We start from the raw sequence: 49,933 nt of genomic DNA, 5'->3' as shown, positions 1-49,933 counted from the left end.
TTAGGCGTTTTCACCTCAAGCCTTGTGATGTAACTTCTGAAATCCTTTGATGGTTGCTCAGAGTAGTACCCTTTTTCTCCTAACTTGAGGCTTGGGAACACGCGCTCTTCTCCCGTTTTTCTCTGGTGTTGCACGTATCGAAGAAAACCAAGCCGGATTAGCTCAGGGTGCAGAGGGACAACCCGTTTCTCGTGTCCTTTGGTGCGCTGGGTTTCGTCGCCCTCATGTTAGAGTAGGAATGGTATGCCGTCTTCTGTTTGGACGTCATCAAGCCTGAGCTGACACAGTTCGTTTAATCGTGCACCCGTCCATAGACCGAGAAGCGGTAGCCAGTACGAACTCGTCAAACTCATGTTGGTGCTACCGGGTTCAGAACGCCGACGCTCTGATTTACAACCGTCGAATAACGGACTGTTGAACAGTGTTTGTAGCTGGGCGGTACTGAAGGGGTCTGCGTCATCTCGCGCGTTTGTCGTGGTCTTCAACTTCATTGGACCAAAGATATCGGGGACATGTTCATCAAGTTGACGATCTGCCCACTTCCATGTCGCCTGTAATCTGCCTAGCGCCTTGTTGATTGTACTGTTCGAAAGCGTAGGCAGGCCGTGCTTAGCAGCCACAGCCACAGCTTCGGCCAAAGGAAGCCCTTTCGTCAGCGCGTACTTGTTCCTGTTACTTGGCAATCCGATTAACAACTCTTTGAAAGCTCTTGCGTCCGCTTTTTGCTAATCAAGTACAGGACGGTAACCACGCAGTTCGATGAACAGATCGGTCCATGTTTGATAGTCGTCGATCAACTTGGGCGACCATTCCTGTGTACGTTTGGCTTCTTCCCTGCGGCTCTCAAACAACTCCGACAACAAAGGCCCGCCAGAGGACTCATGAGGGGTGCTAGAGGCTGTTTGCGGCGTCTCGACCACCTCACCCGAGAAACGCTTCTGAATGGCCTCTGAGGCCCGTATATGGGCTTCCTGAAGCTTACGAGCCAATGCTCTCCACGAGGACGACGTCGGAGACAACCAGATGTCGGCATTGTCCCAAGTCAGGACATCTTCTGCCTCGTCAACAAAGAAAGTATCGAGTTCACCTCGTGCGTATTGTGAGCGCACGGCACCAGCCAAGTCAGAAGTCATCTGCTTAGCGTCTTCAAAGGTCTTCGCTGCAGTGTAACCAGAAAAACCGCTCGTGCGTATCTCGTCGTCTTCGTCAAGCAGGTGCTAATAATAAACGTCATGGGCAAGCTGTAGCTGTTCAGCTGCAAGCTCGTCCTGCGCTGGACGTGTTAGTTGTCGTCTGTGAACGTCGAACTTCCGGTCAACTTCAGCCGCAGCGATCCTAACCAGGCGAATAGCCTCAGCGTGGTCCTTTGTCTTGAGTGAGAACGTTTCTTCACTCTTAGGATACGTCTCAGCAATGTCTCTAGGGATAGCCGCACGGTGATAATAGACAACGTTTCGGCGATATAATCTGGGGTGTCCGGGCATTCTTTCTAAAGTCGCCACTGTAACACCTCGCTGTAACAACCACGGATGTAAGCCCTTGATACACAAGGACGTCCATCAATATCAACAAGATATGAGAGAATGGTGGAGCCTAGCGGGAGCGCGAAACAGTAGAGACTGTCCTTATATTTCAGTCACTTACAAAGCCCCTCTTGGAGCAAATGGTACATTCCACTGTAACACTTTGACTAAATCCTGGACAACGCTAAATCAGCACGACTTAGATCGAACGCAATTTTAGACGGCATCTCTTCGAGCCTTTTTTGCCTTGTGTCTAGCAAGTCTCGCTGCAGCCTCTCTAACAGCTTCAACGTTGGGTACACAGTCTGGAAAATTGTAGTAGGCAGTCCCATCAAATATCAGATAAGCGGCAGCGTCGTAGACTTTGGCGGCCCATTCTTCATCGTCGTAGTTCCCTAAACTAACTCGACCCTTTCCGTCATAGATTTCAGCTCGCCAGTAGACCGCACCGTTTGTTCGGTATGCCTTTCTAACGCCTTTAAACTCAGATGATGTATTGCGCTTGCCTCGTCGGTTTCTCGTCACAGACTGGCGGTCGTACGTCGTGGTCAGGTTCTCAAGGCGGCAATCTAAGCTGAACCTGTTGTGAAAGGTAACATGCTTGATATCCTCAATCGCTTTGTTGGGAGAAGCCAAAGACAGAACATATTGATGTAGGGATATCCGTTTCCCCTCAAAGTCAGCTACTGCGTAAACGTAGGCCGGTGGGCGGATCAGTGCAAACCAACGAATAGCTCTCAATTGGTCGTAGTACTTTGCATCGACGATTGCTTCCAAGTCACGCGTAGTTGGAATGAGTGCGTAAATATCTTCGGGAAGCTTGCTGGTGATTTCAGCAAGCCTATCTTTTGTGTTCTGAACAAGTTGGATCATTCTTAAACAGGCAGTTAATATGGAGAAAATGCGCTAACTCGCGGTGGCTCTAAAATCTTGACTGGCAATTAGCCTTTATCATTAAATCTGAACTCTGTTAGCTTTCTACCGATCATCCCTCGTACGGCTAACCCCGGTTCCTCAAAGACAATTACGAACTTTTTATTTTTTGAAAGCTGATCCAATAGTGAAGTCGGGCGCAATCCGTCCACCGTTTTCCTCTCAGTCCTTTCACCGATAATCACACCCCCAACAAATCGCCCATTATATGCTACTTCAATCCGCTCCTTCTGGCTTGTGCCTTTAACGCCCGTGAGGGCATTTGCAACACCGGAGTTAGCGTCGTTCTCGTAGCTGCCTTTTGCTGAGAAAGTACCACTGTCGAACGAAATACTAAGCTCGCAAGACGGGTCCATCATTGTTGAGGGTAGACTAGTAGGGGTCGCTTTCCAAACGTGGTTCCCAACATGGCTCAAGAACTCGCTAACTAGATTTACATCTTCGAGTTTCTCGTCGTGTAGTTCGATTTCTTCGTTGGGTATCTCTTTCAATCTAACTAAAGATGTTGCGATGTTGTCGTGAAAGTCGGGCAATACTTGAGCCGCCCGCAAATACTCGCTTGCTTCCGCAACGAAACCTGCGTTCAAAAGCAAACGTGCCAGATTGCCCATTGCGATTGTTTCGTTTTCATCAGCTGCCTTTTTGTATGCTTCTACTGACTTGGCGCTCATGTTTAATTGCTGATAGATGACACCTAGGTTGTTCCACGTGGTTCCGTTGCGCTTGTTCTCTGGTATCTTCTCATAGTGGTACATTGAGAGTACATCGCCATCGTTTTCCGAATGAGCGTAGGCCAAATCGAACCTTTTCTGCAAATTGGTTGGATCAATTGAGATCTCCCTTTCCAGTAAAGCTGTCCTTAGTAGATCATCCTTGTACCAGCTACGGAGGTTACGAAGTTTCGATAAGACTAGTTCTTCTGTTTTGGGATCTCCCACTAATGCCCGCATTTCGTCGATGATGCTTATCACTTCGCCTACATCGCAGTCTTCAGGATACGTGTTCGCCAACTCTCCGAGCAGCTCGATCTTCTCGTTATCATCCTCAACCTTTTCGATGGCTCGACGGAAGAACTTTTGAGCATTCTGTTTATCGTCAAAATGTAAGAAAGCTCGAGCGGCATGAGCTTGAATGGGCGCAATATCTTCGTGAGCAAGCGCTTGTTTCTCAAGCGACCGCGGATCACCTTCGCCCGACACTTTAAGCTTCAAGTACTCAACAGCTGCATTCCATTCTGCACGCGACCGAGTATCTTGTGGACCTAGTGAAGCGGTATATGCCTTTTCCACGCGCTGACAGTACTCCTCATCACCCCGTAATAGGCCCTTAATGATCCCAAATCGATAATCGCTCAATTCCCAACTATCATTAGGTTCTGTCAACGAGTGCGTTGCGTCTTCTTCTATTATCTCCTGCGACACCGGAGAGGTTGGTTCCGACTTTGCGGCATAGCTATCATCCTCGTCGCCAAGACTGTGTAGGTTATTAACCATCTCCATAATGCTGGGAAAGGCTTTCTCCGGCATTGCTCTGTTAAATGAAATGTACTCTAGGTTTCCTTGTAAACCACCCGGCGTCCGCACTCCGTCTTCAACAAGCAATATAAGTTTCATCCCCCGACCGATTGCTAGGCCAGTTTCTTGGATGATCCAGTCAGAAGTTTTCCATTCAATATCTTCTTCTCGCACCGCAATCCGCGCACTGAGCTTAGAGCGCCTGAAATTATGTTCTTTGACCGTTCCCTCGTTCTGAGTGCAAATTCCAATAAAGAGATTTTTCCCATTTATTAGCTCAAGTACCTTTTCCGAAACATCCTCTGATCGGGACTCAGTTGCGTGCACCCAGTCGAAGTTTTTTGATCCATTTTTCAATGTATCGAAGAAATCCGTGAACTTACGAACCACCTCTTCGTCTTTATCCGAAAAACTGTGACCAACGAATGCCCGCACACCAGTCATAGTACCCCCTTGAAATACCACTGCATTAGATTTCTCTCGCCAACAATCAACCTAGAATTGCCTTAAGACTAAGGTATTGTCTACACACGTCTGTTTGCACCACTCCCCGTAGTTAAACAGCCGTGTTCTCCTACAGCTTTCTGCCCCAATGAAAACCTGTATTGCACAGATAAACAAAGGTTTTGCGCACCGCTTCTCGAAGGGGAACTGCCTGTGAGTAGCAGAACTTGCAAAACAGAGTACCAAGCGAGCAGCTGAAAAATAAATCAACGGTAACTCGACTAAAGAATGCAGAGGTGTCAAATCTGTTCAGGAACGTTTCAGCTTTCCCAACGAGACAATGTCACATCAGCCGCTGCAGGATCTGACCTAATGCGCAGCACAGTCTGACGTGTAAGCCCGGTTGCCTTGGAAATCTCAGAAGCACCCTTGTCTTGCCCCAGCATGTCCACGACAACGCCCAGCGCTTCACGGTCATAGCTGGGCTTCTTCCCACGATACTTCGATCCATCGCGTCGTGCTGCCTCTATGCCAGCCCTCTGAGCCTCTTTGGTGGCTTCTGCCTGTGCCTGAGCACTTGCGGCCATAAAGGCTATCAGAGCGTCCCTGACGGCCTCTTGCATAGGGTCTTTAGTTGACCCGTCGAATGTCAGTCCGTTGATGACTGTCTTGATTACAACACCCTGTCTCATGAAGTGTCGGATCGTATCGGTAACGTCTTGGTAGTTGCGTCCCAAGCGGTCCACCCAACGGACAACCAGAGTGTCACCGTGGCGTAACTTGTCGTAAAGCCGCTTGCCCTCTTCCCGCTCTTTAAGCTCGGTACTGATACCGGAGACCCCGTGGTCAGCGACAACCTCGTCGATCACAAAGCCCGCAGCTTCAGCCTGATCCTTCTGGTGGTCGATGGTTTGGTCTGTAGTTGAAACTCGTGCGTACAAGATGGTCTTGCTCATGTGATCCTCACGTGTCCGTTTAGGTTGTGTACGTTTAATTAAGTGTACGTTGTTAAAAGTCAACCCTTACGGACGCACAAAACTATATATCGCAAAATGTACGTTTAAGTATACCCTATCGGACAAAAACATAAGTACACACCAATTCGATGCGTACAGACCACTTGCCATCTCAGTCCGAAAGCGGTAGGAGATAAAGCAAGGCGATCAACTCCATTTGGCATTGATATCAATACCTTGCGTCGTTCAAACCTGATAGGACACGCAACATGAAAGAACTTCTCCACATCAACATCCCTTATCTCGGTCGCTTGTATGCGCAATGGGACACCATCACACCTAGCCGTATTGAAATCGAAGCTTTGGTAGATGAAACAGGCTGTGAATATCTCATTTGCCTAGGACGCCTTCGTGCCTACATCACTTCGGCAAAAACACTAGCTAATGAAAGAGCCGCAAGTGCATCAGCATATGAACGTCTGTTTGCGAGCTAGGCCCTGCTTGAAGGCCGCTGAAACTCCTTAAACAGCTTTCGACCCTCGGCGCTCAGTACATAACAAAGGCGTCGGGGGTCTTCCCTGTCTGGGTATCCGACCACCAACCCTAGACCTTGCGCCTTAGACCGCGCCTGACCAGCCCCTAGAGACTGCGTGACACGACTGACGGTAGATTGTGTAAGCCCCGTGGCAGCTTCAATTACTGGGCGATTACAGTGTGGGTTGCGAGCGATACAAAGAAAGACCTGCAGCTTGGTTATATCCATGTGCTGACCCTGCTGCTTAAAGCGAGCGATAATGTCTAGGCTAAGGTTCAGATCATCCGACATTGGGAAAGTGTCTCCAACAAAATGTTAGCAATGTGCTTTGATTTAATGAGACAAGAAGACAGTCATTACCCTTTAATGTCAACGCATTAGCTGAAAATCCCAGCCAACTACAGTAAACGCTCAGATGCAATCCAACTGCATCGACAATCACGGATACGTACAGACCGACCACCCCCATAGGGGGGAACGCCAAGATAACGCCTTATAGGTTGGCCGCTCAGATTTTTGACCCCAGAACAGGCCCTATTACTGACAAGACGCAGTTACTCAGCTTACCAGTCCATGAAGCCCATCCACTCTGGCTCACTACGTCCTAGTCGATACACCCAACAATCTGATCGAGCCTTACAAGCATTAGCTAGTAGAGCTGTAGCTTAAGCTTTGTGTTCATTGTTTTAGACCACGAGGACGGAGACCCATCGGGATTAGCTTAAGCTTCCCCAATGGTGGCACCTAACTTGGTACCCTTCAGCTCACATGCTCATATGGTCTTACAACTACGATGCTTACTAGCTTCAGCTACCATCGTCCTAGTCATCAACACCCAACAGTGAACTACAATCTAAGCTTAAGCTACAGGCTGTGCCTATCTCTATAGTATATAGCAACAGCCCATAGCATTATTCTAATGGTGGAACCTAATTATTGCCGTTTTTTATCAATATCTTACAAGGCTCAGCTTTGGGCCGTAGAGCGTTCAGCGAACTAAACCCAAGTGTACCCTGAGCCTTCCCCACGGTTCATAGCCTCAATGGCTTGTTCTGGGGCATTCAGAAATCAAAACTTGCTTGTGGCGGGTCGTACGGCTCGATTAGCTCAGGTCCGTCGCTGTTTGGTTTGATCGGCGCGATTGCGTGATACTCAAAACGCCCGTTCCAGTTTGTCCCCAACTCTGTCTGAGCCTGTTCTCGCCCCATCGTGTAAGTCAGCCAGTCCTGAACTTGCTCAGGGGCCATTATCACGGGCATACGGCTGTGAATGTGCGCAATCTGCTCTGAAGGTTTGCGCGTAATGATGGTGCAGGAAATTCCCCCATCGACTTCGCGCTGATAGAACCCAGCAAAGAACAGGAGCGGATTGTTTCGTTTGACCGTTACGAAATGAGGTGTTGTGCGCCCGTCAACCTCTGGCCACTCATAGTACCCAATCGCGGGAATGATGCATCTGCCTGAAGTCCAATAGCGCTCCCAGAACGCAGCATTTTCGATTTTCGAGTTTATCAGCTTGCGCTTGGACCCCTTCGGCGTCATTTGCCAAGTAGCACTTGTCAGCAGAAACCCGCCTTCGTCCGAGAAAGCGATGTCTATCATATCCGTTGGGTTGAGGTTATAGCTTGGGTTAGCGCTTGGGATCGACCCATCAGGCAAATGGGTGCCATAGAGAAAATAGTCCATAAGATCGGCCATCTGGCGCTGGGTTAAATGACCTGCTGCAAACTTTCCACACATACCACAGATTGCGCCTAGCAAGCTGAAAACGTCAAGTGACAGGCCCACCCCTCGCTAAAGGGGTAGGCTCCTTGTTTGGTTGTTAGATTAGTTTACTGACCTGCTAGATCAGCCACGCCAGAGTAGACAGAACGCGCATGGCCGAACGCTTCGCGCTTCACGCCTTCAACTTGACTACGCAGATCCGCATCTTCTTCCAGAAGCTTGGCACGAGCTGCCTTTCGGAAGTTCATGATAACACGTTGTACCATCATAACACGTGGGTTCATCTGAGGGTCAGCTGCGTCTTGGAAACGTTCACGGCCTAGGTCGTACTGAGCACTGTCAAAGACCTTCTCTAGCGCCTGATACATGTTGTACCTACCGATACGGACAGTACCGTGTAGCTCAAGCAAGCGAGAGTATTGAGCCGTGGTCATTTCCACACCTTCAAGCTTTCGCGTAGGTGCACTGAAACCGAAGTCCAGATTGCCCAGCTCGTCTAGCACTTTGTCCTGCTTCCAATCACCAGCGATGATCGGGTTGGCAGCAGCGAACGCATCGCCAATAGGACTGGTCATATCAGCGCCCCAGCCTTTGGGGTACTGAATAGCTTCACCAGTGATCCACGAACGCCGTGCGGGTAGGTCATCAGAGAAACCGGGGACTGTGTTCATCACAGCATCCACGACACTTCTGACTTCCCGCATCTCGTTGTCCACATGCTTACGCATCTCACGTTGGGCTGCAGAGAACGGAACCATAGACGAAGCGTATTGACGCATGAGACCCGGCAGGAAACGCTCAGGATCACTGACGCCTTCCACCACGTCGATCAAACCTTGCAGGTATGTCTTCGAAGCGACGTTGTTGACCAAGCCAATGATAGCTGAAGTTGCCAACTCTGACATCTCAGCTTCACCCACTTGCCCACCAATCTCAGCGACATCAGCAGCGATACCCAAAAACATCGCATATGGGTCCATACGCCGGTATTCCACGTACCGCTTACCGCCGTTGCCGTCATCAGTGACAACGCTGTAGGGCCGCCAGCCTGTTTCCATCAGACGCGCACGAAGTGTAGGGTCTTTTGGACCAGAACCAGTGATACGCCCCTCCATAGCCAAAGTCACACCCATGCCCCACATAAGCGAGCCTGTAGCCAGCTTACCGTTGGCCGAAGCCATGCGACGTGGATCACCACTGTTGATGTCATCCATGAGCGATTTACTCAGGCGACGAAGCACAGGGGTACGCTGAACACCAGCCTTCAGAATGTTCGTAGGGGTACGGACGAAGGGTAGGATCAGCTTCATACCGGGGTGTCTGTTTGTGAAGTCTTGGACGTGCCGCGAAGGCGAGTCCTGACGCAAGTCCTGCGTGTAGGTTGCTTCACGTGCATAGTCGAGATCAACCTGAGAACGGGCAGAACCTTTACGGTCAAATGCTGTAGCCATGCGGTCAGCGATGTGCTGGCCCATCTCTTCTTTGGTGATCTTCCCTGCAGCTACCAGATCGGAAGCTTCAGTGGACAGACGGGCATAAAGGTTGGAGCGGTAGTTCATTTGCTTGAACAGCTCGTCACCAGCCAACAGCCCACGCGAAGGCAGGCGGATGGTTTCACCCATGTAGTTCACCAAGTTACGGATCACAGGGTTCTCTGATTGAGACCTGATAGCGTGGTAATCCACACCGTTGGCCTCAAGGATAGCAGCTTCAGGGTCTAGGATGTTACGCCCACGCTTCAACGCGGTACCAGCCATCTTAAAGCTGTCCTTCAGGGCCATAGAGAGACCCTGATATTGGACGAACCCTTCACGCATGGTAGCCCCATCGAGACGCATAGCCCCACCCACCATCTTCTCAGCTGGTAGCAAGAGCGTATTCATTGCGTTGGACATGAGGTTGACCATGTGGGTCTTGGGGCCAGACAGGATCGAGTTGATGTAGATCTCGTTGACCACACGCATAGGCGTTGAAGGGTCAGTCTCGACGATACGCAGTAGCCCACGCTCACCACCCTTGGTTTCCTTGTTCAACAGGATAGCCTTAGCTCTCCCTTCGATGCCTTGGATACCGCCATCCTTACCCAGACGTGACGCCAGAAGGTCTTGTGTCGCGATCTCATGTCCATCGAGCCAGTCAGCGGTACGGATGCGGCCAGCTGCAGTTGTCTGAGCTGAGCCAGTGATTACCGACTTCAGGTTAGCTGAGGTTTCCACGAGGCGTTGTTCAAGGCGGATGAACTTCTCCATGTCCATCTTTGACGCAGACCCAGCATCAATCTTGGAAGCCAGTGTTTCCACTTCACGAGCCAGAGATTGAACCATTGCTTTACCAGCAATAACGATACCCTGCTGCTTCTCAGCATCCTTAGCCATACGCGCAAGTGACGCATCAATGATCTCAGGGGACACCTCAACAGCATCAGTTAGGAAGCCCTTGGCGTCTTTCACGATCTCGTCGAAGGTAGTCTGATCTTTGATACCAGCTGCAACAATGTCATCAGCGGCCATGTTCATGACTTCCTTCACGTCCACATCTGCGTCCATGTTGTCGAAGTTGAACAGCTTACCGTCGAGCGCTCGGTTAGGATCAGCCATAGACCCACCACGACGGATAGCCATCTCTTGTGTGAGAGCATCTGTGAGCGTGTCAGTGTTTACCGTGGTTACTGCTTCAAGTTCACTAGAACGAGGAACAGCAGGGCCATGTACATCAGCACCGACAGTAACATCGGCTTGAGCATTGGCATCAGCAGCTCTAACATCTTCAATCCTTTCTGGACCAGCTCCTGTGTGTTTTAGGTTCGGGTCACTTACTTCGTCAAATAGCTCAAGCTGGTCGAACAGCTCAGGCTCTTTCTCAGCGATCTCAGCAAGACCATCGTTCATGATCGAAGCCGCAGCTTCATCACCTTCGACACCCTGCACCTTCTTCGCTTTCTTGAAGAGCTTGATCAGGCGTACCGCACCTTCAGTGGCTAGGCCCATGCCCAACCCTTCAATCGCGTTCTTGAGCTTCCCTTCGAACACACTGTCGTCACCGTCCGCAGACAGGTACTCAGTGATAGGGTCTTGCAATCCGACGTTATCCCGCAGGAAATCGGAGAAGCGATCTTCGTGTGCATCAAAGGCGGCGAAGTCAGTGGCCGCGCCTAGGCTCATAGCTTGAGCTGCAGCACCAGCTGTGGTCTTGGCCTTAGCGAGATTAGCAGCTTTACCGACAGCACCGTAGGCAGACACGAACTGGACAATACCACGGCCCATGTTGCCAACCATCGTTTCGTTCTCAGCCACTTCAGGTAGGTCGATAAAACCGCCTTCACCTAGGAGACCACTGGTTTGCCACGAGGGGATTGTGTACTGACCGCTCTTGACCTCTTCAGGGGAGAGCCATTCAAAGCCTTCCTCTTCGGTGTAGTAGATGTCTGAGCCACCTGTGATAGCGTTGCCAATACCTTCGCCAGCCCATTGGATGGTTTCACCCATCTCTTGCAAGCCGTCGCGTACACCACCGACTACGGCCTTGCCTGTTTCCTTGAGCACCTTACCGACACTCAGGGGTTCTTTCGGTTGCTCTGGGGCGGGGGTTGCCCCCTGCCCTTCAGCACCAGTTGTAGACGGGACAACGAGCATCCCGTTTTCGTCGAACTGTAGTCCTGACTTGCGTGGTTTGCGTTCCGCGCTGGGCTTGGTTGCTTCTTTGCTGGCCGTAGGGACAATCAGCATACCATCTTCGTCAAACTGCAGATTAGACATTCAAGCAGCCTCCCTGCTGACTTGGGCAGGTGGTCTGTTCATCAGCAAAATGGATTGGACTGGTGCGAGCACGTACATTGGTAATCGCACTGCGTGTTTGTCCAAGTGCAGTTGCGATCTCGCGAGCTGTCATACCTTTTCGCGTTAGCTTGATAACCTTTGCAACATTCACTTTGGTAATTCGCTTTGACAGACGCTCTACGCGCAGTGGCACACCGTGAACTTGTGCAATTCTGCGTACACTCGTTTCGGAGACAGAGAACTCTTCTGCAATTTCAGAAATCCTAAGGTCACCATCTGCATAAGCTTGCGCGATTGCTTGTTCAGTTTCGGGTGTCTGCTTGCGATTGAAATGCGCTGACCGCGAAAGCTTTGCGACTTTGATGCTTCCATCCGGCTGGTGCAGGTTTCCGTACATATCGGTAAATGGCTGAGGGTATTGTTCGTCGACATCATACAGTCGGTGCGGAGGTAAGTTGTTCATTTGGGTTCCACATGTGTTTTCTTTTGGGGGAGAAAGTACACCGCGCTTTCAAGCCGGGAGCATGAGCTGTTCCAGCAAAGAAAGGATCAGTGTACCTAATGGTGGCCCCTATTTGGCGGAAACTTGAACAAAGCCACTTAAGGCTGTATCCATTTACCCAGTTAACCCGCTGACTAGATTGAGATTTATATGATTGAACCAGACATCTTGTGGGGACGGTTGCTTACACTCGCATGTATAGTCACTTGTTGGGTTGTTTGGACTGAAGCCAAACGTAACCTTGAGCGCTTAGCCACGAATGAACACACCAGCAAACTGAAGGCACTTCAAAGGTACTTTAGCTTTCCGGTAGACAATAAAGTTGATCCCGAAGTGGTGGATTTCCGTTGGCAGCGAGCGGTCGACAAACAACGCAACCTCCGAAACCTCTCAGCCTCGTTGGGGATGTTCGTGTTTGTGTTTGCTATCCTGCCCCAACTGTTTTGAGCGGATACGCTTAGCTCGCCCAATCCAATTCATCACAAGCCCGAAAGCCGCATTACTCTGTAAATCTATTGATACCCATTAAGTCCAAACCCGGATACTCGATCTGGCAAACAGCATCATACAATGTAGGTAACGGCATCTTACCGTCCCCGTATCTTCCAGCCATTCCCGGCAATGCGTGACCTAACAGGATATCGTTAATATCGCGGCTTACCCCCGCATGTCGGCAAGCATCTTTGAAGTTGTGGCGAAAAGAATGGAAAGAAGTCTTAGGCGTTTTCACCTCAAGCCTTGTGATGTAACTTCTGAAATCCTTTGATGGTTGCTCAGAGTAGTACCCTTTTTCTCCTAACTTGAGGCTTGGGAACACGCGCTCTTCTCCCGTTTTTCTCTGGTGTTGCACGTATCGAAGAAAACCAAGCCGGATTAGCTCAGGGTGCAGAGGGACAACCCGTTTCTCGTGTCCTTTGGTGCGCTGGGTTTCGTCGCCCTCATGTTAGAGTAGGAATGGTATGCCGTCTTCTGTTTGGACGTCATCAAGCCTGAGCTGACACAGTTCGTTTAATCGTGCACCCGTCCATAGACCGAGAAGCGGTAGCCAGTACGAACTCGTCAAACTCATGTTGGTGCTACCGGGTTCAGAACGCCGACGCTCTGATTTACAACCGTCGAATAACGGACTGTTGAACAGTGTTTGTAGCTGGGCGGTACTGAAGGGGTCTGCGTCATCTCGCGCGTTTGTCGTGGTCTTCAACTTCATTGGACCAAAGATATCGGGGACATGTTCATCAAGTTGACGATCTGCCCACTTCCATGTCGCCTGTAATCTGCCTAGCGCCTTGTTGATTGTACTGTTCGAAAGCGTAGGCAGGCCGTGCTTAGCAGCCACAGCCACAGCTTCGGCCAAAGGAAGCCCTTTCGTCAGCGCGTACTTGTTCCTGTTACTTGGCAATCCGATTAACAACTCTTTGAAAGCTCTTGCGTCCGCTTTTTGCTAATCAAGTACAGGACGGTAACCACGCAGTTCGATGAACAGATCGGTCCATGTTTGATAGTCGTCGATCAACTTGGGCGACCATTCCTGTGTACGTTTGGCTTCTTCCCTGCGGCTCTCAAACAACTCCGACAACAAAGGCCCGCCAGAGGACTCATGAGGGGTGCTAGAGGCTGTTTGCGGCGTCTCGACCACCTCACCCGAGAAACGCTTCTGAATGGCCTCTGAGGCCCGTATATGGGCTTCCTGAAGCTTACGAGCCAATGCTCTCCACGAGGACGACGTCGGAGACAACCAGATGTCGGCATTGTCCCAAGTCAGGACATCTTCTGCCTCGTCAACAAAGAAAGTATCGAGTTCACCTCGTGCGTATTGTGAGCGCACGGCACCAGCCAAGTCAGAAGTCATCTGCTTAGCGTCTTCAAAGGTCTTCGCTGCAGTGTAACCAGAAAAACCGCTCGTGCGTATCTCGTCGTCTTCCTCAAGCAGGTGCTGATAGTAGACATCGTAAGCAAGCTGTAGCTGTTCAGATGTAAGCTCGTCCTGCTCTGGGCGTGTTAATTGTCGTCTGTGAACGTCGAACTTCCGGTCAACTTCAGCCGCAGCGATCCTAACTAGGCGAATAGCCTCAGCGTGGTCCTTTGTCTTGAGTGAGAACGTTTCTTCACTCTTAGGATACGTCTCAGCGATGTCTTTAGGGATAGCCGCACGGTGATAGTAGACAGCATTTCGACGGTATAATCTGGGGTGTCCGGGCATTCTTTCTAAAGTCGCCACTGTAACACCTCGCTGTAACAACCACGGATATAAGCCCTTGATACACAAGAACTTCCATCGATATCAACAAGATATGAGATAATGGTGGAGCCTAGCGGGGTCGAACCGCTGACCTCTTGCATGCCATGCAAGCGCTCTACCAACTGAGCTAAGGCCCCAACCTTGACGGCGTATCTGCCGTCTGTGCGCGGTATTTATGCAAAGGCGCGCAGGGGTTCAACCCAAAAAACACGCCTTCGCAAAAATTCTTCGACGGTTAGTCGTCGTCGTTTGCAGGAACGTCTGCGATCTCGTCCAGCGACACGTCCTCGTCGTCGTCGTCATCCAGAACATCATCGCCCAGATCCACGTCTGCTGCGTCGTCATCTTCCAACACCGCATCCGCGTCTTCCACCAGGTCGTCCTTCATGACGGCCTTGTCTTCTTTGTCCGCCACCATCGTGCGCGAGCCTTTGCCGGTCTCAAGGTTGATCACCTCGCCGGTATAGGGGCTAACCACGGGGTCGGCGTTCAAATCGTAAAAGCGTTTTCCGGTTGTCGGGCAGACACGTTTGACGCCCCATTCAGCCTTGGGCATTTGAAACCCTTTCCGTTCGTTCAATCTGTCGAGTTTGAGGCCAACTGCCACAAGTGCGCAAGGGTGTCAAAGGCTTTTCCTGCGAAGGGTTGACGCGCGCGGGGTTCCCGCGTCAATGAAAGGCATGTTCTTTAAATCCGCCACTGATCGCCTGATGGAAAATTGCCAGCTCGACGTGCCCGGCAACCCGGCCATCAAGATTGCGCTGCGCGTGTCAAAACGGGCGCGGCGGCTGTCGCTGCGCGTCTCCAGGCTGGATGGACGGGTCACGCTGACCGTGCCCGTCGGCACCCGTCGGCGCGAGGCAGAGGGGTTTGCGCGCGAACGGGCGGATTGGATTCGCAACCACCTTGCGGACACGGCCTCGCCTGAACGTCCTTCTATTGGCAGCACGCTGCCGTTTCGCGGCGCGGATGTCGAGATCACACGCGGCACGGCGCGCACGGTCCGGCTCAACGGCCATCACCTTGAGCTTCCTCCGGGCGAGGCATCTCGTGACGCGATCAGGATCGAGAGCTTTTTGAAAGAACAGGCCCGCGCCGCGCTGGTTGCCGCCAGTGACCACTACAGCGCCGCCCTTGGCCTGCCCTATGCAAGCGTAACCCTGCGCGACACACGCTCGCGCTGGGGCTCGTGCAGCGCGCGGGGCAACCTGAGCTATTCCTGGCGGTTGATCATGGCCCCGCCAGAGGTGCTGGATTATGTCGCCGCCCATGAGGTCGCGCATCTCAGGCACATGGATCATTCATCCGCCTTCTGGTCGCAGGTCGAGGCGCTCTGCCCCGGTTACGACACGCCCCGCCGCTGGCTTCGTGATCACGGAACGGCTTTGCACCGCTTTCGGTTTCGCGACTGATCCGATGCAGGATTGACCTTGCGGTGATTTGTGATCACAATTCGCCCATGCAAAGTCAAACCCGCCCCCAACCCGACAGCACCAGCGCCCATGAACGTGTCTATCGCCACCTGCGCGCGCGCATCATGCATGGCGAACTGGATCCGGGGGAAAGCCTGACCATCCGCGGCATCGGCAAGGATTATGACGTCTCGATGACCCCCGCGCGCGAGGCTGTCAGGCGGCTGGCGGCCGAAGGGGCGCTGACACTCTCAAGCTCAGGACGCGTAACGGCACCGGACCTGACCCCGGAACGGATCGAGGAGCTGGCCGCACTGCGCGCCCTTCTGGAACCCGAACTGGCCGCCCGCGCCCTGCCCCGCGCGCACCTTGCGCTGATTGACCGGCTGCGCGCCATCAACGCCCGCGTTTCCGAGCATGTCGCCAAACAAGATGCCGTTGGCTATCTGCGCACAAACCTAGAATTTCACCGGTCGCTCTATTTGCGCGCCCAGGCACCCGCGATCCTTGCCATGGCGGAAACGGTGTGGCTGCAACTCGGCCCGACCATGCGCGCGCTTTATGCCAAACGGAACCGCACGGATCTGCAACGCCACCACCGCATGATCCTTGCCGCGCTGGCAGCGGGCGACGAGCCCGCGCTCAGGCTCGCCGTGCGCACGGATGTCACGCAAGGCTTGAAGATGTTGGTGGGGTAGCATGTCGCCGTTGATCACGGCTCATCTGAGCGCCAAATAAATGCAACTCACACCGATTTACGACGAAGGAATAAAGTGTTGTTTAACCTAGGAACCCTTAGATCGATTCTTCTTCGCGATCCCTTGGTTACCGCCAGACTGCCAGCAGGTCGCTACACTTTTTTGCATATAGTCCACGACGAGATTGATGACACAAATAGTCAATTTGGCGAAGTGACACTGCCCGACGATGATCTTGCAAGCCAGCTCGCAACTTTAGCCGAAACGGCGGGTGTCAATCGGCGCATCGCCCTCGGAAGCGAGGTCTCTAGCACTGACGCAGAGACGTTTCTGTCACCCCTTGGGTGCGACGGCGCGGACTATCGTAGAAAGTTGAGAGCCATGTCACGTAGAGGCGACTACTTGACTGGTTTCTCCTACACAGGGAATTCTGGCGATTGGAGATATCGTGATACCAATCACTTTGAAAGCTGGTCTATCTTATTGGCAACAAGCGATGCAGCCATCGCTTGGGAAGCCAAATTGCGATCTGGGGAAAACATCAACTTCCCAAAAAATGAGCACGCCCGAAAGCGTGCCCTTTGATGTTCAAACTGAGCGCTTTTACGCGTGAATCGGCCCATCCCCACAAGCCAGCGCCGCCTCGCGCACCGCTTCCGAGAAGGTTGGGTGGGCGTGACAGGTGCGCGCCAGATCTTCTGCCGATCCTCCGTATTCCATCAACACGCAGGCTTCATGGATCAGCTCGCCCGCGGCAGGCCCCATGATGTGCACGCCCAACACGCGGTCGGTGGCTTTGTCGGCCAGAATTTTCACGAAGCCATCGCCCATGAACACAGCCTTCGCACGGCCATTGCCCATGAAGCTGAACTTGCCGACCTTGTAGTCAACGCCAGCCTCTTTCAGCTCCTGCTCGGTCTTGCCCACAGACGCCACTTCGGGCGAGGTGTAGATCACGCCGGGGATCACGTCGTAGTTCACATGTCCGGCCTGACCGGCGATGCTCTCGGCCGCCGCCATGCCCTCGTCCTCGGCCTTGTGCGCCAGCATCGGGCCTTCGGTCACGTCGCCAATCGCCCAGATGCCCGGCACGGATGTTTTCCAGTGGTCGGTGGCAATCTGGCCGCGTTCGGTCATCTTCACGCCAACCGCTTCCAGACCCAGACCGTCCACGAAAGGACGGCGACCGGTGGCAACCAGCACCACATCGGCCTCGATCGCGTGTTCGCTGTCATCCTTGAGGCGCTTGTAGTTCACGGTCGCTTTGGTCTTTTTGGCCTCGACGTTCTGGACTGCCGCGCCCATGACGAAGGTCAGACCCTGTTTTTTCAGCGTGCGCTGGAAGGTCTTCTGGATGTCCTTGTCCATGCCCGGGGTGATCTCGTTCAAGAACTCGACCACAGTTACTTCCGTGCCCAGACGTGCATAGACCGAACCCATTTCAAGGCCGATCACACCGGCGCCGATGACAACCATCTTCTTGGGGATCTTCGGCAGCTCAAGCGCGCCGGTCGAGGTCACAACGACCTTCTCGTCCACCTCGACACCCGGCAGGCTCGAAGGCTCCGACCCGGACGCAATCACGATGTTTTTCGCAGTGTGCACCTCGTCACCCACCTTGACCTGACCGGCGGCAGGGATCGACCCCCAGCCTTTCAGCCAATCGACCTTGTTCTTTTTGAACAGGAACTCGATGCCCTTGGTGTTCTGGCCAATCACGTCGTCTTTGTAGGCCAGCATCTCTTTCCAATCGACCGACGGGCTTTTGCCCTTCAGGCCCATCTTGGCGAAGTTATGCTCGGCCTCATGCAGGCTGTGGGAGGCATGCAAAAGCGCCTTCGAGGGGATACAGCCCACGTTCAGGCAGGTGCCGCCCAGGGTCTCGCGCCCTTCGACACAAGCGGTTTTCAGGCCCAGCTGGGCGCAGCGGATGGCACAAACATAGCCGCCCGGGCCACCACCGATTACGATTACGTCATAGTCTGCCATGGTCTTTCCTTTGTCTTACCGGGGGTCAGGGGTTCTACCTCCTGTGCCAAATCTGCGATTTATCGCCATCCCGGGATGTTTTTGGCAAGAAAAAATAAGGCGCCGCATTGGTTGCAGCGCCTTGTCTTGATTACAGGTCCATCAACAAGCGACGGGGATCTTCCAGCGCTTCTTTCACGCGCACAAGGAAGGTCACGGCGCCCTTGCCGTCAACGATGCGGTGGTCGTAGCTCAGCGCCAGATACATCATCGGGCGGATCACCACCTGGCCGTTGATCGCCATCGGGCGGTCCTGGATTTTGTGCATGCCAAGGATGCCCGACTGCGGCGGGTTCAGAATGGGCGAGGACATCAGCGAGCCATAGACACCACCGTTCGAGATGGTGAAGGTGCCGCCCTGCATTTCTTCCATCGAAAGTTTGCCGTCACGGGCACGGCGGCCTTTCTCGGCGATCGCTTTCTCGATCTGGGCAAACGACATGCTGTCGGCATCGTTGATCACCGGAACCACAAGACCGGTGGGCGTGCCAGCGGCGATGCCCATGTTCACATAGTTCTTGTAGACGATGTCGGTACCGTCGATTTCAGCGTTCACTTCCGGCACTTCTTTCAACGCGTGGCAGCAGGCCTTGGTGAAGAAGGACATGAAGCCCAGACGCACGCCATGTTTCTTCTCAAACAGGTCCTTGTACTCTTTGCGCAGAGCCATGGTTTCCGTCATGTCCACCTCGTTATAGGTGGTCAGCATGGCGGCGGTGTTCTGGCTGTCTTTCAGACGGCGCGCGATGGTCTGACGCAGGCGCGTCATCTTCACACGTTCCTCGCGCGACGCATCACCAGCCGCGCGCGGGGCGGCCGGGGCCGGCGCGGGGGCAGCGGCTTTCGGTGCGGCCAGAGCAGCGGCAACGTCGTGCTTCATCACGCGGCCATCGCGGCCGGTGCCCTGAACGTCAGCGGGGTTCAGGCCAGCTTCGGCCATGGCTTTCTTGGCCGAGGGTGCGTCTTCCACATCCTTGCCAGCCGCCGCAGGCGCAGCCGCAGCGGCGGGGGCCGCAGCAGGAGCAGCGACAACAGCGCCGCCAGCCGACAGAACAGCCAATTTGGCCGTGGCGTCCACGGTGGTGCCTTCAGGGGCAAGAATTTCTGCCAGAACGCCAGCGGCGGGCGCGGGCACTTCAACCGAAACCTTGTCGGTTTCCAACTCGCAGAGCATTTCGTCCTGAGCGACCGTGTCGCCCACCTGTTTGAACCAGCTTGAAACAGTGGCTTCCGACACGCTTTCGCCCAAGGAAGGCACCATCACGTCAACGGCCTGACCGGCGTCACCAGCCGGGTCGGCGGCGGCCGGAGCGGCTTCGGCAGCAGCGGGTGCAGGTGCAGCCCCTTCGCCTTCGCCAATCATCGCCAAGAGGGCGTCAACGCCCACGGTTTCGCCTTCGGCGGCGACGATCTCGCCCATCACACCAGCGGCGGGCGACGGCACTTCGACGGTGACCTTGTCGGTTTCCAGCTCGCACAGCATCTCGTCAACGGCAACGGCGTCGCCGGGTTTCTTGAACCATGTTGCGACCGTGGCTTCGGTCACGCTTTCGCCCAGCGTGGGGACACGTACTTCAATGCTCATGGTTTATTTCCCTTCCATCGTCAGCGCGGCGTCCACCAGCGCTTCTTGTTGTGCTTTGTGGGTGGATGCCAGACCCGTGGCGGGCGATGCCGCCGCCGGGCGACCGGCATAGACCGGGCGCGTGTGTTTCGCGCCAATGCGGGTCAGAACCCATTCGATATTCGGTTCGACAAAGAACCACGATCCCTGGTTTTTCGGCTCTTCCTGACACCAGACAATCTCGGCCTGTTTGAAGCGCTCCAGCTCTTTCACGCAGGACATGGCCGGGAACGGATAGAACTGTTCAAGGCGCAAGATATAAATGTCTTCGATGCCGCGTTTGTCACGCTCTTCCAGCAGGTCATAGTAAACCTTGCCAGAACACATAACGACGCGCTTGATCTTGTCGTCTTTCACCAGCTTGGCGTCCGAGCGCCCCGTGCCATTGTCACGATCGCCATCATCCCACAAGACGCGGTGGAAGCTGGACCCTTCGGTGAAGTCTTTGGCATCCGACACGCACAGCTTGTGGCGCAGAAGCGATTTCGGCGTCATCAGGATCAGCGGCTTGCGGTAGCCGCGGTGCAGCTGGCGACGCAGGATGTGGAAGTAGTTGGCCGGGGTCGAGCAGTTCGCCACGATCCAGTTATCGCCCCCACACATCTGCAGGAAGCGTTCCAGACGGGCCGAGCTGTGTTCCGGCCCCTGCCCTTCGAAGCCATGCGGCAGAAGGACGGTCAGGCCCGACATGCGCAGCCATTTCGATTCACCCGACGAGATGAACTGGTCAAACATGATCTGCGCGCCGTTGGCGAAGTCGCCAAATTGCGCTTCCCACATCACCAGCGCATTGGGTTCGGCCAGCGAATAGCCATATTCGAACCCAAGCACCGCGTATTCCGACAGCATCGAGTCGATGACCTCGTAGTGGGCCTGACCCTCGCGGATGTTGTTGAGCGGGTAATAGCGTTCTTCGGTGTCCTGATTGATCAGGCCCGAATGACGCTGGCTGAACGTGCCGCGCGTACAGTCCTGACCGGCCAGACGCACTGGGAAGCCCTCGGTCAGAAGCGAGCCAAAGGCCAGCGCCTCGGCGGTCGCCCAGTCAAACCCGGTGCCGCTGTCAAACATCTTGGCCTTGGTGTCCAGAAGACGCCCAACGGTCTTGTGCATCGGGAAGTTGTCCGGTGCAGTGGACAGAGCCTTACCAACCTCGTTGAAGGTCTCGGTCGATATCTCGGTCTTGCCGCGCTGATATTCGTCGCTGTTGGTGTCCAGATGCGACCAGCGCCCGTCCAGCCAGTCGGCCTTGTTGGGCTTATAGTCTTTGCCGGCTTCGAACTCGTCGTTCATTTTCGCCTGGAAGGCCGCTTTCATGTCCTCGATCTCGCCTTCCGGGATCAACCCGTCCTTGACCAGACGTTCGGTGTAAAGCTGCAGCGTCGTCTTATGCTTCTTGATGTTTTTATACATCAACGGGTTGGTGAACATCGGCTCGTCGCCTTCGTTGTGCCCAAACCGGCGATAGCAGAAAATGTCCAGAACCACGTCTTTGTGGAACTTCTGACGGAATTCGGTGGCCACGCGGGCGGCGTGCACCACGGCTTCCGGGTCATCGCCGTTCACGTGGAAAATCGGGGCTTCCACCATCAGCGCGATATCCGTGGGATAGGGCGACGAGCGCGAGAAATGCGGTGCAGTGGTGAAACCGATCTGGTTGTTCACCACGATATGCATCGTGCCGCCGGTTTTGTGACCCACAAGGCCGGACAAGCCGAAGCCTTCGGCCACAACGCCCTGACCGGCAAAAGCCGCGTCACCGTGCAGAAGGATCGGCAGAACCTGATCGCGGTTCACGTCGTTCATCTGTTCTTGCTTGGCGCGCACCTTGCCCAGAACCACCGGGTTCACAGCCTCAAGGTGCGAGGGGTTCGCGGTCAGCGACAGGTGGACCTTGTTGTCATCAAACTCGCGGTCCGACGAGGCGCCAAGGTGGTATTTCACATCGCCCGAACCGTCGACCTCTTCGGGTTTGAAACTGCCGCCCTGAAATTCGTTGAAGATCGCGCGATAAGGTTTCTGCATCACGTTGGCCAGAACCGACAGGCGGCCACGGTGCGGCATGCCGATCACCACATCCTTCAGGCCCAGCTGCCCGCCACGCTTGATGATCTGCTCCATCGCAGGGATCAGCGCTTCGCCGCCATCAAGACCGAACCGCTTGGTGCCCATGTATTTCACGTGCAGGAATTTCTCGAAGCCCTCGGCCTCGACCAGCTTGTTCAGGATCGCCTTACGACCTTCCTGCGTGAAGCGGATTTCCTTGTCGAACCCTTCGATGCGTTCCTTCAGCCAACCCGCTTCTTCCGGGTTCGAGATGTGCATGTATTGCAGCGCAAAGGTACCGCAATAAGTGCGCTTCACGATCTCAAGGATCTGACGGATCGAGGCAACCTCAAGACCCAACACATTGTCGATAAAGATCGGACGATCCATGTCGGCTTCCGAAAAACCGTACGAAGCTGGGTCCAGCTCAGGATGCGGCGTCGGTTCCTGCATACCCAGCGGATCAAGGTCTGCAGCCAAGTGGCCACGAATACGGTAGGCCCGGATGATCATCAGAGCCCGGATCGAATCCAGAACGGCGCGTTTGACCTGATCGTCGGAAAGCTGAACGCCCTTCTCGGCGGCCTTCGCTTCGATCTTCTTGGCCGCTGCCTTGCCTTCTTCGGCAGGGGCCTCAGGCCATTGACCGTCCAGAGCATGCACCCGCTCGCCTTCCGGCATCGGAGGCCAGTCACCGCGCGCCCAGCTGGGGCCAGCGGCCTCGGCGGTCACGTCACGGGCGTCATCCCCAAGCTCTGCGAAAAACGCGTGCCACGCGGCGTCGACCGCGTTGGGATCCTTCACATACTGGGCATAGAGCTGCTCGAGGTACTCGGCATTATGCCCTTGCATGAAGCTTGATGCATGGAAGATGTCGTTGGGGCTCTGGTCGTTCATGGGGTCACCTGAGGATTTGAAAACGCGCGCCCCATGTTTCAGGGGCGCGCGAGGGTCGTCTTACTTGCCGATCGCTTCCAGCACGGCCTCGCCCAGCGTTGCGGGGCTGTCTGCCACCACAATGCCAGCCGCGCGCATGGCTTCGATCTTGTCTTCGGCACCGCCTTTACCACCGGCAACGATGGCACCAGCGTGGCCCATGCGACGGCCCGGAGGTGCCGTACGGCCAGCGATGAAGCCAGCGACCGGCTTCCAGCGGCCTTTCTTCTTCTGTTCGGCCAGGAATTCAGCAGCTTCTTCTTCTGCCGAACCACCGATTTCACCGATCATGATGATCGACTGAGTTTCGTCGTCGTCCAGGAACATGTCCAAGACGTCGATATGCTCGGTGCCCTTGATGGGGTCGCCGCCGATGCCGACAGCTGTCGACTGGCCCAGACCGATATCGGTGGTCTGTTTCACGGCCTCATAGGTCAGCGTACCCGAGCGCGACACAACGCCAACGCTGCCGCGCTGGTGGATGTGGCCGGGCATGATGCCGATTTTACAAGCGCCGGGGGTGATCACGCCGGGGCAGTTCGGGCCCACAAGACGCGAGCTTGATCCTTCCAGCGCGCGCTGAACGCGCATCATGTCCAGCACCGGAATGCCTTCGGTGATGCAAACGATCAGTTCCATCTCGGCATCAATGGCTTCAAGGATCGAATCCGCTGCGAAGGGCGGCGGCACGTAGATCACGGAAGCATTGGCTTCGGTGACGTGCTTTGCCTCGTGCACCGAGTTGAAGACCGGAAGGTCCAGATGCGTCTGGCCACCTTTGCCCGGCGTCACACCGCCGACCATTTTGGTGCCATACGCAATGGCTTGTTCCGAGTGAAAGGTCCCCTGCGAGCCGGTAAAGCCCTGACAGATCACCTTGGTATTTTCGTCGATAAGGACTGCCATGTGGTAGTCTCCTTAATAATTCGTTTTGCCAGCTTCGGAGCCTCTCCGAAAAGGCAGGTTCAAACGAGTGATTAGGTACTCTGCGGGCTCACAACCCAAGTGTTCGCGCCATCGTCACAGGCCACAGGTGCATTGCGCATTCGCGCTTCTGCCATAAGTGCGTCCATGTCTGGCCCACTGGGGCACGACAATGTGATCGAAGGACGTTCAGCAGCCGTTGCGGTTGAAGCATCGGGTTGCTTGACGCATCCAGAAACTGTCGCAAGTAGCGCCGCTGACACTAAGATCTCCCGCATTGGGTTTACCCCTTCACCGCTTTCACGATTTTCTCTGCACCGTCCGACAGGTTGTCGGCAGCGATCACATCAACATCCGAGTTGTTGATGATGTCTTTACCGGCTTCCACATTGGTGCCTTCCAGACGCACGACCAGCGGAACCTGCAGGCCCACTTCTTTCACGGCTGCAACCACGCCTTCGGCGATGACGTCACAGCGCATGATGCCGCCGAAGATGTTCACAAGGATGCCCTTCACGTTGGGGTCCGAGGTGATGATCTTGAAGGCCTCAGTGACTTTCTCTTTGGTCGCACCGCCACCAACGTCCAGGAAGTTCGCCGGTTCAGCACCGTAGAGTTTGATGATGTCCATGGTGGCCATTGCCAGGCCAGCGCCGTTCACCATGCAGCCGATCTCGCCGTCCAGAGCGATGTAGTTCAGGTCGTATTTCGACGCTTCCAGCTCTTTCGGGTCCTCTTCGGTGGTGTCGCGCAGTTCAGCGATGTCCGAGTGGCGGTAGATGGCGTTGCCGTCAAAGCCAACCTTGGCGTCCAGCACTTTCAGGTCGCCGCTGTCCGAGATGATCAGCGGGTTGATCTCAAGCATCTCCATGTCCTTCTCGGTGAAGGCTTTATAGAGCTTGCCCATCAGAGCAACGCACTGTTTGACTTGTGCACCTTCCAGGCCCAGTGCAAATGCGATGCGGCGGCCGTGGAAACCTTGGTAACCCGTTGCCGGATCAACCGAGAAGCTCAGGATCTTTTCGGGGGTCGCTTCCGCAACTTCCTCGATGTCCATGCCGCCTTCGGTCGAGCAAACGAACGAAATGCGCGAAGTTTGGCGATCTACCAGCAGAGCCAGATACAGCTCACGCTCGATGCCGGAACCGGCTTCGATGTAGATGCGGTTCACCTGTTTGCCAGCGGGGCCGGTCTGGTGGGTCACAAGGGTGCGGCCCAGCATCTTCTTGGCTTCTTCAGCGGCTTCTTCCACCGATTTGGTCAGGCGCACACCGCCTTTTTCGCCAGCGTCGGCTTCCTTGAAGGAACCCTTGCCGCGGCCGCCTGCGTGAATTTGGGCTTTGACCACCCAAAGCGGTCCGTCGAGTTCACCTGCGGCGGTTTTGGCATCTTCTGCTTTCAATACGACGCGGCCGTCCGAAACGGGGGCGCCGTAGGATTTCAGAAGGGCCTTCGCCTGGTATTCATGAATGTTCATGAAATCATCCTATCCAGTTGGTCCATTGGGTCCGGGACAACATGCACAGGTGAAACACCAGTCAGAAGAACTTTTTAAGGAAATCGGGGTTTTTGCGCTAACTTTTTGAAATTTGTGATCACAGCTGAAAAAGTGTGATCACAAATCAGCAAATGTCGCTGGCGCATCGCAGAGATTCGCGTTTGTAACGATCTGCACGAAGCAACAAGGGCGCCCGTAAAGGACGCCCTTGCTGAATTTCTGGCTGGGTTTAGGCCAGCGAGCTGTCGATGCCTTTACAGGCTTCCACAAGACCCTTCACCGCATCGACCGACTTGTCGAACATGGCTTGTTCGTCTTTGTTCAGCTCGATGTCGATCACCTTCTCGATGCCGTTGGCACCGATGATGGTCGGCACGCCAACATAGAAACCGTCAAGACCATATGCGCCGTCAACATAAGCCGCGCAGGGCAGCAGACGTTTCTGGTCGTTCAGGTAAGCCTGAGCCATCTCGATGGCCGAGGCGGCCGGGGCATAGTAGGCCGAACCGGTTTTCAGCAGGCCAACGATCTCGGCGCCACCGTCACGGGTGCGCTGAACGATCGCGTCCAGTTTTTCCTGGCTGGTCCAGCCCATTTTCACCAGATCCGGCAGCGGGATGCCGCCAACGGTCGAATAACGGGTCAGCGGAACCATGGTGTCGCCGTGGCCGCCCAGTACAAAGGCGGTGACGTCACGCATGGAGACGTCAAATTCGACCGACAGGAAGTGACGGAAGCGGGCCGAATCCAGCACGCCAGCCATGCCGACAACTTTCTCGTGCGGCAGGCCCGAGAACTCGCGCAGCGCCCAAACCATGGCGTCCAGCGGGTTGGTGATGCAGATCACAAACGCATTGGGCGCGTGCTCTTTAATGCCTTCGCCAACCGACTTCATAACCTTCAGGTTGATGCCCAAGAGGTCATCGCGGCTCATGCCCGGCTTGCGCGGCACGCCAGCGGTCACGATGCAGACGTCGGCGCCGGCAATGTCTTCGTAAGACGTGGTGCCCGACAGGGCTGCGTCGAACCCCTCGACGGGGCCGCTTTCTGCGATGTCGAGTGCTTTACCCTGGGGGATACCGTCCGCAATATCAAAGAGGACAACGTCGCCCATTTCTTTCAGTGCAGCAAGGTGAGCAAGTGTGCCACCGATCATGCCGCTACCGATAAGCGCAATCTTGGGTCTGGCCATGAGTGTGATCTCCGATCAGTTGTTTTCGGGCGCATGCGTAGTCCGAAAGTGCCTTTCGCGCAAGGGCGCTGCAGCGCGGCATCATACCGGGCTTGCAACCGAATGCGACAGGCGATAGCGCTAAAGCGCCAGTTTTCCAGCGTTTTGAGGGATCAGACATGCCCGAGGTTCTGGACCTCACTTTCTTTCTCTTTGCGATCCCAGCGGTGATCTTCGCCGGGATTTCCAAAGGCGGGTTCGGGTCAGGGGCGGCTTTTGCGGCAACGCCGTTGCTTGCGCTGATTCTGGAGCCGGGCGCCGCAATTGGGTTGATGCTGCCGCTTCTGATGCTGATGGATGTGACCGCGTTGAAACCCTATTGGCGCAAATGGGATACGCCCTCGGCCTGGGCGTTGGTGCTGGGGGCGGTGCCGGGTGTGGCACTGGGAGCAACGCTCTATTCGATGGCCAATCCGGATGTGTTTCGCCTGCTCATTGGGTTGATCGCCGTCGGGTTCGTGGCATTTCAACTGGCGCGCGCAAACGGCCTGATCCCCCCGGCCCCGCGCCCGATGTCAGGAAAGCTGGGGGCCTTTTGGGGCGTCATCGCCGGGTTCACCAGCTTCATCAGCCATGCAGGTGGCCCACCGGCGGCCGTTTTCCTGTTGTCACGCAAGCTGGATAAAACCACCTTTCAAGCCACGACCGTCATCGTGTTCTGGGCGATCAACCTTTTGAAATTCATCCCCTATTTCGCCTTGGGGATCTTCACGTGGCAAACGGCAAAGGCCGATCTTCTGTTGATCCCCTTTGCCGTATTGGGTGTCTGGATCGGGGTGCATCTGCATCACAAGATGTCCGAACGCCTGTTTTTCGGCTTCACCTACCTATTCCTGATCCTGACGGGAACAAAACTGATCTGGGAAGGGCTGACATGAAAAACCCCGCCAATGGGGCGGGGTTATATCATGTCACGTTCCGGGTTCAGCCTGTCTTAAACCGGATCGCCCAGCGCGGCGGGCGTCAGCTCTTCATCCAGCCGTTCAAATCCACGCCCTGCGGCAACCAGGCAGGTCAGCCCCTGCGGCGTGGTCATGGTGATGGTCCAGGTGCCGGTATCGGACGAGGCAAACACCTCGATCACCTGGCTGTTTGACGCCAGACCAATCGACTGGCGCGTTTCGCCATAGGTTTCGGCAAGTCGTTCAACAACCGCGTCACGTTGTCCGCAACGATTTGCGCTTTGGGCGTGGAGCTGAGTGGCCGACAATAGGATCGCGCCGATGCCCAGTCCGAGTGCAAGAATATCCTGCTTCATGGGTCTTCCCTTTCCAATGAGCCGCTTTACCGGGCCATCCGGGGTCACCGGCGGCAAGGGGCCTCGTTCGATCAGGTGCCGAGCTGCATCCCGTTTGTGTCAGTGGCCATCCGTGGGCCCTCCCGTCACTCGGCGCGTGTCCTAAGCCTGCGCCTCAGAGCCGAAGAAGTGGTTAACACGCCGCCCGGCATGTGCCGTGTTGGTAAATGCAACATGAAGATCCGCGGGACGTTGCGGAAAATTTCTGCAATGCGGCAAAGTTTGGCTTGCGAAATGGTGCGCAGATGTGATCCCTTGCGCAACAATATTGCGGAGACACAGAATCATGACCACTCGCCCTTACCGTTCCGTCCTTTACATCCCTGGCTCGAAAACCCGCGCCTTGGAAAAGGCCCGTGGCCTTGCCGCCGATGCGATCATCTTTGACCTCGAGGATGCCGTGGCGCCTGACGCCAAGGTGGAAGCCCGCGCCATTCTGAAGGCCGAGCTGGACAAGGGCGGCTATGGCAACCGCGCCAAGATCGTGCGCATCAACGGGTTCGACACCGAATGGGGCAAAGATGATGTGGCCGCATTCGTCGGCGCAGATATCGACGCGATCCTGATGCCCAAGGTCGGATCGGCCGCGCAACTGGACGAACTGGCCGCACTGATCCCAGATGTGGACCTGTGGGCCATGATGGAAACCCCCATCGGCATGCTGAACGCGGCAGAAATTGCAGCCCATCCGCGCCTGAAAGGCTTTGTCATGGGCACCAACGACCTTGCAAAAGAGCTCAACACCCGTTTCCGCGCGGACCGGCTGCCGATGATGGGCGGGCTTCACATGTGCCTGATCGCGGCGAAAGCACATGACGTGGTGATCGTTGATGGTGTCTACAACGCGTTCAAGGATGACGAAGGCTTGAAGGCCGAATGTGATCAGGGGCGCGATATGGGCATGGACGGGAAGACGCTGATCCACCCCGCGCAGCTGGCCATTGCCAATGACGCCTTCGCGCCCTCTGAAGCAGAAATTGATCTGGCGCAGCGCCAGATCGCCGCCTTTGAAGCTGCCGAAGCGTCAGGCGAAGGCGTGGCGGTTGTGGATGGTAAAATCGTCGAAAACCTGCATGTTGTGACGGCAAAATCCATTCTGGCCAAAGCCGACGCCATCATCCAGATGCAAGGCTGAGGCCCCTTACAAAGGAACCTCGCCATGACCTTGATGATCATCGGTCTCGCCCTGTGGTATGCCGGACATTTCTGGAAACGCGCCCTGCCGGCAGCCCATGCCAGCATGGGCGCGCGCGCCAAGCCCGTGTCGGCTTTGGTGATCCTTGCCTCGATTGTGGCGATGGTGATCGGCTATCGGTCTGTGGAAGCTTATGACCTATGGAGCTACCCCCCTGCCCTGAAACACGCCAACAACCTCTTGATCCTGATCGGGCTTTACTTCACCAGCCCCGGCCCGTCGAAAGGCGCGCTGTTTTACAAGCTGCGTCACCCGATGCTGTTTGGCTTCATCCTGTGGGCGCTGGCGCATCTGATGGTCAACCCGGATATCGCGTCGTTGGTGTTGTTCACCGGCCTGACCATCTGGGCCGCGCTTGAAATGCTGGTGATCAACCGGGCTGAACCCAACTGGACGCCCAACCCCAAAGGCGCGATTGCCAAAGATGGCATGTTCTTCGTGGCATCCGTCGTCCTGCTGGTCGTGATCGGATATGTGCACGGGCTGATCGGCCCGTCGCCATTCGGCGCGTAGACACACATTCCGCGTGGCGTTTTGCTGCGCGGATCTGAACTTTGTAAGGAGCACAACATGGCCAAAACCAACCCGGGCCGTTTTTTCGAAGACTACAAGCTGGGCGACGTGATCGACCACGCTGTGCCGCGTACCGTGGCCGAGGGTGAACGCGCCCTGTATCATGCGCTCTATCCCGCCCGTCACGCGCTTTACTCTTCGGATGAATTTGCCGGCGCTTGCGGGTTGGAAGGCTCGCCGATCGATGATCTGATTGCCTTCCATGTGGTGTTTGGCAAAACCGTGCCCGACATTTCGCTGAATGCCGTGGCCAATCTGGGCTATGCCGAGGGGCGCTGGCTGAAACCGGTCTATCCGGGCGATACGCTGCGGTCGCAATCCGAGGTGATTGGCCTCAAACAGAACTCCAACGGCAAATCCGGTGTGGTTTGGGTGCGCACGCGTGGCTTCAACCAAGTGGGTGAGCCGGTGATGGAATATGTGCGCTGGGTGATGGTGCGCAAAGGCGACCTGGACGCCCCTGCGCCCGAAACCGTGATCCCCGAACTGAAAGGCGTGCTGGAGGCAAGCGACCTGTCGATTCCCGAAGGTCTGTCCTTTGCGGATTACGATTTCACGCAAGCCGGCGAACCGCATCGCTGGGGCGACTATGAGGTGGGCGAGAAGATCGACCATGTGGATGGCGTGACCGTCGAGGAAGCCGAACACATGATGGCCACGCGTCTGTGGCAGAACACGGCAAAAGTGCATTTCGATGCCACCTTCCGCCCCGATGGGCAGCGGTTGATCTATGGCGGGCATGTGATTTCCATGGCCCGCGCCCTGTCGTTCAACGGCTTGGCCAACGCACAGATGATTGTCGGCCTGAACGGGGGCGCCCATGCCAACCCCTGCTTCTCGGGCGATACGATCCGCGCCTGGTCCGAGGTGCTGGACAAGGCCGATACGGATGCCCCCGGCGTGGGCGCCGTTCGCCTGCGTCTGGTCGCCGTGAAGCACGGCGCGCCCGAATTTGCGCTGAAGGGCGAGGATGGCAAATACCTGCCCGAGGTCATGCTGGATCTCGACTATTGGGCCTTGATGCCGAAATGACCCTTTGCGCCCGTCCCTGATATGGGGCGGGCGCAGGCTGTTTGCGCTCTGCCTGTGGTATACAATCGCGCACATTACCTGATTTATTCAGTCGGATAAAATGGGCAAGAAAGCGTGATCACAAATTTGAAATATGTGATCACAAGCCCCAGATTCCCTCCTTGTTAGCGCAAATTCCACGGAAAACCGCCGCCTTACCGCGTGACTCCGTGCCGCAAAAGGCGCTATTCCTGTCGCAAAGTCGAAATAGACAGAAGGAGGCCGCCATGGCCGACGTGAACAGAGGCAACCGCCCTCTTTCCCCGCATCTGCAAGTATACCGCCCGCAGCTGACCTCCATCACCTCGATCTTCGCCCGGATCACCGGGGTGGCGCTTTTGGGTGCTGCGATCCTTGTGGTCTGGTGGTTCTTTGCCGCGGCATTGGGGCAAGGATATTATGATCTGGTGAATGGTCTGATGACCTCGTTCTTTGGCGATGTGATCATGTTCGCCGCCCTCTGGGCGCTGTGCTACCACGCGCTGTCGGGTCTGCGTCACCTGATCTGGGACATTGGCATCGGCCTTGACGTCGAAACCGCCGAAAAGATGGGCCTTGGGGTTATCTTCGGCTCTGTCATTCTGGCGATCCTTGTCGCCGTGATCGTGTAAGGGGGAAGACATGAGCTATCTTACCGACCGCAAACGCGCCGTAGGCAAAGGGTCTTCCGGCTCTGGCACCGAACATTTCTGGGGTCAGGCGATTTCCGCTGTTGGCCTGTTGGTCCTGATGCCGCTTTTTGCCCTGACCTTCGGCCACGCGCTGGGCATGCCTTATGACGAGGCCATCGCCTATTACCAGCGTCCCTTCCCTGCCATCATCGCCGCCATGACCCTTGTGACCGCCATGGTGCACTTCCGTCACGGCGTTCAGGTGGTGATCGAGGATTATTCGCGCGGCGTCACCAAGAAGGTCCTTGTGATCGTCTGCACCGCCCTTTCCTACACCGTTCTGGCAATCGGCCTTTATGGCCTTGCCCGCATCGCATTTTAAGACCGGAGAGCCCCCAAATGGCAGCTTACGAATACGAAACACACGAATATGACGTGGTCGTGGTCGGTGCCGGTGGCGCCGGTCTGAGGGCCACGCTTGGCATGGCCGAACAAGGTCTGCGCACCGCTTGTGTGACCAAAGTCTTCCCAACCCGCTCGCACACCGTGGCCGCACAGGGCGGCATCGCCGCGTCCCTGTCCAACATGGGCCCGGACAACTGGCAGTGGCACATGTATGACACCGTGAAGGGCTCGGACTGGCTGGGCGACACGGATGCGATGGAATATCTGGCCCGCGAAGCACCCAAAGCGGTCTATGAGCTCGAGCACTATGGCGTGCCCTTCTCGCGCACCGAAGAAGGCAAGATTTACCAGCGTCCCTTCGGCGGCCACACCACCGAATTTGGCGAAGGCCCCGCCGTGCAGCGGACCTGTGCCGCAGCTGACCGGACCGGTCACGCGATCTTGCACACGCTTTATGGCCAGTCGCTGAAAAACAATGCGGAATTCTACGTTGAATACTTCGCCATCGACCTGATCATGTCGGAAGACGGCGAATGTCAGGGTGTGGTCTGCTGGAAACTTGACGACGGCACCATGCATGTCTTCAACGCGAAGATGGTTGTGCTGGCGACGGGCGGCTATGGCCGCGCCTATTTCTCAGCCACCTCGGCCCACACCTGCACCGGCGACGGTGGCGGCATGGTGGCGCGCGCGGGTCTGGCTCTGCAGGATATGGAGTTCGTTCAGTTCCACCCGACCGGCATCTATGGCTCGGGCTGCCTGATCACCGAAGGTGCACGCGGCGAAGGCGGCTATCTGGTGAACTCGGAAGGCGAACGCTTCATGGAGCGCTATGCGCCCCAGTATAAAGACCTCGCCCCGCGTGACTACGTGTCCCGCTCGATGACGATGGAAATCCGCGAAGGGCGCGGCGTGGGCAAGGATGGAGATCACATCTTCCTGCACCTTGACCACCTGCCCGCCGAAGCTCTGGCCGAACGCCTGCCCGGCATCTCGGAAAGCGCGAAGATTTTTGCCGGTGTTGACGTGAACAAGGAACCGATTCCGGTTCTGCCCACCGTTCACTACAACATGGGCGGCATCCCCACGAACTATTGGGGCGAAGTGCTGAACCCGACCGCCAAGGACCCGACCGCTGTTGTGCCCGGCCTGATGGCTGTTGGTGAAGCGGGCTGTGCGTCCGTGCACGGTGCGAACCGTCTGGGTTCGAACTCGCTGATTGACCTTGTGGTCTTTGGCCGCGCCGCCGCGATCCGCGCCGGCAAGGTCGTGGACGCAGACAGCGCCAACCCGGCGCTGAACCAGTCCTCGGTTGACGCGGCCTTTGATCGTTTCGACGGTCTGCGCAACGCAAAAGGCACTGTGCCAACCGCCGAGCTGCGTCTTGAGATGCAGAAGACCATGCAGGCAGATGCCGCCGTCTTCCGCACCGCCAAGACCATGAAAGAAGGCGTCGAGAAGATGACCGCCGTGGCCGCCAAGATGGACGACCTTGCTGTCACCGACCGCTCGCTGGTCTGGAACTCGGACCTGATGGAGACGCTGGAACTGGCCAACCTGATGCCCAATGCTCTGGCCACCATCCACGGCGCAGAAGCGCGCGAGGAAAGCCGCGGCGCGCATGCGCATGAGGACTTCCCCGAGCGTGACGACAAGAAGTGGCGTGTCCACACCGTCAGCCGCGTCGATGGCAACAAGGTGGACCTCAGCTACCGCCCGGTGATCACCGATCCGCTGACCACCGAAAAAGAAGGCGGCATCGCCTTGAAGAAAATCGCGCCCAAAGCGCGGACGTTCTAAGGAGGACGCCAGATGGTACAATTCAAGCTCCCCAAGAACTCGACCGTTCGCACCGGCAAAACATGGCCGAAGCCTGATGGCGCGAATGTCCGCAAGTTCCAGATTTACCGCTGGAACCCGGATGACGGCGAAAACCCCCGTGTCGACACCTATTTCATCGATATGGACAACTGCGGCCCGATGGTTCTGGATGCGCTGATCAAGATCAAGAACGAGATTGACCCGACGCTGACCTTCCGCCGGTCTTGCCGCGAAGGCATCTGTGGCTCCTGTGCGATGAACATCGACGGGATCAACACGCTGGCCTGTATCTACGGCATGGACGAGATCAAGGGCGACGTGAAAATCTATCCGCTGCCGCATACGCCGGTGGTGAAAGACCTGATCCCGGATCTCACGCATTTCTATGCCCAGCATGCCTCGATCATGCCGTGGCTGGAAACCAAGACCAACCGCCCCGCGAAAGAGTGGAAGCAGTCCATCGAAGACCGCAAGAAGCTCGATGGTCTTTATGAATGCGTGATGTGCGCCAGCTGCTCGACCTCGTGCCCGAGCTACTGGTGGAACGGCGACAAATATCTTGGACCGGCCGCGCTTTTGCATGCCTATCGCTGGATCATCGACAGCCGCGACGAAGCCACGGGTGAACGCCTCGATTACCTCGAGGACCCGTTCAAGCTTTACCGCTGCCACACGATCATGAACTGCGCCAAGACCTGCCCGAAAGGCCTGAACCCGGCCAAGGCCATCGCCTCGATCAAAAAGATGATGGTCGAACGCACACTTTAAGCGCAGCGCAATTCACAGAAATCGGGCGGCCTCTGGGCCGCCCTTTTTCATGGCAGCACCTGCCTCATTTTCTTGTCCGAAATACCTCGGGGAGTGTGAGGGGCTGGCCCCTCACTCCCGCGCTCGCAACACCCGCGCGGGTTTGGACGACAAGGGTCGCCAGGCAAAGGCAAGCCCGGCCAGGATCGTCGCCACGATGCCCCCCGCTACGATGGACAGGGCAGATAAAATGTCGAACACAAACCGCTCCTCCATCACGTAATGCGTCACGGCCCAGCCTGCCAAACCGCCTGCCAACACCGCCACGCCCCCGGCTGCCGCGCCCAGAACCGCCGAGCGGATCGCGAAGTTTGCAAGGATCGCCGCGCGGGTCGCGCCCAGCGTTTTCAACACGGCTGCCTCATAGGTCCGCGCCCGCTCGCCCGCCGCCGCCGCCCCCATCAACACCACGAAGCCTGTGACCAGTGTGGCCAAGGCCCCATAGGTGATTGCCGCCGCAATCTGCCCCATCAACCCGGTCACCTGCGTGATCGCGTCACGCACCGAAATCAACGTGATGTTGGGAAAGGCCCGACCCAAATCGCGCAGAATCGCGGCCTCTCCGGCCTCTTCTGAATAGATCGTGGCGATATAGCTGTGCGGCGCCCCGGCCAGGGCCGCAGGGTTCATCGTCAACACAAACCCCATGCCCGCCTGGCTGAAATCCACCTCGCGAAAGCTGGTGATTTCACCGGTGATGTCGCGGCCCAGAATGTTCACCGTCATACTGTCCCCCAGCGACAACCCCATTTCAGCCGCCTCTTCGGCGGCAAAGCTGATCTGGGGCGGACCATCATAATCCTCGGACCACCATTCCCCTTCGACCACGGTGGTACGCGTGGGCGCGGCCGAGTAAGTCAACCCGCGATCCCCCTGCAACACCCAGTGCCCGCCAGCGACCTCTGATGCGGGCTTTGCGTTGATCTGCGTGATCACCCCGCGCAGCATTGGCGCGGTATCAATCCGGCTGACGAGCGGGTCGCCCTCCAGCCGCGCGCGCACCCCGTCAATCTGGTCTGGCTGGATATCGACCACAAAGAAACTTGGCGCCACATCCGGAAGATCACGCGAGATTGCCCCGCGCAGGTTGTTATCGATCTGCCCCACCGCCGCCAACACGGCCAGCCCAAGCCCCAGTGACAAGACAACCGCGCCCGCCTCGCCGCCTGGCCCGCCCACAGCCCCCAGCGCAATGCGCAGGGTCGGGCGACCGCGCAGCCACGCCGCACGCCCCAAAGCGCGCGCAACCCGCTTCACGGCCCCGCCCGTCAGAACAAGCGTCGCAAAGGCCATGCCCAGTCCGGCGAAACTCCACAATGCCAATTTGGGCAAACCCGACAGCCATGCGGCCAGCCCGATCAACAAGGCCAGAATGCCAAGACAAAGCGCGATGAACACAGGGCGCGGCAGCCGGGAACGCCCAAGGGCTGCATCGCGAAACAAGCCCGCCGCCGTGACATCTTCGGTGCGCGACAACGGCCAGAGTGTGAACAAAAGCGCCGCCAGCCCCCCATAAAGCGCGGCTTCTGCCATAGGCGCGGGATAGAGCGTTACTTCAGCCGAGATCGGCAGAGTGCGCGCGATCACAGGCACCAGCGCAACAGGCACCAAAGCCCCAAGGATCAAACCAACAGCCAGACCCAGAAGCGTCAGGACGCCAATTTGCAGAAAATAGGTCAGAAAGATCACCCGCCGCTCGGCCCCCAATGCGCGCAGGGTCGCAATCGTGCTGGTTTTGCTGTCCAGATAGCTGCGCACCGCGGCCGAGATCCCCACCCCGCCAACCGCCAGCCCGGCCAGCCCGACAAGGACCAGAAAAGCCCCCAACCGGTCGATCAACCGGCTCAGGCCGGGGGCGCCATTTCGGGCATCGCGCCAGCGCGCCCCCTTCGGTTCCAGTTCCGGCATCAAGGCCGCCTTTGCAGCTTCGATCCCGCCATCCGCCAATCGCAGTTTGTAGTGGCTGTTAAACAGCGTGCCCTCAGACAACAGGCCCGAGCCCTCCAGCGCTGTGCGCGCGACGATAGAACGCGGCCCAAGACCGAACCCGCCCGTGGCGTTATCCGGTTCCTTCACCAGCTCGGCCATCAAGATAAACGCCGCATCGCCAAGGGCCACCTGATCACCGATGCCCAGACCCAACCGATCAATCAGCAGATCATCCATCACGATCCCCGCCACGCCATCCTGCCCGGCAAGCGCCAGATCCAATGGCATGGGCGGGTCCAAAACCACCTGCCCAAAAAGCGGATAAGCGCCATCCACAGCTTTGACCTGTGTCAGCCCGCGCTCGTCATTCACCACGATCATGGATCGGAAATCTGCGACCACCGACACAGATTGCGCAACATCCGCCAACCGTGCCAGTTCCCCCTCCGAGGCGAACCGATAGGTGAAGGACACCGAGGCGTCCCCCCCCAGCAAAACCGCGCCCTGCGAGGCCAGCCCGGCGCGCAAACCCTCGCGCACACTGCCAATTGCGGCAATAGCCGCAACCCCCAGCACCAGACAGGCAAGGAAGATGCGAAAACCGCGCAGGCCACCGCGCATTTCGCGCCGGGCCAGCACCCATGCCATGGTCAGCATTTGCTTCATACCAACCGCCCATCCTGAATGCGCAGGACGCGGTCGCAGCGCTTGGCCAGTTCAGGCGCGTGGGTCACGAGGATCAGGGTTGATCCGTGCCGGTCCCTCAACCCGAAAAGCAGATCCATGATTGCCGCGCCCGTGGCGCCGTCCAGGTTGCCGGTCGGCTCATCCGCCAAGAGGATTTCAGGCCGTGGGGCCGCTGCCCGGGCCAACGCCACGCGCTGCTGTTCGCCGCCTGACATCTGGCTGGGATAATGATGCAAACGATGCGCCAGCCCGACGGCTTCAAGCTCTGCCTCGGCGCGTTCGAACGCATCTTTGGCACCCGACAGTTCCAAAGGTGTTGCGACATTTTCCAACGCTGTCATTGTCGCGATCAGGTGGAAAGACTGGAACACCACCCCCATATGATCCCTGCGAAACCGCGCAAGCTCGTCTTCGCCCATGGCGCCAAGGTCCTGACCCAGCGCCTGCACTGACCCTCCGGTGGCCTGATCCAGCCCACCCATCAACATAAGGAGAGAGGATTTGCCCGACCCGGACGGCCCCGTAAGCCCCAGCGTTTCGCCGCGGGCCACGTCGATATCAATCCCCTTGAGGATCTCGGTCCGACCGGCATTATGGCCAAGGGTCAATCGGGCGTCTTTCAGGCAAAGAACCGGGCGGGTCATGGGCAGACTTTCATATGGAGAGGCAAAATGATTTCAACTGGATATGGGGGCTTGGGCGCGGTTCTCAAGGGGGTGGCAGCGGGTCTGTTTCTGACCTGTGTCTCTGCGATCCCGGCGCTGTCCCAGACCACGACCATCCTGGCGCTTGGTGACAGTCTGACAGCGGGCTACGGGCTGGAACAGGGTGACGGATTCGTGCCCCAGTTGGAAGATTGGCTGACGGCGCAGGGGCTCGACGTCAGGGTGCAAAACGGCGGGGTCTCGGGGGACACCTCGGCGGGCGGGGCTGCCCGGCTTGCATGGTCGTTGACCGAAGAGGTCGACATGGTGCTGGTGACGCTGGGCGGAAACGACATGCTGCGCGGTATTTCCCCGGAAGAAACCTATCGAAATCTGGAGAAGATCCTGACAGAGCTGACACAGCGGGAACTCGAGGTGGTTTTGATCGGCATCCCCGGCCCCGGCAATTTCGGCGCAGACTATCGCACCCGGTTCAATGCCATTTTCCCAAGGTTGGCCGACGCATATGAGGTTCAGCTATACCCCAACTTCCTGGCCCCCCTGACAGAGGCCGGCTCAATGGCAGCCGCCCGCCAGTTGTTTCTGCAAGACGATGGGCTTCACCCGAACAAAGCCGGTGTCTTGAAGATTGTGGAAGGCCTTGGACCTGTGATCATGGCGCGAATCCAATAGGGATGCCTTGTGCATTCCCCTTGAAATAGCAGCCTATCCAAAAGCACAGGTCAAACGTGTGCAACAGCTGATTTTAAAACGTTTTTTATCGCGAACCTATCCCTAGTGACACCTATGCTGCGCCTTTGGCCTGTGCCAATCTTGCGCCTCAACCGCGAGAGGCCAGAAAGGCCCCAAGCTGACAAGCGGAGAGCATGGGTGACTATTCTTGTCATCACAAAAGACCCGGCGATGGAGTATCGCGTCAGGTCTGCACTGGGCACCAGTGCGGACCACGAAGTGCATCATTTTGACAGTCTCGAAGCCGCAGATGACGCACTTTCACGTCACACCGACTTGTGCATGGTTGTTATCGAACATGATCTGGACGGGTTTGACGGGTTGAAGGCGGTCGAGAAGCTGTCGCGCCGGCGGCAGGACTGCAAAATCCTGCTCTTGTTGAACGACAGTGATCTGTCGGTGGGCCGACACGCGCTGGATATCGGCGCAACCGCAACGGCCCCAATATCCATCACGTCTGATGCGCTGTCAGCGATCCTGAACCTGATGGCAAGCAAGTTCAAACTGCAGCTTTTGCCTGATGACGGTCAGGGTCCCGCGCGCCGCGATCCCTCTTCCCGCCTGTCAAAACGAGAGCTTCAGATCCTTGCTTTGCTCTGTGATGGGCAGCAGAACAAAGAAATCGCCCACGCCTTTGGCATTCAGGAAGTCACGGTGAAAATGCACATGCGCGCGATCATCCGTAAGTTGGGGGCACGCAACCGCACCCATGCGGCGATGATTGCCACGCGCGACGAGTTGGTCTGAACAGCGCAAAGCCTGTCCCCTTGCCCACGTTTTGACCGGCTTTAGCCTTGCGGCGGCTCATCATCCCAACGATCACTTAGAATACGGTGGCTGTCGCCATCCGGATCTTCGTATTGTTCGCTCTTTAGGGTCCAGAAAAAGGCCGCCAGCCCCAGGCCGCCCAACAAAAGAGACGCCGGGATCAGATAGACAAGTACGTTCATGGATCACCCTTTCCGAAGGCGCAATGCGTTCAGCGACACTGACACAGAGGAGGTCGACATGGCAAGCGCAGCCGCCAGAGGCGTGGCCAGTCCGATCAGGGCAACCGGGATGGCGATGGCATTGTAACCCGCTGCAATCGCAAAGTTTTCCTTGATGCGTCTTGTCGCGGATTTGGACAGCTCGATCGCAGATGACAAGGGCTCCATCGACTTGCCCAAGAGCACGATATCCGACACCACACGGGCGGCTTCGAGTGCAGACGCCGGAGAAATGGACACATGTGCAGCCGCCAGTGCTGCCGTGTCATTCAACCCGTCGCCCACCATCAGAACCTTGCGGCCCGATTTGCCCAGACGCGCCACAAACTCAGCTTTGTCTTCGGGCAACGTGTCGGCCTTCCAGTCCTCGATTCCCACACGCCCGGCGATATCGGCCACGGCGGCAGGCACATCGCCAGAGATCAGCGTGATGCCCATGCCCTTGGCTTTCAGCGCGGTGATCGCGGCCTCGACACCTTCACGCAGGGCGTCGGTGAAGGTGAACGCCACGGGTTTGGCGCCCGAGACGGCCAGATAGGTGGCGGTTTGCCCCACGGCATTAGCGCCCAGCCATTCGGCACGGCCAAGGCGTACGGTCTTGCCCTGCCAAAGCCCTTCGATGCCCTTGCCGGGAACCTCATGAACCTGACTGATCTCGGCGGGCTGCACACCAGCGGCGCGCGCAGCCTGGGTCAGGGATTGCGCCAGCGGGTGGCTGGAGCCTTCGGCCAAGGCCAGTGCAATCTCCAGATCACGCGGCTTATGGCGGGCCAGCGCATCCAACGCGGGTTTGCCCTCGGTCAGCGTGCCGGTCTTGTCAAAGACCACGTGATCGACCTCGGCCAGACGCTCCATGGCGGTGGCGGATTTCAAAAGCATGCCCTGTTTGAACAGACGACCCGAGGCGGCGGTGGTCACGGCAGGCACGGCAAGACCCAGCGCACAGGGGCAAGTGATGATCAGCGTGGCCACGGCGATATTCATCGCCATACGCCAATCGCCGGAATACCAGAACCAAAACAGGAAGGCTGCAGCGGCCAGAAGATGGACAACCGGCGCATAGACAGCCGCCGCTTTGTCAGCAAGCGAGGTGTAGCGATTGCGCGCGGTTTCCGCGATGGCAACCAGATCCGCCATGCGGTGCAACGAGCTGTCACGCCCGGCGGCGGTCACACGCACCGTCAACGGACCGGTCAGGTTCACCTCGCCCGCCGAAACAATGCTGTCAGGCGCCGCCGCAACCGGCAGGCTTTCCCCGGTCAGGATAGATCGGTCCAATTCGCTTTCGCCTGACATGACAATTCCGTCCACCGGCACACGCGATCCGGGCACCACGCGCACGATCTGACCGGGTTCCAGATCGGACACGGCCACCTGTTCGTCCGCCTGACCGTCCACCACCAAAAGTGCACGGGGCACTTCCAGCGCGGCCAATTCCTCGGCCGCTGATCGCGCAACCGCGCGGGTGCGGTAATCCAGATACCGCCCGGCCAACAGGAAGAATGTCAGCGACAGTGCCGCATCAAAATAGGCATGCGCACCGGAATGCATGGTTTCATAGATCGACATGCCCAGCGCCAGAATGATCGCCAGTGAAATGGGCACATCCATGTTCAGCCGCCCAACGCGCAGCGCCGACCATGCTGACCGAAAGAAGACCTGGCTTGAAAAGCCAACGGTCGGGATGGCGATGCCTGCGCTGATCCAGTGGAACATATCGCGCGTGGCATCGGTGGCGCCCGACCAGACCGCAACGCTCAGCAGCATCACGTTCATCATCGCGAACCCGGCAACGCCAAGGCGCATCAAGAGGTCCTTGCCCTGCTTGTCCGTGGCGGTTGAGGTCAGCTGTCCCGGGTCAAGCTCGTAGGCTTCAAAGCCGATACCGGTCAGATAATCGGCAAGGCTTTGCGCCTCGATATCCGGGTCCACATCAACCGTCGCACGTTTCAGGGTCAGGTTCACGCGGGCGGCGCGCACGCCGTCTTGCTTGGCCAGCCCGCGTTCCACACCTGCAATACAGGCCGCGCAATAAATCTGCGGCAGCGAAAGCATGACGCGTTTTGCTTCCATTCCATTGCCGCGATACCCTTTGCCAGCCTGTTCCTCGGCCAGAGGGGCAGCATCACATGCGGGGCAGGCAGAGATCGGGGCAGCCATGGTAGTGTCCTTCTTCGCGCAAAAAGGGGCTTATTTGCTTTTGATGTAAATCGGGATGCGTTGCTGGAACGTCGTATCATCTTCGGCGACGACATTCAGACGCAGGTTCCAGTTGCCTTCACCCAAGGGACCAACCTGCGCCATATAGGCACCGCTGGACCCCTGGCTGAACGCCGGCTCCTGATCTTCTTTGACATGCGTGGCACGCCCGAAGAGGCCATAAACGGATTTCACCGTTACGGGCTCTCCGGCCATGTCCTTGATGTCGAGGATCAGGGTTTCATCCTCCACCCGGGCCGAGACGTCCCATCCAAGCGCTTCTTGTGCCGCCTTTTGCGTGTCGAACTTTTGACTGGCAACATAAGAGTTCTTGGTCTCGAGCCCGGGGAAGGTTCCCACGGCCGAATATGCCATGAAGACATTCACACCGATGATGATCGAAAAAGCCGTGACCACGATGGCCAGCACATGCTTGCCCGTCAGTTCAAACTCTTTCTTCTCAGACTTATCGGTCATTCTTAGCGTCCCCTTCCGTTGAACACGGTATCCAGATGGGCACGATCGCCCGTCACACCGTCGACAACCCACAAGCGCAGTTCCGAACGGTCCAGCTTGGCCGGGTCCGTGCCCACAGGGGCCACAACATAGACGCGCTGTTTGGCTTCGGTATCAGGGGGAGCAACTAGCACAAGTTTGTCTGACCCTTCCAGTTCAATCGACAGCTCGCTGTCCAGCGGCAGGGCGAAGTAATAGGGCCATTCCTCGCCGTGGCGGTTGCGCACGCCCACATCATAGGTGTTGCGAATAGCGCCATCCGACAGGGTCACATAGGTCGGGTTGCGCACCGGGCGGATGGTCACATCGACTTTCGGGCGCACGAACAAAGCCACGGTCAACGCCACCCCCACAAGGGTCCAAAGCGTGACATACAGAATGGTCCGCGGGCGCAGCAGGTGTTTCACCACCGGCACTTTCTGGTTGCCAGCGCGCTCGTTCGCCTCGTCTTTCCACGCAAGGTAATCGATCAGCCCGCGCTCTTTGCCAACCTTGTCCATCATCTCGTCACAGGCGTCGATGCACAGACCACAGGTGATGCATTCCATCTGTTGCCCATCGCGGATGTCGATCCCCATCGGGCAAACGTTCACACAGGCATTACAGTCAATGCAGTCACCCAGATCGTCACGTTGCTTGCCACGCCCGCGCGGCTCTCCGCGCCAGTCACGATAGGCGATGGTGATGGTGTCTTCATCCATCATCGCGGCCTGAATGCGCGGCCATGGGCAGGCATAGATACAAATCTGCTCTCGCGCGATGCCGCCAAAGAAGAATGTTGTTGCCGTCAGGACCAGAACCGTGGAGTAGGCCAGCGGATGGGCCTGCCCGGTCAGAAGGTCAATCAAAAGCGTCGGCGCATCGGCAAAATAGAACACCCAAGCGCCCCCGGTGGCGACAGCGATAACGATCCACAAGATGAACTTTGTGATCCGCTTGCGGACCTTCTCTCCGTTCCATTTCTGGCGATGCAGGCGCAGGCGCGCGTTGCGATCCCCTTCGACCCAGCGCTCCACAAGAATGAACAGGTCGGTCCAGACGGTCTGCGGACAGGCATAGCCACACCACACCCGCCCTGCGGCCGAAGTAAACAGAAACAGGCCAAGCCCCGCCATGATCAGAAGGCCCGCGATGAAATAGAACTCATGCGGCCAAATCTCGATCCAGAAGAAGAAGAACCGGCGGTTGGCCATGTCGACCAAGATCGCCTGATCTGGCAGGTTGGGGCCACGGTCCCAACGGATCCAGGGGGCAAGATAGTAAATCCCCAGGGTGATCCCCATGATCCACCATTTCAATGAACGAAAGAGCCCCTTCACCCGCTTGGGGAAAACTGGCTCGCGCGCGGCGTATAGCTGTTCGGGGGCGTCAGACATGACTATTTCCGATCCTGTGTGTTCGCTTGGAGTTTCAATTAAGAATTATTCCAGCCTATGGCCTTGATGTGAATCAAAAGCCAAAGCGGCTTAACATTTGTCATTTACTAGCTAGGGCTTTGTTTTTCTTCGAGTTTGCAGAATGTCGCAGCGCCAACGGGTCGCAGGTGGTCAAAAGGACGCAGCTGAATTGCACATTTTTCGAATTGATCTGGCACCGAAAGCCTATCGATGCCGAGGCGTTTCGGGGTAGGCTTGAGGCACATCTCTATCCCGAAACTCGTGTTCTTGCGCCACAGCCATCGAGCAGGCAAAAGGCCCGGATGCAGGGACACATCCGGGCCTTGAAAAAGTTGGCACCGACCTCGGAGAAACGCGCGAACAGGATCAGAGGTCGGTGCCGTTGACCGGGGAGTGAGGCCCCGGATCTGGGTCGTCCGAGCGCAGCAGCGCTCGAACGTGTTTTGTACCAATCGGTGGCTTATTCGCCGCCGCCCAACTGGTGAATATAGGCGGAAACCGCGTTGACCTGAGCGTCGGTCAGCTTGCCTTTCCAGGCAGGCATCACGCCGTAAGGACCGGTTGCAACGATGTCCGTGATGGTGGCTTTGTCGTCACCATAGAGCCAGATGGCGTCGGTCAGGTTCGGTGCACCCTGTGCACGGTCCCCGGTGCCGTCTTCCATGTGGCAGGACGAACAATTGTCCTCGTAGACAACCGCACCAGCTTCCACCAGCGACATATCCGCCGCATCCTTGGTCACCGGCGACAGCGACATGGCATAGGCCACAACCTGTGCGATTTCTTCGTCGCTCAGATAGTCGTCACCAAAGGCCGGCATCTCGGAATAACGGGTGTCTTCGTCCTCGTCCGAGCGGATGCCGTGGGCCACGGTCAGCTGGATGTCCTCAACGGACCCACCCCAAAGCCAGTCATTGTCCAACAAGTTCGGATAGCCAACGTTGCCAGCAGCACCCGAGCCGTGACACTGCGAACACCAGGTGGCGAAGGTCGCGCGGCCAGACTGAATGGCGTAGTTATGCAGGTCCGACCCTTGTTCAAGTGCAGTCAGGTCAGCGGAAGCCAGTTGGGTTTCCAACTCGGCGTTCATGCCTTTGAAGCGTTCGATATCTTCAGCAACTTCCGCACGGGTCGAGAACCCAAGGTAGCCAGCGGTGGCCCCTTTGATCAACGGCCATGCAGGGTAAGCAATGGAATACCACAGGCCCCAGACGATGGTCAGGTAGAATACCCAGACCCACCAACGGGGCAGCGGGTTGTTGAATTCCTGAATGCCGTCCCACTCGTGACCGGTCGTACCCGGATCTTTCTTTTCAACAGGTTTTTTACTCATTGCCGCAACTCCTCTTGAGCTGAGCGCCCGGGACTATCAGTCCCGGTCACCGGCAGGTTTGTCTTCATGGCGGAAGGGGATGTTCGCGATGTCCTTGTGCACCTTGTTTGCACCGGGGCGGAACACGAAGAGTGCCGCACCGATGAAAAAGGCAAACATCGCGATCAGGAACCAGCTGTCTGCGAAAGCGCGCATAATGCCATAAGTGTCCATCATCCCAACTCCTTACCGGCTTGCGTCAGGTGTAAAGGTCGAGAAGTCGACCAATGTACCCAACATCTGCATGTAGGCGATCAGAGCGTCCATTTCGGACACGCCGGGCTTGCCATCGAAGTTGCGCGCCTGCGCCTTCGGATAGCGGGCCTGGAGTGCGTCGACGTCTGAATTCTCGCCGTCCGGGTCTGCCTGGCTCAGCCAGTCAGCCGCAGCATTTTCAAGCTGCTCGTCGGTGTAAGGCACACCAACCAGACGGTTCGTTTTCATGACATCGCCGATGTACTTCGGCTCGATCATCTTCTCTGCCAGGAAGGCATATTTCGGCATCACCGATTCCGGCACGACCGACTGCGGATCTTTCAGGTGATCCACATGCCATTCGTCCGAGTAGCGGCCGCCAACGCGGGCAAGGTCAGGCCCTGTCCGCTTGGAGCCCCACTGGAACGGGTGGTCGTACTGGCTTTCAGCCGCAAGACTGTAGTGGCCGTAACGCTCAACCTCGTCGCGCATCGGGCGGATCATCTGCGAGTGGCAGACATAGCAGCCCTCGCGAATATAGATGTTCCGGCCCTCAAGCTCGAGCGGCGAGTAGGGGCGCATGCCGTCCACGTCCTCGATGGTGTTTTCGAGGTAGAAGAGCGGTGCGATCTCTACGATACCACCCACGGTGACAACCAGAAGGCTACCGACCAGAAGAAGCGTTGCGTTCTTTTCAAGAACAACGTGTTTGTCGAGAATTCCCATCAGTCATTCCCTCCTTATTCTGCCGGTGCCGCGGCTGCGTCGCCTGCTGCTTCCGCAGCCGGAGCCCGCTTCACGGTCATCCAGAGGTTGTAGCACATGATCACTGCACCAGCGAGGAACAGGACCCCACCCATGCCGCGCACCACATACATCGGGAACTTGGCGGCAACAGTGTCAGCGAACGAGTTCACCAGGAAGCCTTGTGCATCAACTTCACGCCACATCAGGCCTTCCATGATACCGGTCACCCACATCGACGCGGCGTAAAGCACGATACCGATGGTGGCGAGCCAGAAGTGCCAGCTGACCAGTTTCAGGCTGTAAAGACCGGCACGGTTCCACAGTTTGGGGACCAGGAAGTAGAGCATCCCGAAGGTGATCATGCCGTTCCAGCCCAGCGCACCCGAGTGCACGTGACCAATGGTCCAGTCCGTGTAGTGCGACAGCGAGTTCACGGCGCGGATCGACATCATCGGACCTTCGAAGGTCGACATGCCGTAGAAGCCGATGGACACAACCATCATACGGATCACCGGGTCGGTGCGCAGTTTGTCCCATGCGCCAGACAGCGTCATCAGACCGTTGATCATGCCGCCCCAGCTGGGCATCCACAGAACAACCGAGAACACCATGCCAAGGGTCGAAGCCCAATCCGGCAGCGCGGTGTAATGCAGGTGGTGCGGACCAGCCCAGATATACAGGAAGATCAGCGCCCAGAAGTGGATGATCGACAGCTTGTACGAGAAGACCGGGCGTTCAGCCTGCTTCGGCACGAAGTAGTACATCATACCCAGGAAGCCAGCGGTCAGGAAGAAGCCAACGGCGTTGTGGCCGTACCACCACTGCGTCATGGCATCTTGCACACCAGAGAACAGCTGAACCGATTTGGACCCAAAGAGCGAAACCGGGATGGCCAGGTTGTTGACCACGTGCAGCATGGCAACGGTGACGATGAAGGACAGGAAGAACCAGTTTGCCACATAGATGTGCGGCTCTTTACGCTTCATCAGCGTGCCCATGTACAAAAGCAGGTAAGCCACCCAGACAATGGTCAGCCACAGGTCGATGTACCATTCGGGTTCAGCATATTCCTTGCCGTGCGTCGCACCCAGCAGATAGCCGGTTGCGGCAAGAAGGATCATAATCTGGTAGCCCCAGAACACGAACCACGCCAGGTTGCCGCCCCAAAGACGCGCGCCGGTGGTGCGCTGCACAACATAGAAGGACGACGTCAGAAGGCCGGTGCCACCAAAGGCGAAAATAACCGCCGAAGTGTGCAGCGGACGCAGGCGTCCAAAATTCAGATATCCTTCAGCCCAGCTGAAGTTGAGGCTTGGGAAAGCCAGCTGGAACGCGATGAACGTCCCCACCAGAAAGCCCACGACGCCCCAGAAGGCGGTCAAGGCGGCACCCACGCGAACGGGTCCGTCCATATATCCGGTTTCTACGACCTTCTCATTCCCCACGCCCCGAAGCGTGAAGATGAACAGGCCAACCGCGATCAGCACCACCAGGATGGCATGCACCTGGTATGCGACGTCGCGGGCATAGCTTGCGGCGATTGCGGCCAATACTGCGATCAGCGCGTAAATCACCAATTTGAGGTAATCCCACATTTTGCGTCCCTTCGTCTTTGTCCTATGCCCACGCCGCCCAAGACAGACTCGGGGCACTGTTCGACTTTCGTCGGTTTGGACCTATCCCCATTCCACCACCTTGATCCATGTCAAAAGGTGCATATCTGTCGCAGAAAACAGCCCTTGACCCATGTCAAAGCGTCGCAGCCGCGGCAGGGGCAGGCTTTGAAGGACGTCATTTTGGAGGTCCTTCCATGGATTACAAAACAATCACGACCATCGTGACCGACAACACGCGGGCGCGTGCGGCACTGGAAACAGCCATGTCTCTTGCGCAGGAAACTGATGCCCATCTGGACGTGATCTGTCTGGGCGTGGACCAGTCTCAGCAGGGGTTTTACTATGCGGGCGCCTCGGCCATGGTCATTCAAGACAATCTGGCACAGGCCAAAAGCGATGCCGACGCGCTGGAAGCCGAGATGCGTCAGCTCCTGTCAGCCCACCCGCTGCCATGGTCCGCGACGGCCCTGTCTGCACAGTCTGTCACGCTGAACGCGCTGGTGGCGCACCGCACCCGATTCTCTGACCTTGTTGTGTTGCCCCGCCCCTATGGCGAGGGGCGCGGCCACGAGGCCGAAGCCATCTCTGAAGCGGCCCTTTTTGAAGGCAATGTCCCGGTTCTGGTGTTGCCAGACGATATGGATAGCCCGGTGAAGTCTCCGAAATCCGTGGTGGTGGCTTGGAATGAAAGCCCCGAAGCGCTGCGCGCCATCCGACAGGCCATGCCCTTCCTGAAACGCGCCGAATCGGTGTCGATCACCGTGATTGACCCGCCGCAACACGGTCCCGAACGGTCTGACCCCGGCGGCGCATTAAGCCAGATGCTGGCGCGCCATGGTGTGCGCGCCGAGGTGTCCGTTCTGGCCCGCACCATGCCGCGCATCGCGGATATCCTGAACCGCCACGCGGGCGACAAGGGGGCGGATATGATCGTGATGGGGGCCTATGGCCATTCACGGTTCCGCGAATCCATTCTGGGGGGCGCGACACGTCATATGCTGGAAGTGGCCGAAGTGCCTATTTTGCTGGCTCATTGAGCCTGCAAACTCTGCAACCAAAGAAGGGCGCTGGAAAGCGCCCTTTTCTCGTTCTGAACAATGCAAAGGGATCAGGCGATCGGCCCACCATCTAGGTCATCGCCAGTTTCGCTGATCAGGGTCTCAAGGTCGGGAATGATCACCCGGCGCTTGCCTTCAAGCTCGATGATCCCCGCCTTTTTAAGCGCCGATATCTGGCGTGACACCGTTTCCAACGTCAGCCCCAGATAATCCGCCATCGCTTCGCGGGTCAGGGGCAGCTCAAAGCTCATCCCATCTTTGGGTGCACGCTTATGAAGCGCCGCATCCCGGCGCGCCACGATGGCCAACAGGCTGGCAATCTTTTCGCGCGCTGTTTTGCGCCCCAAAACCAGCATCCATTCGCGCGCACTGTCCAGCTCGTCCAGTGTCATCTGCAAAAGCCGCCCGCCAATCGACGGGGTCGAATCCATCAGATCTTCAAAGGGTTTCTTGCGAAAACAGCACAATGTCAGGTCCGATACGGCAACCACGTCAAACGGCGCATTGCTGCGCCCCGGACGGCCGATGAAATCAGACGGCAACAACAGACCGACCATCTGCGTACGCCCATCCTCCATCGTCTGGCTCAGGGTCGCGATGCCTGAAACCACGCTGGCGACAAACTCAAGCGGATCGCCAGCCCAGATCACCGGCTGGCCCGCTTCGTAGGTGCGATAATACTTTATCTCGTCCAGATGCTCCAACTCGTCCGGCTCGCACCGTGAACACACGGCCCGGTGGCGAATAGGGCATGCGCCACAATCACGGGTGTTAAAGCTGATGTCATTCATGAGTTGCTGAACAAGAGAAGTATCTTGCTTTGATCCTGATCAAAGTGTTGCGCGCTATTCCTGCTACAGCCTATTCGAATGCAGACCCTTACGCAACTCAGACGCCTTGGTCTTTTTGACGCGCGCGTGCCCCGCTATACCAGCTATCCCACCGCCCCGCATTTCAAGCCGGGATTGGGGCCAGATACGCTGGCCGATTGGATAAAAGCAATCCCACAAGGCGACAAAATCTCGCTTTACGTGCACATCCCGTTCTGCCGGCGCTTGTGTTGGTTTTGTGCCTGCCGCACGCAGGGCACATCGACGGCCGAACCCGTGGCGGCCTATGTGGAAAGCCTGAAACAGGAACTTTCGACGATCAAAGGTCTACTCGCCCCCGGCATTTCGATGGAGCATCTCCATTGGGGCGGTGGCACGCCCACGCTGCTGCAGCCCGAGATGATCACTGATCTGACCGCGGCGATCCTCGACACGATGCCGCTTGCCGATAACGCCCAGTTCTCGGTCGAGATCGACCCCTCGGAAGTGGATGGCGCGCGTATGGATGCGCTGGCCGCAGGTGGCATGAATCGCGCCTCGATCGGGGTGCAGGATTTCGATCCGATGATTCAGGAAGTGATCGGACGCCCGCAAAGCTACGAAGTCACCAAGGAAACGGTTGATGGGTTACGCGCGCGGGGCATCGACAGCCTGAATATGGATATCCTTTACGGTCTG

The 49,933-nt window shown here is 57.1% G+C and carries 43 protein-coding genes, 1 tRNA gene and 1 pseudogene (1 of these 45 cut by a window edge); 15 read left to right on the top strand and 30 right to left on the bottom strand.

The window, feature by feature from the left end:
• Nucleotides 1-725: 725 nt before the first annotated feature.
• From ACRY08_RS14205 to ACRY08_RS14185, 5 genes are all read right to left on the bottom strand, one after another.
• Complete coding sequence (locus ACRY08_RS14205) at nt 726-1,133, bottom strand: hypothetical protein (protein ID WP_432450613.1); 408 nt, start codon at nt 1,131-1,133, stop codon at nt 726-728.
• Nucleotides 1,134-1,217: 84 nt separating this feature from the next.
• Nucleotides 1,218-1,484: a DUF6538 domain-containing protein gene (locus tag ACRY08_RS14200; RefSeq protein ID WP_432450619.1), complete on the bottom strand. Its 267-nt coding sequence runs from the start codon at nt 1,482-1,484 to the stop codon at nt 1,218-1,220.
• Nucleotides 1,485-1,739: 255 nt separating this feature from the next.
• Nucleotides 1,740-2,396, bottom strand: coding sequence for a hypothetical protein (locus tag ACRY08_RS14195; protein ID WP_432450612.1), 657 nt, complete (start codon nt 2,394-2,396; stop codon nt 1,740-1,742).
• 68 nt (nt 2,397-2,464) lie between these two features.
• Nucleotides 2,465-4,414 carry a hypothetical protein gene (locus tag ACRY08_RS14190; protein ID WP_432450611.1) on the bottom strand — a complete coding sequence of 650 codons (1,950 nt, stop codon included), beginning with the start codon at nt 4,412-4,414 and terminating at the stop codon, nt 2,465-2,467.
• A 320-nt stretch (nt 4,415-4,734) separates the two neighbouring features.
• Complete coding sequence (locus ACRY08_RS14185; protein WP_432450610.1) at nt 4,735-5,370, bottom strand: recombinase family protein; 636 nt, start codon at nt 5,368-5,370, stop codon at nt 4,735-4,737.
• Between the two features lie 269 nt (nt 5,371-5,639).
• Here ACRY08_RS14185 and ACRY08_RS14180 point away from each other — a divergent pair, with 269 nt between their 5' ends.
• On the top strand, nt 5,640-5,864 hold the full coding sequence (locus ACRY08_RS14180) for a hypothetical protein (protein ID WP_432450609.1): 225 nt from the start codon (nt 5,640-5,642) through the stop codon (nt 5,862-5,864).
• A gap of 1,102 nt (nt 5,865-6,966) precedes the next feature.
• On the opposite strand, the gene ACRY08_RS14175 is transcribed toward ACRY08_RS14180, so the two are convergent.
• From ACRY08_RS14175 to ACRY08_RS14145, 7 genes and pseudogenes are all read right to left on the bottom strand, one after another.
• A complete protein-coding gene (locus tag ACRY08_RS14175) occupies nt 6,967-7,644 on the bottom strand; it encodes an SOS response-associated peptidase (protein ID WP_432450608.1) in 678 nt (225 codons plus the stop codon).
• Nucleotides 7,645-7,736: 92 nt separating this feature from the next.
• Nucleotides 7,737-11,384 (bottom strand): hypothetical protein, encoded by a 3,648-nt coding sequence (locus ACRY08_RS14170; RefSeq protein WP_432450607.1) that lies wholly within the window; start codon nt 11,382-11,384, stop codon nt 7,737-7,739.
• Complete coding sequence (locus ACRY08_RS14165; protein WP_432450606.1) at nt 11,377-11,868, bottom strand: hypothetical protein; 492 nt, start codon at nt 11,866-11,868, stop codon at nt 11,377-11,379. The genes ACRY08_RS14170 and ACRY08_RS14165 overlap by 8 nt, the downstream gene beginning before the upstream one ends.
• Nucleotides 11,869-12,406: 538 nt before the next feature.
• A pseudogene (locus tag ACRY08_RS14160) lies at nt 12,407-12,820 on the bottom strand (hypothetical protein); the annotation flags it as partial.
• Between the two features lie 528 nt (nt 12,821-13,348).
• Nucleotides 13,349-14,125, bottom strand: a complete 777-nt coding sequence (locus tag ACRY08_RS14155; protein WP_432450605.1) for a DUF6538 domain-containing protein — start codon at nt 14,123-14,125, stop codon at nt 13,349-13,351.
• Between the two features lie 82 nt (nt 14,126-14,207).
• A tRNA-Ala gene (locus ACRY08_RS14150) sits at nt 14,208-14,283 on the bottom strand.
• Between the two features lie 98 nt (nt 14,284-14,381).
• Nucleotides 14,382-14,702 (bottom strand): TIGR02300 family protein, encoded by a 321-nt coding sequence (locus ACRY08_RS14145; RefSeq protein WP_432450604.1) that lies wholly within the window; start codon nt 14,700-14,702, stop codon nt 14,382-14,384.
• Nucleotides 14,703-14,826: 124 nt separating this feature from the next.
• Here ACRY08_RS14145 and ACRY08_RS14140 point away from each other — a divergent pair, with 124 nt between their 5' ends.
• Nucleotides 14,827-15,558: a M48 family metallopeptidase gene (locus ACRY08_RS14140; RefSeq protein ID WP_432450603.1), complete on the top strand. Its 732-nt coding sequence runs from the start codon at nt 14,827-14,829 to the stop codon at nt 15,556-15,558.
• A gap of 47 nt (nt 15,559-15,605) precedes the next feature.
• On the top strand, nt 15,606-16,256 hold the full coding sequence (locus tag ACRY08_RS14135) for a GntR family transcriptional regulator (RefSeq protein WP_432450602.1): 651 nt from the start codon (nt 15,606-15,608) through the stop codon (nt 16,254-16,256).
• A 603-nt stretch (nt 16,257-16,859) separates the two neighbouring features.
• Here ACRY08_RS14135 and lpdA read toward each other — a convergent pair.
• From lpdA to mdh, 6 genes are all read right to left on the bottom strand, one after another.
• Nucleotides 16,860-18,245, bottom strand: coding sequence for a dihydrolipoyl dehydrogenase (gene lpdA / locus ACRY08_RS14130; protein ID WP_432450601.1), 1,386 nt, complete (start codon nt 18,243-18,245; stop codon nt 16,860-16,862).
• 130 nt (nt 18,246-18,375) lie between these two features.
• Entirely contained in the window at nt 18,376-19,869 is a 1,494-nt protein-coding gene (gene odhB / locus ACRY08_RS14125; RefSeq protein ID WP_432450600.1) for a 2-oxoglutarate dehydrogenase complex dihydrolipoyllysine-residue succinyltransferase, read from the bottom strand.
• A gap of 3 nt (nt 19,870-19,872) precedes the next feature.
• Nucleotides 19,873-22,851 carry a 2-oxoglutarate dehydrogenase E1 component gene (locus tag ACRY08_RS14120; protein ID WP_432450599.1) on the bottom strand — a complete coding sequence of 993 codons (2,979 nt, stop codon included), beginning with the start codon at nt 22,849-22,851 and terminating at the stop codon, nt 19,873-19,875.
• Nucleotides 22,852-22,911: 60 nt separating this feature from the next.
• The gene (sucD, locus tag ACRY08_RS14115; protein WP_432450598.1) at nt 22,912-23,796 is read right to left on the bottom strand and encodes a succinate--CoA ligase subunit alpha; all 885 of its coding nucleotides are present in this window, start codon (nt 23,794-23,796) and stop codon (nt 22,912-22,914) included.
• A 301-nt stretch (nt 23,797-24,097) separates the two neighbouring features.
• Nucleotides 24,098-25,291, bottom strand: a complete 1,194-nt coding sequence (sucC, locus tag ACRY08_RS14110) for an ADP-forming succinate--CoA ligase subunit beta (protein WP_432450597.1) — start codon at nt 25,289-25,291, stop codon at nt 24,098-24,100.
• A 250-nt stretch (nt 25,292-25,541) separates the two neighbouring features.
• Complete coding sequence (mdh, locus tag ACRY08_RS14105) at nt 25,542-26,504, bottom strand: malate dehydrogenase (RefSeq protein WP_163039258.1); 963 nt, start codon at nt 26,502-26,504, stop codon at nt 25,542-25,544.
• A 158-nt stretch (nt 26,505-26,662) separates the two neighbouring features.
• Between mdh and ACRY08_RS14100 the strand changes: the two genes are divergently transcribed.
• The gene (locus ACRY08_RS14100; protein WP_432450596.1) at nt 26,663-27,421 is read left to right on the top strand and encodes a sulfite exporter TauE/SafE family protein; all 759 of its coding nucleotides are present in this window, start codon (nt 26,663-26,665) and stop codon (nt 27,419-27,421) included.
• 56 nt (nt 27,422-27,477) lie between these two features.
• On the opposite strand, the gene ACRY08_RS14095 is transcribed toward ACRY08_RS14100, so the two are convergent.
• Entirely contained in the window at nt 27,478-27,801 is a 324-nt protein-coding gene (locus tag ACRY08_RS14095; RefSeq protein WP_432450595.1) for a hypothetical protein, read from the bottom strand.
• 325 nt (nt 27,802-28,126) lie between these two features.
• Here ACRY08_RS14095 and ACRY08_RS14090 point away from each other — a divergent pair, with 325 nt between their 5' ends.
• The 7 genes from ACRY08_RS14090 (at nt 28,127) to ACRY08_RS14060 (ending at nt 34,284) form a co-directional block, all read left to right on the top strand.
• On the top strand, nt 28,127-28,975 hold the full coding sequence (locus ACRY08_RS14090; RefSeq protein ID WP_432450594.1) for an HpcH/HpaI aldolase/citrate lyase family protein: 849 nt from the start codon (nt 28,127-28,129) through the stop codon (nt 28,973-28,975).
• 24 nt (nt 28,976-28,999) lie between these two features.
• A complete protein-coding gene (locus tag ACRY08_RS14085) occupies nt 29,000-29,548 on the top strand; it encodes an NnrU family protein (protein ID WP_432450593.1) in 549 nt (182 codons plus the stop codon).
• A gap of 57 nt (nt 29,549-29,605) precedes the next feature.
• Entirely contained in the window at nt 29,606-30,640 is a 1,035-nt protein-coding gene (locus ACRY08_RS14080) for a MaoC family dehydratase (protein WP_432450592.1), read from the top strand.
• Between the two features lie 266 nt (nt 30,641-30,906).
• Entirely contained in the window at nt 30,907-31,290 is a 384-nt protein-coding gene (gene sdhC, locus ACRY08_RS14075; protein ID WP_432450591.1) for a succinate dehydrogenase, cytochrome b556 subunit, read from the top strand.
• Between the two features lie 10 nt (nt 31,291-31,300).
• The gene (gene sdhD, locus ACRY08_RS14070) at nt 31,301-31,672 is read left to right on the top strand and encodes a succinate dehydrogenase, hydrophobic membrane anchor protein (RefSeq protein ID WP_432450590.1); all 372 of its coding nucleotides are present in this window, start codon (nt 31,301-31,303) and stop codon (nt 31,670-31,672) included.
• Nucleotides 31,673-31,689: 17 nt separating this feature from the next.
• Entirely contained in the window at nt 31,690-33,495 is a 1,806-nt protein-coding gene (gene sdhA / locus ACRY08_RS14065; protein WP_432450589.1) for a succinate dehydrogenase flavoprotein subunit, read from the top strand.
• A gap of 12 nt (nt 33,496-33,507) precedes the next feature.
• Nucleotides 33,508-34,284 (top strand): succinate dehydrogenase iron-sulfur subunit, encoded by a 777-nt coding sequence (locus ACRY08_RS14060; RefSeq protein ID WP_432450588.1) that lies wholly within the window; start codon nt 33,508-33,510, stop codon nt 34,282-34,284.
• 111 nt (nt 34,285-34,395) lie between these two features.
• On the opposite strand, the gene ACRY08_RS14055 is transcribed toward ACRY08_RS14060, so the two are convergent.
• Together ACRY08_RS14055 and ACRY08_RS14050 are read right to left on the bottom strand one after the other, a co-directional pair.
• On the bottom strand, nt 34,396-36,918 hold the full coding sequence (locus ACRY08_RS14055; protein ID WP_432450587.1) for an ABC transporter permease: 2,523 nt from the start codon (nt 36,916-36,918) through the stop codon (nt 34,396-34,398).
• The gene (locus tag ACRY08_RS14050) at nt 36,915-37,583 is read right to left on the bottom strand and encodes an ABC transporter ATP-binding protein (RefSeq protein WP_432450586.1); all 669 of its coding nucleotides are present in this window, start codon (nt 37,581-37,583) and stop codon (nt 36,915-36,917) included. The genes ACRY08_RS14055 and ACRY08_RS14050 overlap by 4 nt, the downstream gene beginning before the upstream one ends.
• A gap of 27 nt (nt 37,584-37,610) precedes the next feature.
• On the opposite strand from ACRY08_RS14050, the gene ACRY08_RS14045 reads away from it, so the two are divergent.
• Nucleotides 37,611-38,276 carry an arylesterase gene (locus ACRY08_RS14045; RefSeq protein WP_432450585.1) on the top strand — a complete coding sequence of 222 codons (666 nt, stop codon included), beginning with the start codon at nt 37,611-37,613 and terminating at the stop codon, nt 38,274-38,276.
• Nucleotides 38,277-38,474: 198 nt separating this feature from the next.
• Nucleotides 38,475-39,083 (top strand): LuxR C-terminal-related transcriptional regulator, encoded by a 609-nt coding sequence (locus ACRY08_RS14040; protein ID WP_432450584.1) that lies wholly within the window; start codon nt 38,475-38,477, stop codon nt 39,081-39,083.
• Between the two features lie 41 nt (nt 39,084-39,124).
• Here ACRY08_RS14040 and ccoS read toward each other — a convergent pair whose 3' ends face one another.
• The 8 genes from ccoS to ccoN all read right to left on the bottom strand — a co-directional run bounded on the left by ccoS (nt 39,125) and on the right by ccoN (nt 47,346).
• On the bottom strand, nt 39,125-39,286 hold the full coding sequence (ccoS, locus tag ACRY08_RS14035; protein WP_432450583.1) for a cbb3-type cytochrome oxidase assembly protein CcoS: 162 nt from the start codon (nt 39,284-39,286) through the stop codon (nt 39,125-39,127).
• 3 nt (nt 39,287-39,289) lie between these two features.
• Nucleotides 39,290-41,485, bottom strand: a complete 2,196-nt coding sequence (locus tag ACRY08_RS14030; protein WP_432450582.1) for a heavy metal translocating P-type ATPase — start codon at nt 41,483-41,485, stop codon at nt 39,290-39,292.
• A 30-nt stretch (nt 41,486-41,515) separates the two neighbouring features.
• Nucleotides 41,516-42,001, bottom strand: coding sequence for a FixH family protein (locus ACRY08_RS14025; protein WP_432450581.1), 486 nt, complete (start codon nt 41,999-42,001; stop codon nt 41,516-41,518).
• 2 nt (nt 42,002-42,003) lie between these two features.
• Nucleotides 42,004-43,416, bottom strand: coding sequence for a cytochrome c oxidase accessory protein CcoG (gene ccoG, locus ACRY08_RS14020; protein WP_432450580.1), 1,413 nt, complete (start codon nt 43,414-43,416; stop codon nt 42,004-42,006).
• A gap of 481 nt (nt 43,417-43,897) precedes the next feature.
• Nucleotides 43,898-44,770: a cytochrome-c oxidase, cbb3-type subunit III gene (ccoP, locus tag ACRY08_RS14015; protein WP_432450579.1), complete on the bottom strand. Its 873-nt coding sequence runs from the start codon at nt 44,768-44,770 to the stop codon at nt 43,898-43,900.
• 36 nt (nt 44,771-44,806) lie between these two features.
• Nucleotides 44,807-44,986 (bottom strand): cbb3-type cytochrome c oxidase subunit 3, encoded by a 180-nt coding sequence (locus tag ACRY08_RS14010; RefSeq protein WP_432450578.1) that lies wholly within the window; start codon nt 44,984-44,986, stop codon nt 44,807-44,809.
• A gap of 9 nt (nt 44,987-44,995) precedes the next feature.
• Entirely contained in the window at nt 44,996-45,730 is a 735-nt protein-coding gene (gene ccoO / locus ACRY08_RS14005) for a cytochrome-c oxidase, cbb3-type subunit II (protein WP_432450577.1), read from the bottom strand.
• A 14-nt stretch (nt 45,731-45,744) separates the two neighbouring features.
• The gene (ccoN, locus tag ACRY08_RS14000) at nt 45,745-47,346 is read right to left on the bottom strand and encodes a cytochrome-c oxidase, cbb3-type subunit I (RefSeq protein WP_432450576.1); all 1,602 of its coding nucleotides are present in this window, start codon (nt 47,344-47,346) and stop codon (nt 45,745-45,747) included.
• A gap of 215 nt (nt 47,347-47,561) precedes the next feature.
• Between ccoN and ACRY08_RS13995 the strand changes: the two genes are divergently transcribed.
• Nucleotides 47,562-48,404, top strand: a complete 843-nt coding sequence (locus ACRY08_RS13995) for a universal stress protein (protein WP_432450575.1) — start codon at nt 47,562-47,564, stop codon at nt 48,402-48,404.
• A gap of 71 nt (nt 48,405-48,475) precedes the next feature.
• Here the strand turns inward: ACRY08_RS13995 and fnrL are convergent, their stop codons facing one another.
• Nucleotides 48,476-49,216 carry a transcriptional regulator FnrL gene (fnrL, locus tag ACRY08_RS13990; RefSeq protein WP_432450574.1) on the bottom strand — a complete coding sequence of 247 codons (741 nt, stop codon included), beginning with the start codon at nt 49,214-49,216 and terminating at the stop codon, nt 48,476-48,478.
• A gap of 78 nt (nt 49,217-49,294) precedes the next feature.
• Between fnrL and hemN the strand changes: the two genes are divergently transcribed.
• Nucleotides 49,295-49,933, top strand: partial view of an oxygen-independent coproporphyrinogen III oxidase gene (gene hemN, locus ACRY08_RS13985; RefSeq protein WP_432450573.1) — the start only. The gene runs 717 nt beyond the window's last position; the window shows 639 of its 1,356 coding nt (coding positions 1-639); the start codon lies at nt 49,295-49,297; the stop codon falls past the right edge of the window.

The sequence above is a fragment of the Aliiroseovarius marinus genome (genome assembly GCF_050881025.1).
Taxonomy (GTDB): Bacteria; Pseudomonadota; Alphaproteobacteria; order Rhodobacterales; family Rhodobacteraceae; genus Aliiroseovarius; species Aliiroseovarius marinus_A.
The sequence above is the reverse complement of the archived record's forward strand: the minus strand, read 5'-3'. Positions and strand labels throughout refer to the sequence as shown.

Excerpts from the sequence above, each read along its gene's own strand:
- ACRY08_RS14185 (WP_432450610.1), bottom strand. The coding sequence starts at position 5,370 with ATGAGCAAGACCATCTTGTACGCACGAGTTTCAACTACAGACCAAACC.
- sdhA (WP_432450589.1), top strand. The coding sequence starts at position 31,690 with ATGGCAGCTTACGAATACGAAACACACGAATATGACGTGGTCGTGGTC.
- ACRY08_RS14060 (WP_432450588.1), top strand. The coding sequence starts at position 33,508 with ATGGTACAATTCAAGCTCCCCAAGAACTCGACCGTTCGCACCGGCAAA.
- ACRY08_RS14200 (WP_432450619.1), bottom strand. The coding sequence starts at position 1,484 with ATGCCCGGACACCCCAGATTATATCGCCGAAACGTTGTCTATTATCAC.
- ACRY08_RS13995 (WP_432450575.1), top strand. The coding sequence starts at position 47,562 with ATGGATTACAAAACAATCACGACCATCGTGACCGACAACACGCGGGCG.
- ACRY08_RS14095 (WP_432450595.1), bottom strand. The coding sequence starts at position 27,801 with ATGAAGCAGGATATTCTTGCACTCGGACTGGGCATCGGCGCGATCCTA.
- sdhC (WP_432450591.1), top strand. The coding sequence starts at position 30,907 with ATGGCCGACGTGAACAGAGGCAACCGCCCTCTTTCCCCGCATCTGCAA.
- ccoN (WP_432450576.1), bottom strand. The coding sequence starts at position 47,346 with ATGTGGGATTACCTCAAATTGGTGATTTACGCGCTGATCGCAGTATTG.
- ccoP (WP_432450579.1), bottom strand. The coding sequence starts at position 44,770 with ATGAGTAAAAAACCTGTTGAAAAGAAAGATCCGGGTACGACCGGTCAC.
- ACRY08_RS14030 (WP_432450582.1), bottom strand. The coding sequence starts at position 41,485 with ATGGCTGCCCCGATCTCTGCCTGCCCCGCATGTGATGCTGCCCCTCTG.
- ACRY08_RS14085 (WP_432450593.1), top strand. The coding sequence starts at position 29,000 with ATGACCTTGATGATCATCGGTCTCGCCCTGTGGTATGCCGGACATTTC.
- ccoS (WP_432450583.1), bottom strand. The coding sequence starts at position 39,286 with ATGAACGTACTTGTCTATCTGATCCCGGCGTCTCTTTTGTTGGGCGGC.
- ACRY08_RS14080 (WP_432450592.1), top strand. The coding sequence starts at position 29,606 with ATGGCCAAAACCAACCCGGGCCGTTTTTTCGAAGACTACAAGCTGGGC.
- ACRY08_RS14010 (WP_432450578.1), bottom strand. The coding sequence starts at position 44,986 with ATGATGGACACTTATGGCATTATGCGCGCTTTCGCAGACAGCTGGTTC.
- ACRY08_RS14170 (WP_432450607.1), bottom strand. The coding sequence starts at position 11,384 with ATGTCTAATCTGCAGTTTGACGAAGATGGTATGCTGATTGTCCCTACG.
- mdh (WP_163039258.1), bottom strand. The coding sequence starts at position 26,504 with ATGGCCAGACCCAAGATTGCGCTTATCGGTAGCGGCATGATCGGTGGC.
- sdhD (WP_432450590.1), top strand. The coding sequence starts at position 31,301 with ATGAGCTATCTTACCGACCGCAAACGCGCCGTAGGCAAAGGGTCTTCC.
- sucC (WP_432450597.1), bottom strand. The coding sequence starts at position 25,291 with ATGAACATTCATGAATACCAGGCGAAGGCCCTTCTGAAATCCTACGGC.
- ACRY08_RS14205 (WP_432450613.1), bottom strand. The coding sequence starts at position 1,133 with ATGACTTCTGACTTGGCTGGTGCCGTGCGCTCACAATACGCACGAGGT.
- ccoG (WP_432450580.1), bottom strand. The coding sequence starts at position 43,416 with ATGTCTGACGCCCCCGAACAGCTATACGCCGCGCGCGAGCCAGTTTTC.
- ACRY08_RS14140 (WP_432450603.1), top strand. The coding sequence starts at position 14,827 with ATGTTCTTTAAATCCGCCACTGATCGCCTGATGGAAAATTGCCAGCTC.
- ACRY08_RS14100 (WP_432450596.1), top strand. The coding sequence starts at position 26,663 with ATGCCCGAGGTTCTGGACCTCACTTTCTTTCTCTTTGCGATCCCAGCG.
- ACRY08_RS14190 (WP_432450611.1), bottom strand. The coding sequence starts at position 4,414 with ATGACTGGTGTGCGGGCATTCGTTGGTCACAGTTTTTCGGATAAAGAC.
- ACRY08_RS14145 (WP_432450604.1), bottom strand. The coding sequence starts at position 14,702 with ATGCCCAAGGCTGAATGGGGCGTCAAACGTGTCTGCCCGACAACCGGA.
- ACRY08_RS14055 (WP_432450587.1), bottom strand. The coding sequence starts at position 36,918 with ATGAAGCAAATGCTGACCATGGCATGGGTGCTGGCCCGGCGCGAAATG.
- ACRY08_RS14090 (WP_432450594.1), top strand. The coding sequence starts at position 28,127 with ATGACCACTCGCCCTTACCGTTCCGTCCTTTACATCCCTGGCTCGAAA.
- ACRY08_RS14135 (WP_432450602.1), top strand. The coding sequence starts at position 15,606 with ATGCAAAGTCAAACCCGCCCCCAACCCGACAGCACCAGCGCCCATGAA.
- ACRY08_RS14045 (WP_432450585.1), top strand. The coding sequence starts at position 37,611 with ATGATTTCAACTGGATATGGGGGCTTGGGCGCGGTTCTCAAGGGGGTG.
- ACRY08_RS14195 (WP_432450612.1), bottom strand. The coding sequence starts at position 2,396 with ATGATCCAACTTGTTCAGAACACAAAAGATAGGCTTGCTGAAATCACC.
- ACRY08_RS14180 (WP_432450609.1), top strand. The coding sequence starts at position 5,640 with ATGAAAGAACTTCTCCACATCAACATCCCTTATCTCGGTCGCTTGTAT.
- sucD (WP_432450598.1), bottom strand. The coding sequence starts at position 23,796 with ATGGCAGTCCTTATCGACGAAAATACCAAGGTGATCTGTCAGGGCTTT.
- ACRY08_RS14025 (WP_432450581.1), bottom strand. The coding sequence starts at position 42,001 with ATGACCGATAAGTCTGAGAAGAAAGAGTTTGAACTGACGGGCAAGCAT.
- lpdA (WP_432450601.1), bottom strand. The coding sequence starts at position 18,245 with ATGGCAGACTATGACGTAATCGTAATCGGTGGTGGCCCGGGCGGCTAT.
- ACRY08_RS14165 (WP_432450606.1), bottom strand. The coding sequence starts at position 11,868 with ATGAACAACTTACCTCCGCACCGACTGTATGATGTCGACGAACAATAC.
- ACRY08_RS14050 (WP_432450586.1), bottom strand. The coding sequence starts at position 37,583 with ATGACCCGCCCGGTTCTTTGCCTGAAAGACGCCCGATTGACCCTTGGC.
- ACRY08_RS14120 (WP_432450599.1), bottom strand. The coding sequence starts at position 22,851 with ATGAACGACCAGAGCCCCAACGACATCTTCCATGCATCAAGCTTCATG.
- ccoO (WP_432450577.1), bottom strand. The coding sequence starts at position 45,730 with ATGGGAATTCTCGACAAACACGTTGTTCTTGAAAAGAACGCAACGCTT.
- fnrL (WP_432450574.1), bottom strand. The coding sequence starts at position 49,216 with ATGAATGACATCAGCTTTAACACCCGTGATTGTGGCGCATGCCCTATT.
- odhB (WP_432450600.1), bottom strand. The coding sequence starts at position 19,869 with ATGAGCATTGAAGTACGTGTCCCCACGCTGGGCGAAAGCGTGACCGAA.
- ACRY08_RS14175 (WP_432450608.1), bottom strand. The coding sequence starts at position 7,644 with ATGTGTGGAAAGTTTGCAGCAGGTCATTTAACCCAGCGCCAGATGGCC.